This window comes from Allobaculum sp. Allo2, assembly GCF_022701175.1.
GTDB classification, from domain to species: Bacteria; Bacillota_I; Bacilli_A; order Erysipelotrichales; family Erysipelotrichaceae; genus Allobaculum; species Allobaculum fili.
Genome location: NZ_CP078088.1, coordinates 2,261,761 through 2,316,679, shown reverse-complemented (window position 1 = coordinate 2,316,679; position 54,919 = coordinate 2,261,761). Strand labels below are relative to the sequence as shown.

Annotated in this window: 66 protein-coding genes, 4 tRNA genes and 3 pseudogenes; 60 read left to right on the top strand and 13 right to left on the bottom strand. The window is 49.6% G+C overall.

Features of this window, described 5'->3' with window-relative positions; all coding sequences use genetic code 11:
- The first annotated feature begins 255 nt into the window (after nt 1-255).
- From KWG61_RS13290 to KWG61_RS13270, 5 genes are all read left to right on the top strand, one after another.
- Nucleotides 256-624: a hypothetical protein gene (locus KWG61_RS13290; RefSeq protein WP_230266801.1), complete on the top strand. Its 369-nt coding sequence runs from the start codon at nt 256-258 to the stop codon at nt 622-624.
- A gap of 26 nt (nt 625-650) precedes the next feature.
- Complete coding sequence (locus KWG61_RS17805) at nt 651-992, top strand: GIY-YIG nuclease family protein (RefSeq protein ID WP_367614395.1); 342 nt, start codon at nt 651-653, stop codon at nt 990-992.
- A gap of 274 nt (nt 993-1,266) precedes the next feature.
- Nucleotides 1,267-1,342: transfer RNA gene (locus tag KWG61_RS13280), tRNA-Gln, on the top strand.
- Between the two features lie 339 nt (nt 1,343-1,681).
- On the top strand, nt 1,682-1,885 hold the full coding sequence (locus KWG61_RS13275; protein ID WP_242744256.1) for a hypothetical protein: 204 nt from the start codon (nt 1,682-1,684) through the stop codon (nt 1,883-1,885).
- Between the two features lie 26 nt (nt 1,886-1,911).
- The gene (locus tag KWG61_RS13270) at nt 1,912-2,259 is read left to right on the top strand and encodes a cupin domain-containing protein (protein ID WP_242744255.1); all 348 of its coding nucleotides are present in this window, start codon (nt 1,912-1,914) and stop codon (nt 2,257-2,259) included.
- 233 nt (nt 2,260-2,492) lie between these two features.
- Here KWG61_RS13270 and KWG61_RS13265 read toward each other — a convergent pair.
- Nucleotides 2,493-2,575 (bottom strand) — tRNA-Leu (locus KWG61_RS13265).
- Nucleotides 2,576-2,654: 79 nt separating this feature from the next.
- The gene (locus KWG61_RS13260; RefSeq protein WP_242744253.1) at nt 2,655-2,816 is read right to left on the bottom strand and encodes a hypothetical protein; all 162 of its coding nucleotides are present in this window, start codon (nt 2,814-2,816) and stop codon (nt 2,655-2,657) included.
- Nucleotides 2,817-3,412: 596 nt separating this feature from the next.
- On the opposite strand from KWG61_RS13260, the gene KWG61_RS13255 reads away from it, so the two are divergent.
- The 10 genes and pseudogenes from KWG61_RS13255 to KWG61_RS13215 all read left to right on the top strand — a co-directional run bounded on the left by KWG61_RS13255 (nt 3,413) and on the right by KWG61_RS13215 (nt 12,092).
- A complete protein-coding gene (locus KWG61_RS13255; RefSeq protein ID WP_230266797.1) occupies nt 3,413-4,585 on the top strand; it encodes a hypothetical protein in 1,173 nt (390 codons plus the stop codon).
- 186 nt (nt 4,586-4,771) lie between these two features.
- Nucleotides 4,772-4,847, top strand: a tRNA-Thr gene (locus tag KWG61_RS13250).
- 711 nt (nt 4,848-5,558) lie between these two features.
- Nucleotides 5,559-6,206 carry a hypothetical protein gene (locus tag KWG61_RS13245; RefSeq protein ID WP_242744251.1) on the top strand — a complete coding sequence of 216 codons (648 nt, stop codon included), beginning with the start codon at nt 5,559-5,561 and terminating at the stop codon, nt 6,204-6,206.
- Nucleotides 6,151-6,699 carry a M23 family metallopeptidase gene (locus KWG61_RS17800; protein WP_367614394.1) on the top strand — a complete coding sequence of 183 codons (549 nt, stop codon included), beginning with the start codon at nt 6,151-6,153 and terminating at the stop codon, nt 6,697-6,699. Before KWG61_RS13245 ends, KWG61_RS17800 begins: the two co-directional genes overlap by 56 nt.
- A gap of 287 nt (nt 6,700-6,986) precedes the next feature.
- A complete protein-coding gene (locus KWG61_RS13240) occupies nt 6,987-7,760 on the top strand; it encodes an RsmB/NOP family class I SAM-dependent RNA methyltransferase (RefSeq protein ID WP_242744249.1) in 774 nt (257 codons plus the stop codon).
- Between the two features lie 286 nt (nt 7,761-8,046).
- Complete coding sequence (locus KWG61_RS13235) at nt 8,047-8,448, top strand: hypothetical protein (RefSeq protein WP_242744247.1); 402 nt, start codon at nt 8,047-8,049, stop codon at nt 8,446-8,448.
- A gap of 663 nt (nt 8,449-9,111) precedes the next feature.
- Complete coding sequence (locus KWG61_RS13230) at nt 9,112-9,315, top strand: hypothetical protein (RefSeq protein WP_242744246.1); 204 nt, start codon at nt 9,112-9,114, stop codon at nt 9,313-9,315.
- Nucleotides 9,312-10,052 carry a YitT family protein gene (locus KWG61_RS13225; protein ID WP_367614393.1) on the top strand — a complete coding sequence of 247 codons (741 nt, stop codon included), beginning with the start codon at nt 9,312-9,314 and terminating at the stop codon, nt 10,050-10,052. The genes KWG61_RS13230 and KWG61_RS13225 overlap by 4 nt, the downstream gene beginning before the upstream one ends.
- Nucleotides 10,053-10,240: 188 nt before the next feature.
- A pseudogene (gene nagA, locus KWG61_RS13220) lies at nt 10,241-11,376 on the top strand (N-acetylglucosamine-6-phosphate deacetylase).
- Entirely contained in the window at nt 11,376-12,092 is a 717-nt protein-coding gene (locus KWG61_RS13215) for a hypothetical protein (protein ID WP_230266791.1), read from the top strand. Before nagA ends, KWG61_RS13215 begins: the two are co-directional and overlap by 1 nt.
- A 250-nt stretch (nt 12,093-12,342) precedes the next feature.
- Here the strand turns inward: KWG61_RS13215 and KWG61_RS13210 are convergent, their stop codons facing one another.
- Both KWG61_RS13210 and KWG61_RS13205 read right to left on the bottom strand, forming a co-directional pair.
- On the bottom strand, nt 12,343-12,594 hold the full coding sequence (locus KWG61_RS13210; RefSeq protein WP_242744245.1) for a hypothetical protein: 252 nt from the start codon (nt 12,592-12,594) through the stop codon (nt 12,343-12,345).
- A gap of 23 nt (nt 12,595-12,617) precedes the next feature.
- Complete coding sequence (locus KWG61_RS13205; protein ID WP_242744244.1) at nt 12,618-13,259, bottom strand: leucine-rich repeat domain-containing protein; 642 nt, start codon at nt 13,257-13,259, stop codon at nt 12,618-12,620.
- A gap of 37 nt (nt 13,260-13,296) precedes the next feature.
- On the opposite strand from KWG61_RS13205, the gene KWG61_RS13200 reads away from it, so the two are divergent.
- From KWG61_RS13200 to KWG61_RS13190, 3 genes and pseudogenes are all read left to right on the top strand, one after another.
- A complete protein-coding gene (locus tag KWG61_RS13200) occupies nt 13,297-13,761 on the top strand; it encodes a hypothetical protein (protein WP_242744243.1) in 465 nt (154 codons plus the stop codon).
- Between the two features lie 214 nt (nt 13,762-13,975).
- Nucleotides 13,976-16,593 (top strand): annotated as a pseudogene (locus tag KWG61_RS13195) (ATP-dependent Clp protease ATP-binding subunit).
- Between the two features lie 3 nt (nt 16,594-16,596).
- A pseudogene (locus KWG61_RS13190) lies at nt 16,597-17,379 on the top strand (NAD-dependent protein deacylase).
- A gap of 388 nt (nt 17,380-17,767) precedes the next feature.
- Here the strand turns inward: KWG61_RS13190 and KWG61_RS13185 are convergent.
- Nucleotides 17,768-17,962, bottom strand: a complete 195-nt coding sequence (locus tag KWG61_RS13185; protein ID WP_242744242.1) for a helix-turn-helix domain-containing protein — start codon at nt 17,960-17,962, stop codon at nt 17,768-17,770.
- A 216-nt stretch (nt 17,963-18,178) separates the two neighbouring features.
- Nucleotides 18,179-18,931, bottom strand: coding sequence for a YbjN domain-containing protein (locus tag KWG61_RS13180; RefSeq protein ID WP_242744241.1), 753 nt, complete (start codon nt 18,929-18,931; stop codon nt 18,179-18,181).
- Between the two features lie 694 nt (nt 18,932-19,625).
- Between KWG61_RS13180 and KWG61_RS17795 the strand changes: the two genes are divergently transcribed.
- The 17 genes from KWG61_RS17795 (at nt 19,626) to KWG61_RS13100 (ending at nt 30,290) form a co-directional block, all read left to right on the top strand.
- Complete coding sequence (locus KWG61_RS17795; protein WP_367614392.1) at nt 19,626-19,817, top strand: zinc-ribbon domain-containing protein; 192 nt, start codon at nt 19,626-19,628, stop codon at nt 19,815-19,817.
- A gap of 39 nt (nt 19,818-19,856) precedes the next feature.
- Nucleotides 19,857-20,849, top strand: a complete 993-nt coding sequence (locus KWG61_RS13175; RefSeq protein WP_242744239.1) for a lipopolysaccharide assembly protein LapB — start codon at nt 19,857-19,859, stop codon at nt 20,847-20,849.
- A gap of 342 nt (nt 20,850-21,191) precedes the next feature.
- Nucleotides 21,192-21,380: a hypothetical protein gene (locus tag KWG61_RS13170; protein ID WP_242744237.1), complete on the top strand. Its 189-nt coding sequence runs from the start codon at nt 21,192-21,194 to the stop codon at nt 21,378-21,380.
- The gene (locus KWG61_RS13165) at nt 21,362-21,562 is read left to right on the top strand and encodes a hypothetical protein (protein WP_242744236.1); all 201 of its coding nucleotides are present in this window, start codon (nt 21,362-21,364) and stop codon (nt 21,560-21,562) included. The genes KWG61_RS13170 and KWG61_RS13165 overlap by 19 nt, the downstream gene beginning before the upstream one ends.
- A gap of 264 nt (nt 21,563-21,826) precedes the next feature.
- Complete coding sequence (locus KWG61_RS13160; protein ID WP_242744234.1) at nt 21,827-22,009, top strand: hypothetical protein; 183 nt, start codon at nt 21,827-21,829, stop codon at nt 22,007-22,009.
- Nucleotides 22,010-22,020: 11 nt separating this feature from the next.
- A complete protein-coding gene (locus tag KWG61_RS13155) occupies nt 22,021-22,275 on the top strand; it encodes a protein kinase (RefSeq protein WP_242744232.1) in 255 nt (84 codons plus the stop codon).
- A gap of 8 nt (nt 22,276-22,283) precedes the next feature.
- Nucleotides 22,284-23,792 carry a tetratricopeptide repeat protein gene (locus tag KWG61_RS13150; RefSeq protein WP_242744230.1) on the top strand — a complete coding sequence of 503 codons (1,509 nt, stop codon included), beginning with the start codon at nt 22,284-22,286 and terminating at the stop codon, nt 23,790-23,792.
- Between the two features lie 19 nt (nt 23,793-23,811).
- Complete coding sequence (locus KWG61_RS13145; RefSeq protein ID WP_242744228.1) at nt 23,812-24,003, top strand: hypothetical protein; 192 nt, start codon at nt 23,812-23,814, stop codon at nt 24,001-24,003.
- 146 nt (nt 24,004-24,149) lie between these two features.
- Nucleotides 24,150-24,941: an FHA domain-containing protein gene (locus KWG61_RS13140; protein WP_242744226.1), complete on the top strand. Its 792-nt coding sequence runs from the start codon at nt 24,150-24,152 to the stop codon at nt 24,939-24,941.
- A 43-nt stretch (nt 24,942-24,984) separates the two neighbouring features.
- Nucleotides 24,985-25,980 carry a hypothetical protein gene (locus KWG61_RS13135; RefSeq protein WP_242744223.1) on the top strand — a complete coding sequence of 332 codons (996 nt, stop codon included), beginning with the start codon at nt 24,985-24,987 and terminating at the stop codon, nt 25,978-25,980.
- A complete protein-coding gene (locus KWG61_RS13130; protein ID WP_242744221.1) occupies nt 25,980-26,222 on the top strand; it encodes a hypothetical protein in 243 nt (80 codons plus the stop codon). The genes KWG61_RS13135 and KWG61_RS13130 overlap by 1 nt, the downstream gene beginning before the upstream one ends.
- A gap of 8 nt (nt 26,223-26,230) precedes the next feature.
- A complete protein-coding gene (locus KWG61_RS13125) occupies nt 26,231-27,178 on the top strand; it encodes an FtsK/SpoIIIE domain-containing protein (protein WP_242744220.1) in 948 nt (315 codons plus the stop codon).
- Nucleotides 27,078-28,349 (top strand): FtsK/SpoIIIE domain-containing protein, encoded by a 1,272-nt coding sequence (locus KWG61_RS13120; RefSeq protein ID WP_242745713.1) that lies wholly within the window; start codon nt 27,078-27,080, stop codon nt 28,347-28,349. Before KWG61_RS13125 ends, KWG61_RS13120 begins: the two co-directional genes overlap by 101 nt.
- A gap of 17 nt (nt 28,350-28,366) precedes the next feature.
- Nucleotides 28,367-28,897: a hypothetical protein gene (locus tag KWG61_RS13115; RefSeq protein ID WP_242744218.1), complete on the top strand. Its 531-nt coding sequence runs from the start codon at nt 28,367-28,369 to the stop codon at nt 28,895-28,897.
- A 285-nt stretch (nt 28,898-29,182) separates the two neighbouring features.
- The gene (locus tag KWG61_RS13110) at nt 29,183-29,527 is read left to right on the top strand and encodes a hypothetical protein (protein ID WP_242744216.1); all 345 of its coding nucleotides are present in this window, start codon (nt 29,183-29,185) and stop codon (nt 29,525-29,527) included.
- A 55-nt stretch (nt 29,528-29,582) separates the two neighbouring features.
- Complete coding sequence (locus KWG61_RS13105; protein ID WP_230266779.1) at nt 29,583-29,903, top strand: hypothetical protein; 321 nt, start codon at nt 29,583-29,585, stop codon at nt 29,901-29,903.
- Nucleotides 29,904-29,963: 60 nt separating this feature from the next.
- Complete coding sequence (locus KWG61_RS13100) at nt 29,964-30,290, top strand: hypothetical protein (RefSeq protein ID WP_230266778.1); 327 nt, start codon at nt 29,964-29,966, stop codon at nt 30,288-30,290.
- A 94-nt stretch (nt 30,291-30,384) separates the two neighbouring features.
- Here the strand turns inward: KWG61_RS13100 and KWG61_RS13095 are convergent, their stop codons facing one another.
- Nucleotides 30,385-30,930 carry a hypothetical protein gene (locus KWG61_RS13095; RefSeq protein WP_242744214.1) on the bottom strand — a complete coding sequence of 182 codons (546 nt, stop codon included), beginning with the start codon at nt 30,928-30,930 and terminating at the stop codon, nt 30,385-30,387.
- 296 nt (nt 30,931-31,226) lie between these two features.
- Here KWG61_RS13095 and KWG61_RS13090 point away from each other — a divergent pair, with 296 nt between their 5' ends.
- From KWG61_RS13090 to KWG61_RS13060, 7 genes are all read left to right on the top strand, one after another.
- Nucleotides 31,227-31,460 (top strand): hypothetical protein, encoded by a 234-nt coding sequence (locus tag KWG61_RS13090; RefSeq protein WP_242744212.1) that lies wholly within the window; start codon nt 31,227-31,229, stop codon nt 31,458-31,460.
- Nucleotides 31,403-31,711 (top strand): FHA domain-containing protein, encoded by a 309-nt coding sequence (locus tag KWG61_RS13085; protein ID WP_367614391.1) that lies wholly within the window; start codon nt 31,403-31,405, stop codon nt 31,709-31,711. Before KWG61_RS13090 ends, KWG61_RS13085 begins: the two co-directional genes overlap by 58 nt.
- The gene (locus KWG61_RS13080; RefSeq protein ID WP_242744210.1) at nt 31,698-31,910 is read left to right on the top strand and encodes a hypothetical protein; all 213 of its coding nucleotides are present in this window, start codon (nt 31,698-31,700) and stop codon (nt 31,908-31,910) included. Before KWG61_RS13085 ends, KWG61_RS13080 begins: the two co-directional genes overlap by 14 nt.
- A 315-nt stretch (nt 31,911-32,225) precedes the next feature.
- Entirely contained in the window at nt 32,226-32,519 is a 294-nt protein-coding gene (locus tag KWG61_RS13075; protein ID WP_242744209.1) for a zinc-ribbon domain-containing protein, read from the top strand.
- 225 nt (nt 32,520-32,744) lie between these two features.
- Nucleotides 32,745-33,656 (top strand): acyltransferase family protein, encoded by a 912-nt coding sequence (locus tag KWG61_RS13070; RefSeq protein WP_367614390.1) that lies wholly within the window; start codon nt 32,745-32,747, stop codon nt 33,654-33,656.
- Nucleotides 33,653-33,910 (top strand): hypothetical protein, encoded by a 258-nt coding sequence (locus tag KWG61_RS13065; protein ID WP_242744207.1) that lies wholly within the window; start codon nt 33,653-33,655, stop codon nt 33,908-33,910. Before KWG61_RS13070 ends, KWG61_RS13065 begins: the two co-directional genes overlap by 4 nt.
- Nucleotides 33,911-34,003: 93 nt before the next feature.
- Complete coding sequence (locus tag KWG61_RS13060; protein ID WP_230266772.1) at nt 34,004-34,267, top strand: DUF1653 domain-containing protein; 264 nt, start codon at nt 34,004-34,006, stop codon at nt 34,265-34,267.
- Nucleotides 34,268-34,341: 74 nt separating this feature from the next.
- Here the strand turns inward: KWG61_RS13060 and KWG61_RS13055 are convergent, their stop codons facing one another.
- The 5 genes from KWG61_RS13055 to KWG61_RS13035 all read right to left on the bottom strand — a co-directional run bounded on the left by KWG61_RS13055 (nt 34,342) and on the right by KWG61_RS13035 (nt 37,027).
- Nucleotides 34,342-34,890, bottom strand: a complete 549-nt coding sequence (locus KWG61_RS13055) for a hypothetical protein (RefSeq protein ID WP_242744206.1) — start codon at nt 34,888-34,890, stop codon at nt 34,342-34,344.
- Nucleotides 34,878-35,498, bottom strand: coding sequence for a hypothetical protein (locus KWG61_RS13050; RefSeq protein WP_242744204.1), 621 nt, complete (start codon nt 35,496-35,498; stop codon nt 34,878-34,880). Before KWG61_RS13050 ends, KWG61_RS13055 begins: the two co-directional genes overlap by 13 nt.
- Nucleotides 35,498-35,860, bottom strand: coding sequence for a hypothetical protein (locus KWG61_RS13045; RefSeq protein ID WP_242744202.1), 363 nt, complete (start codon nt 35,858-35,860; stop codon nt 35,498-35,500). Before KWG61_RS13045 ends, KWG61_RS13050 begins: the two co-directional genes overlap by 1 nt.
- A gap of 703 nt (nt 35,861-36,563) precedes the next feature.
- Nucleotides 36,564-36,653 (bottom strand) — tRNA-Ser (locus tag KWG61_RS13040).
- 74 nt (nt 36,654-36,727) lie between these two features.
- Nucleotides 36,728-37,027: a hypothetical protein gene (locus tag KWG61_RS13035; RefSeq protein ID WP_242744200.1), complete on the bottom strand. Its 300-nt coding sequence runs from the start codon at nt 37,025-37,027 to the stop codon at nt 36,728-36,730.
- 438 nt (nt 37,028-37,465) lie between these two features.
- On the opposite strand from KWG61_RS13035, the gene KWG61_RS13030 reads away from it, so the two are divergent.
- From KWG61_RS13030 to KWG61_RS12970, 13 genes are all read left to right on the top strand, one after another.
- Nucleotides 37,466-38,845 (top strand): vWA domain-containing protein, encoded by a 1,380-nt coding sequence (locus tag KWG61_RS13030; RefSeq protein WP_242744198.1) that lies wholly within the window; start codon nt 37,466-37,468, stop codon nt 38,843-38,845.
- 14 nt (nt 38,846-38,859) lie between these two features.
- Entirely contained in the window at nt 38,860-39,144 is a 285-nt protein-coding gene (locus KWG61_RS13025; protein WP_242744196.1) for a hypothetical protein, read from the top strand.
- 58 nt (nt 39,145-39,202) lie between these two features.
- A complete protein-coding gene (locus KWG61_RS13020) occupies nt 39,203-40,126 on the top strand; it encodes a hypothetical protein (protein WP_242744195.1) in 924 nt (307 codons plus the stop codon).
- 175 nt (nt 40,127-40,301) lie between these two features.
- Nucleotides 40,302-41,681: a tubulin-like doman-containing protein gene (locus KWG61_RS13015; RefSeq protein WP_242744193.1), complete on the top strand. Its 1,380-nt coding sequence runs from the start codon at nt 40,302-40,304 to the stop codon at nt 41,679-41,681.
- A 52-nt stretch (nt 41,682-41,733) separates the two neighbouring features.
- The gene (locus KWG61_RS13010; RefSeq protein WP_242744191.1) at nt 41,734-42,261 is read left to right on the top strand and encodes a hypothetical protein; all 528 of its coding nucleotides are present in this window, start codon (nt 41,734-41,736) and stop codon (nt 42,259-42,261) included.
- 218 nt (nt 42,262-42,479) lie between these two features.
- Nucleotides 42,480-43,976, top strand: a complete 1,497-nt coding sequence (locus KWG61_RS13005; protein WP_242744189.1) for a hypothetical protein — start codon at nt 42,480-42,482, stop codon at nt 43,974-43,976.
- Between the two features lie 759 nt (nt 43,977-44,735).
- A complete protein-coding gene (locus KWG61_RS13000; RefSeq protein WP_242744187.1) occupies nt 44,736-45,380 on the top strand; it encodes a hypothetical protein in 645 nt (214 codons plus the stop codon).
- 188 nt (nt 45,381-45,568) lie between these two features.
- Nucleotides 45,569-45,766 (top strand): hypothetical protein, encoded by a 198-nt coding sequence (locus KWG61_RS12995; RefSeq protein ID WP_242744185.1) that lies wholly within the window; start codon nt 45,569-45,571, stop codon nt 45,764-45,766.
- A gap of 20 nt (nt 45,767-45,786) precedes the next feature.
- Entirely contained in the window at nt 45,787-46,275 is a 489-nt protein-coding gene (locus KWG61_RS12990) for a hypothetical protein (RefSeq protein WP_242744183.1), read from the top strand.
- 44 nt (nt 46,276-46,319) lie between these two features.
- On the top strand, nt 46,320-46,982 hold the full coding sequence (locus tag KWG61_RS12985; RefSeq protein ID WP_242744182.1) for a hypothetical protein: 663 nt from the start codon (nt 46,320-46,322) through the stop codon (nt 46,980-46,982).
- A gap of 139 nt (nt 46,983-47,121) precedes the next feature.
- The gene (locus tag KWG61_RS12980; protein WP_242744180.1) at nt 47,122-47,370 is read left to right on the top strand and encodes a hypothetical protein; all 249 of its coding nucleotides are present in this window, start codon (nt 47,122-47,124) and stop codon (nt 47,368-47,370) included.
- A complete protein-coding gene (locus tag KWG61_RS12975; RefSeq protein ID WP_242744178.1) occupies nt 47,367-48,977 on the top strand; it encodes a hypothetical protein in 1,611 nt (536 codons plus the stop codon). The genes KWG61_RS12980 and KWG61_RS12975 overlap by 4 nt, the downstream gene beginning before the upstream one ends.
- Nucleotides 48,953-49,738, top strand: a complete 786-nt coding sequence (locus KWG61_RS12970) for a hypothetical protein (RefSeq protein ID WP_242744176.1) — start codon at nt 48,953-48,955, stop codon at nt 49,736-49,738. The genes KWG61_RS12975 and KWG61_RS12970 overlap by 25 nt, the downstream gene beginning before the upstream one ends.
- 48 nt (nt 49,739-49,786) lie before the next feature.
- Here the strand turns inward: KWG61_RS12970 and KWG61_RS12965 are convergent, their stop codons facing one another.
- A complete protein-coding gene (locus tag KWG61_RS12965; protein WP_242744175.1) occupies nt 49,787-50,158 on the bottom strand; it encodes a hypothetical protein in 372 nt (123 codons plus the stop codon).
- On the opposite strand from KWG61_RS12965, the gene KWG61_RS12960 reads away from it, so the two are divergent.
- The 5 genes from KWG61_RS12960 (at nt 50,153) to KWG61_RS12940 (ending at nt 54,614) form a co-directional block, all read left to right on the top strand.
- Complete coding sequence (locus tag KWG61_RS12960; RefSeq protein ID WP_242744173.1) at nt 50,153-50,929, top strand: hypothetical protein; 777 nt, start codon at nt 50,153-50,155, stop codon at nt 50,927-50,929. The two genes, KWG61_RS12965 and KWG61_RS12960, sit on opposite strands and share 6 nt — an antisense overlap.
- Nucleotides 50,930-51,222: 293 nt before the next feature.
- Complete coding sequence (locus KWG61_RS12955; protein ID WP_242744171.1) at nt 51,223-53,172, top strand: hypothetical protein; 1,950 nt, start codon at nt 51,223-51,225, stop codon at nt 53,170-53,172.
- Nucleotides 53,173-53,246: 74 nt separating this feature from the next.
- Nucleotides 53,247-53,810, top strand: coding sequence for a hypothetical protein (locus tag KWG61_RS12950; protein ID WP_242744169.1), 564 nt, complete (start codon nt 53,247-53,249; stop codon nt 53,808-53,810).
- A gap of 103 nt (nt 53,811-53,913) precedes the next feature.
- A complete protein-coding gene (locus tag KWG61_RS12945; RefSeq protein WP_242744166.1) occupies nt 53,914-54,108 on the top strand; it encodes a DUF4062 domain-containing protein in 195 nt (64 codons plus the stop codon).
- On the top strand, nt 54,105-54,614 hold the full coding sequence (locus KWG61_RS12940) for a type VI secretion system baseplate subunit TssK (protein ID WP_242744165.1): 510 nt from the start codon (nt 54,105-54,107) through the stop codon (nt 54,612-54,614). The genes KWG61_RS12945 and KWG61_RS12940 overlap by 4 nt, the downstream gene beginning before the upstream one ends.
- The last annotated feature ends 305 nt before the right edge of the window (nt 54,615-54,919 follow it).

Here is a 54,919-nt window from a genome sequence, read left to right as displayed (position 1 = left end):
GCCTGCGCCGGAAACAAAAACGAAAAATAAAAGGAAAGCTGGAAACGGATCATAAACCGTATCCGGGATACATTTCAGTTCCGAAAAGCACGCAAATCCGAAAAACAATTCATGAAAAACAATACCTGAACGGGAAGATCAAAGAGAGACAGACTGGATACAAAATGGATCCGGACTGCTCCTTGCAGAAATGAAAAGCACGCGGCACGGCAGTCTTTTTGCGGGCGGAACCGTTCTAAGAAAGGAAGAAGAAAGATGAAGGAAGATTCAAATACCGATCCGATCCAGACGATAAAGTCGTCTGCGCAGAGAGATTGGAAACCCTTTGTGCACAGCGTCCTGAAACCGGCGGTTTGCGCCCTGAATCTGGAGGAGAAGGCGTACTGGATCCACGAAGAAGAAGGCGAACTGCATTCCTTGACCAAGGGTTGGTCAAGGAATGCGGTTCATCTGTCGAAATATAAGGATTCCTATGAAGTCTGGGTACAGAACGAAGACGGCTTTCTTTCGCTGCGTACTTTTTCTGAACTGGATCAGGCGATCGAGGAATTTCTGTTTCGTTTCCAGCTGGAAGAACAGACAGCGGCCTTTCTGGAAAAACTGGCAGAGATCTGCGGGCAGTAAATGAATCCGTCAATCGGTGAAACGGGATCCAAAAAGGCAGAAACTGTCTGTGCAAAATTCAAAACGGGAGAGGGGAGAACTGGGACTGTGACCACACGAAAAAACAAAACGCGCAATGCGTTCGAAAAGATCAGAACTCATCGGTTCAGTCCGACTCATCCCAAAGCAATATAGAAACGCCTGATCCCGTTCTGGAAGCTGTCCAGCCCTTCTGGTATGTCTATATCCTCTGCTGCAGAGACGGAACCTTTTATACGGGCAGCACCAATCGGCTTCCTCGCCGCCTGAAGGCGCATAACCAGAAAAAGGCGCGCGGTATACGCGAAGCCGTCTTCCGGTCCTTCTGGTCTATCACGAAGTCTTTTTGAGCCGGCACGATGCCCTCAGCCGGGAATGGCACCTGAAACAGCTGAGCCGAAAAGAAAAGCTGGATCTTATCCTTTCGCAAAACGCGGTTCTCGTGGATGCAGACCGGACCGGCAGGTTGGGAAAGCCGGAAGAACGGCTTTGAAATGGACTGGAAACTGCTGAATATGCGCAGGGACCATAAATAAATCAAAAATATTTACCGAAACTTTTTTCACTTTTTTAAAAGAATTCCTTGCAATCTTCCAAGATATGGATTATCTTAAATGAGCGCATTGGGGTATAGCCAAGCGGTAAGGCAGCAGACTCTGAATCTGCCATTTCCGTGGTTCGAATCCACGTACCCCAGCCAAGCCAATTTACACGTCAGGTTAACCGCCTGGCGTGTTTTTTTATCTTTCCAGAACGTGCGAAAGGACAGCGCGTTTTCTTTTGAGAGCGGACCAAAGAAACGGCTCGTTTCTTTTCGCGCCATATGCGTAAAAACGGATCGGTCAGGACGTTTCGATAAAACAATACGGGTATGCTAGGGTGGAATTGTCCAGAAAGCGGCGACGATGAAATAGCCGACTGCAGGGATAAAGGAGATAACGCATATGATTACACCGGGTTCTGTCTTTTCCATTTTGAAAGACGATCAGCCAATCGATGGCTGCACCATTTCGCACGACCTTCTGCCAGACGCAAAGGGATGGCCATCGTGTTTTCTCTTGGTGCCCAGACGGATATTTCTCCGGAAACCTATCGTCAGAACAAGCTGATCTGGGTGATGGACGGCGATCTGACGGTTCACACTTCGCAAACGGAAGTTGTACGACTGAACGCCCAGGACGCCTGCTGGACCGAGAAAATGTTCCTGTGGGAACAGAAACCGAAAAAGGCGCTATTTATATAGAAATAGCGCCGGGAGATGCTGAATCCATGAATCTTAATCTTGCACCTGGAGAGGTTTTTAAACTCGCAGATCTGGTTCCGTACAAAAACGGATCCATTGTAAACCGGGATGTATTTTTCACACCGGGCATGAAACTGGTCGTCATGTCCTTTGACGAAGGCACCGGTCTTTCCGAGCACGCGGCGCCTGGCGAAGCTCTGCTCTTTGGGCTCGAAGGCGAAGCCACGGTAATTTATGAAGGGGTCGAGCATGTTCTTCATGCCGGCGAAGAAATTCTCTTTGCCAAAAACGGCCGCCACGCCATTCAGGTCAACGGCCCGTTCAAGATGGCTCTGCTCATGTGCCTGGAACCAAAACCGCTCTTTCAGAAATAAGCCGGTTCTGAGTAAAGCCGAAAAGTCGTTTGCAGAAGCGTCGAAGGACAATGCAGACGACAGGCCGAAGAATCTGATTTGAAACTTTCTATCCGAATTCGTTCATTCGTACGGACCGGCGAATTCGGATTTTTCTTTTGAAAAACACGAAACGGCGCAGATCTGCGGATCTATTGATCACGCAGGCAAAACAAAAGCCCGAACAGATTCAATCTGACGGGCTTGCTTTCTTATGGTGCGGATGACAGGACTCGAACCTGCACGCCGAAGCACTAGATCCTAAGTCTAGAGTGTCTGCCAGTTTCACCACATCCGCATGACGACATTAAAACATGGATTCGCGCCGAACGCAAAATCTTAAAGACATAAGAACAATCTGGCAGAATCGCTTCTCTTTAGTGCAGAACACGGGGCATGGACAGTTCGTCGAGCTTTTCCTGTAAGTAATCCTGCAGTTTTTCGAGAAAATCATCGGATAATCCTGGAAGATTTTCGTCAAAATCACAGTTGATCATGACCTGTCGAACTTCCGTGTCCGTCTCTGCAGGCAGATCCATGGGGAAGACTTCCTCCGCATCCAGATCGGCGGGATGGAAATCGTGGGGGACAATCGAAATTTTGACTCTGCATAAGGGTCTGCAAGTTCGTCCTGAAGGGACAGCAGAGCCTCAAGAATCGGCTGGGCAATGGATTCGATCAGTTCATCTTCAAAGCAGTCATAGTTGGTATGCATACCTTTGCTCCTTTATCATGAATTTCACTAAATCTGACTTCATTATAGAAAGAACATTCCCTTATGCCAATCGGCCGAACCGTCAAATCCGGATGAGCGGATCGCCCGAAAAAGACTGAAATTTATGGATTTAATGAATAAAACAATGAACAAAAGTTGACTTTGATAACGGATTCGAAAATGTAGGAATTCAGGACTTTTTTCATGCACGATCCAAAAGGGCTGGTAAAATATAGGCTCTTTGTTACCAGAAAACTGACTTTCCCGAACTTTAGTTTCGTCTTGCCAGACGGCCGTAAATCAAAAGGGCCTTTCGTATTTTGAAAAGATAAGGAAGACAGCCTTTGTATTTTGGTGCAGCAGGATGGGGGAAGCCGGCGGTATTGTGTGTTACAGTTAGAACGCAGGAGGTGTATGGGTATGTCCGATTCAGAACAGAATAAAAACCAGACTCCCGAAAATCCGGATTCTTCCTTTCCAAAGGATCAAAATGAAATTGATGATTATACGCAGAAACTGCTCGATAAGCAGGTAGAATATCTTCTCTTTCCCGAAGACGACAGCGATGTAACGACGTCGTCTCTCGAAGGAACCATGTCCGAAGAACAGCGGCGTGTTGCGGAAGAAACGATGCTTTCGGCGCTCGATCAGCTGCGCAAGGAACGCGGTCAGGTCAGTATCGAAGAAGAAGAAAACCAGTTTGCCCGCTCGCATCCCTCTTCCAGACCAAACAAAAAGCGCCATTCCAAAGGAAAGGCACAGGCTTCGAAAGGGGAAGATCTGGAGCCGAGCCGCTATGAAGTTAAGAAAGATACGAAAGAGGAAGGCGCTGCGAAAAAGCCGGCCTCAGCCGTTCCGTTTTATAAGACGACCAAATTCAAGGTCATCCTTGCCGCCGTCATCGTGCTTGGCGTTCTCTTTGGCGCTTATGCCTGGAAAGTCACCGTATATGATCCGGCCCATGTAGCCAGCGTCGATCAGGACGCAGCCTACAAGCGGCTTGTGAACTATGCGGATGAATTCTCGATGATGTCGGATGCCCAGAAGCGAAATCTGGTCAATCTCGAAAACGACTACAACTCGCTCCCGGCGGCCAAGAAAACGGAAATCGATGAGTACTTCCTTAATCCAAAGCACACCGGCAAATCCTTTACGGATCTGCTTGCGGAAATGAAGGACAATACACTTTCCGTGGATAATCCGGAATTTGCGGATCTGCTTTCGTTCGCCCAGGGCTTTAACGCGGCAGACGAAGCAACGCGCGCCACCATTGTGGATAAAATCGACGTCTTTAACGCGCTCGAAGAAGATGCGCGCAACAAAATCGATGAAGCCATGAAAGTCACCACCGGCAAAACGTTTACTCAGGTGTATAACGACTACGTATCGGGACAGCCGATCAGCGAAAATCCTTCTGATCCAGCTGCACAGCCCGCAGACAATACGGATGCCCTTCAGGCACAGCTCGATTCCCTGCGTACAGACCGGGACAATTACGCGCAGTTTCTGGCCGAAGAAGGTCTGAGTACCGATGACATTCTTCAGCAGTACGATGCCCAGATCGCCGACCTCCAAAGCCAGCTTGGTCAGTAGAAGCCGACAGAACAGACAAGATAATACAGAGATGAATGAATACGAAGGATCAAAACGGATGGTTTCCGCAGAGATCCTTCTTTTTTGATGCCCGGCTCCTCCAGAAGTCCCGAGCAGATCGTTCCTTTAGGAAGGAATTGAAATTTTCGTTTTGATTCTGAAATTCCTGTGCTACAATAGCAGGGCGCCGACGTAGCACAGCTGGTAGTGCAACGCACTCGTAACGCGTAGGTCGTAGGTTCAAGTCCTATCGTCGGCACCACTTTGAAACCATCAGGCAGCTTTCCATTGCGGAGAGCTGCCTTTTCTTTATGTCGGAAATGATTTTGTGCAGGTTTGCGGTTCGTATAACCGGGCATGAAAACACGAATCCATAAGTCGCATCCAAAGCGATCCATTTTTAAGAGATATAAGAGATACAGGAACTCCAGCCTGAACAATTTTCTTTCCAGACGCTCCAAGACGGTTTCAAAACAGAAAATCCGGAACCCAGCTCCTGTATCTGGACCGATTTTTCTGCAGGCGTTTCGGAAAAAGAAATCTGCCTTCTGATGGCTGGGGCCATCAGCCTTGGTCCGTGCGGAGAATGGCTGCCAAAAGAAGCGGTCAGCCGGCCGTTTTGACAGCCGCTCAATCTCTTGCGACAGATCAAAACTGCTCCGCCCTAGGATCTTCTCTGGAAAAAGCTTCGCCTTGAACTCCGAACAATTAGAAACTGCAGGCAATCCGGATGAGGACCCATTGAATAATCCATCGGAGGGTCCCGCAAAAATGCAGAAGCAGAGAATTCTCTCGCTTCCGAAGATTTCGATCTGCCTTCTCAGCTGGTTCTGCGTCTTTTGCGCGGTTTGCGTGAAGACCTTTTGAAAAACTGCGGCGAAATGAGGAAGGGCTGAAACGGATCGAAAAGAAAGTACAGGCGCTCAATCGCCGACAGGAAGAACAGAACCGTCTGGAAAACATCCAGAACGAAATGCGTGAGCAGACGATCCGTCTGCGCAGGCTGGATCGTCTGTTTCAGTCTTTACAGGAACGCCTCGCACCTGCGCAGCCGGAAAATCATGAAGAAGCGATAGAGGAAGCTCTGCTTCATACGGCAGGCAGTCAGATTCAGCTTCCGGCTTCGCGTCCTTCTGTTTTAGACGAACAGGTTTCCATTTCGAATAATTCGGTCTCTATAACGAAGCGAGAAGCATCTTCTGGTGAACGGAACGATGCAGGCGATTTAAACGAGCCGCAGCTCGAGTCCTCTTCATCTTCCGCTTTGCTGCCGGATCCAGCAGCCGAATCATCTCAAACAGACCAGACCGAAAGCCGAGAGAAAGCTCCCCGCCAATACAAAGACGACTTTGATCCGAGCAGACTAAAGACTCCGATCGACGGATCTGGAGGAATGGCTGGATGGAGTCTTCCAAATTCTTCTGTTCCGCTCGCCAGAGAAAACGAGGCAGTTCCCCATAAGAAAGCACAGCCTGTGCTGGAGCCGTCTGCTGCGTCTGCCCAGAGTCAAAAAATATGGAGGGCGGATTTTCCAGAGCCTGCCCGGCTTACGACTATGAAGATGAATTTCTCAAAGACCATGGCGACAGCCTTCGCCTTCAAATGCCTGCCAAAGGCGTAATCTCTGCCGGGACCTGGGCGTATCCTTCTGGACAGATGCATCTGGGCATGGATCTGGCTTTGAATATGTATACGCCAATTTATGCGCCGACCGACGGCGTGATTGTGTACGCCAATGCCCCTGTGGGAGACAGCGGCGGGTATCTGGGAAACTGGATAGGCTATCCAGCCGGAGCGGGGAATTCGCTCTGTATGATCGGGATCACCGAAGACGGTCTTTTGGAATTACCTTTGCCCACCTCTCATCGAACCTTTACGTTCGTGCCGGTCAGCAGGTCCGTCAGGGAGACCTTCTGGCCAAATCGGGCAATACGGGAAATTCCACCGGTCCGCATACCCATATCGAGCTGTTTCGAATCAAAAGCTCGTTTGAAGACGTCGCGTCTTACTTTTCCTCTACGGCGGATTTTGCGTTTGGCTGCGGCTGGAACGCACCGGCGACGTGCTCCAGATACGCCTGCCGCGTCCGGCCGGAACAGTATTTTTCCCGCTAAAGGAAATCTATAGACTGTCAGAAATCTGAACACGGAGGCCATCTGAAAACGAAGGCCTTTCTTGTCGTTTAAAAGATAAAAAGTCATTTAAAATGAACGAAGCTATGGGCTCGATACAATGAGGACAGGAAGAGCAGCGCGCATATTTCGAGTAAATTCACAATTATTTGACAAACTCGAAGATTTATTTCACTTTGTTCAAGGATTGAAGACAAATACAGCGCGTATTCGGTTTATACGCCGTACGCATTTTTGTCCAATTGCTTCAGGAAAGGAGAGATCGTCCTATGGAACAGCTTGAATCCTTATATGAAAAACGAATGCGAACTTTACTGGGTGACGAATTTGATGCCTACCAGAACAGTCTTTCGACTCCGCTTTATCAGGGACTTCGCATCAGTTCCTCCAAGCAGGATCCACAGATCACCCGGAAAAATCTGCCGTTTCTTTCGGAGGTGTCGCCGTTTGCGGATCATACCTGGTACATCCATCAGAAAGCGGGACTAACGCCGGAACACTTGCAGGGGCTGATTTACCTGCAGGAACCGTCCGCTTCCGGTGCCGTTTCCATTTTGAATGTGCAGCCGGACGATACCGTTCTCGATTTGTGCGCCGCGCCCGGAAGCAAGAGCACGCAGATCGCGGAGAAACTTGGCAGGAACGGATTTCTCGTTTCCAATGAGATCGATCCGAAACGAGCGCAGATTCTGGCTGGCAATCTGGAACGCATGGGCGCGGAAAACGTCTGTGTGACCAATATGGACAGTCCGTCGATCTGCTCGCAGACGGAAGGTCTGTTTGACAAAGTTCTGGTCGATGCGCCGTGCTCGGGCGAGGGCATGATGAAAAAGCATGAAATCGCCCGCGACGACTGGTCGATCGAAAACGTTCTGCTTTGCGCGGCCAGACAGAAGGACATCCTGAAAGAAGCCTGGAAGGCGCTTAAACCTGGCGGCGAACTCGTCTATTCCACCTGCACGTATGCGCCAGAGGAAAACGAGGGAATGTCGCCTGGCTTCTTTCCACGTTTGAAGATGCAAAACTTCTTCCGGTCGATGTGATCTGGGGAAGAGAAGGCTTTGCGACAAATGGACTGGATGCTTCGAAAGCCGCTCTGGTTCGCCGCGTCTTTCCCATGGATGGCGGGGAAGGCCACTTTATGGCGCGCTTTATGAAAACGGGCGAGTCCGAAGAAAGTGCTGAACCAGTCAGCAGCTCTCGAAAAAGGGGAAAGGGTCAAAGGGCCTCTGGCTCTCTGCAGACAAGCTGCCTAAGGAAGCCGCTTCCTTTCTGGATGAACAGCTAGAAGCCGATGAGCGCGGCGTATGCGGCTATTCGTTTTATCACGTGATCGAGCGAAAAGACGAAAGTCTGGTCTTTGGGATGAATCATCCGTTTCTGAATCTGAAAAAGGGAAAGGTGATTCGTCAGGGCGTTTTAATCGGCAGCGTGCTGCGCAAACGCTTTGAACCGGATTTCGCCTTTTATCTGAGTGAAACGGCCGCCCGTCATCTGAAAACGAAAACGGAAACCTTGCTCGAAGAAATGGATGCATATTACCATGGTCAGCAGCTTCCGCTTCAGGCGCCTGCCGGCTTTCGCGCGCTGTGCTATCAGGGCATTCCTTACGGCTTTGGAAAAAGCTCAGCCGGCCGTATTACCAACAAGCTTCCCAAAGGCCTTCGGCTTCTGCCGGGTTCCGCCATTTTAAAAGGCGGCAAAACGGAAGACGATCCAGCAAAGGCGTAAAACGCGAGAAAATCTGGACAGCCGGCGGTTTTGAGGTGCGTCACAAACCGCATACAGACTGCTCAGAAAAGATTCAGAACAGCCGGCGAACCCCTCCGGCAAGCTTTCCAGTTGCAGTGAGTGAACGGACGTCAGAAGGCGGAAATTCAGAACGATCTTTTTCTTCTTTTCTGAGCAAGCCATTCGAATATGGAAGGCTTTCTCAAAAACCGAAGGAAGAGGAGAGTACAAAAAACCCGAAGCTGAGCTGGTTCGCTTCCAAAAAGCACGTCAGAATACAGGCTTTTCCATTGCAAAATACAGACGGACGAAAACGCGTCCAATGTTTGAACGACTAGTCCTTTCCCCCAAAGACATCGCCTTTTTGGTCAGAAAACGAGCGGCGCGGTTAGAGGGTCAGCCCGTTTGAAAGAGCCAAAACCCTGACTTAAGATTTAAATACTTATTAAATAAGATGAGTTGCTTAACTGAACAAGGAATTTATGATTCCTGCCTTCGTTTTGGTTTTGTGCAGTTCTGAGGATTTCATCCATGCACAGACGATGGGTTCCCAGAACGCCCCAAAAATCGAAACGAAAAACCGTCAGAGACAGGAGACGGTCTTGGTCTGGTAACAAACAAGAAAAATTCTGTCGATAAGAAAAGAAACAGAGGTATACCAACGTGAATTCATCCCCCAACCAAAACGGCACGCTGCAGTCCGATCCTGTTATGCCAAAAGATGCAAAACATCTTGAACCCAAAAAGAAAAAGATATTTACAAAGCACAAAGCGTATCAGTATTTTCTGCTGATCGTCGGCAGCATTCTTTTTCCAATTGGCGTCAACGTCTTTATTTCCCCTGGAAATTCAATACGGGCGGCCTGATCGGTATCGCCCAGATCGCTTCGCAGATAATCTGCGGTTCCGTAAAGCTGTCCGGTCTTTTTAACACCCTGATGAACATCCCGCTGTTCATCCTGGCCTGGAAAGCCTTAAGCAAGAGCTTCCTTTTCAAAACGATTCTTTCCATTCTGATTCAGTCGACTCTGCTTTCTTTCTTAAGCGTTCCAACAACCCCGATCTTCGCGGATCCGCTCACCAACGTTATCTTTGGTGCGATCCTTGGCGGTCTTGGCATCGGTCTTTGCCTGCAGTCTGCGGGCAGCGCAGGCGGTCTGGATATTCTCGGCGTCTATTTCTCGGTAACCAAACCCGGATTCTCCGTCGGCAAGATTTCCTACATCGTTAACGCGTTCGTTGAACTGTTCGCCATTTCGATCTACGGTCTGGAAAACGCTCTGTATTCCACGCTGTTCATCGTCATCATGTACTTTGTCAGCGACCAGGTACACCTGCAGAACATTTCGATGACAGCTATGATCATTACCTCGAACCCCGAACTGAAACACGTTATTCTCGATCGAATCCACCGCGGCGTAACCTGGTGGAAAGGCAACGGCGCCTATACCGGCGACGACAAGGAAATTCTTCTCTGCGTCATGAACCGCTACGAAGTCCGTTACATGAAAAAGCTGATTCAGGAATACGATCCGAAAGCTTTCCTTCTGCTCAACCGGACCAAGGCAGCCCTTGGAAATTACGAACGCCGGTTAATGGAATAATCCTGTTTTTGAAAGCTGTAGCGAATCAAATGCTTGTTTATCGTTTTTGACAAATTTGTAATTATTAACATTTACAAGGGCAGAAACTGGATAAAATAAATGGTGATCATTGTCAAAGGGCAGCCGGACGACTGCCTTTTGACTCCATACAAGGATCCAGCAGAACTGGATCACGGAGGAAACATTTTATGATTATTCAAAGCCGTAGAGTATGGGTCGTTGATACTTTCATGCCATGCCAGATCAAGACGAATGGCGAAAAGATTGAAGCGATTCTCCCTTACGAAACCCTGCCTGTTGACGAAGACTATGGCGATCTGCGCATCGTTCCTGGCTTCATCGATCAGCATACCCATGGCGCCTATGGATGGGACACCAATGACGCTACGGAAGAAGGCCTGCGCAACTGGATGAAGAACATCGTTCGCGAAGGCGTTACCGGCATCCTGCCGACAACCATCACCCAGTCTGAAGAAGTTCTGACGGCTGCGGTTAAGAACGTCGCCAAAGTCGTACGCGAAGGCTACGAAGGCGCTGAAATTCTCGGTATCCATTTCGAAGGTCCGTACCTTGATCAGGTGTATAAGGGCGCTCAGCCGGAACAATACTGCGTAAAACCGGACGTAGAACAGTTCAAGCGCTACTACGAAGCTTCCGATCATCTGATCAAGCTGATCACCATGGCCACCGAACATGACTGCGACTATGAACTGACTCACTTCTGCGTGGATCACGGCATTGTAGTCAGCCAGGGTCACTCCGGAGCCACCTATGAACAGGCACTGCTTGGCGTAGCCAACGGCGCGATGTCCATGACGCATGTCTACAACGGCATGACCAAATTCCATCACAGAGAACCAGGACTGGTCGGTGCAGCGTTCCGCTTCAGTGACGTATACGGCGAACTGATCTGTGACGGAAACCATTCCACAAAGAAGCGATCTTCGACTTCTACAAAGCCAAAGGTCCAAACTTCGCCATCATGGTTACTGACTCCCTGATGGTTAAATCTCTGCCGACTGGAACTAAGGTTCTCTTTGGCGGAAACGAAATCGAACTGATGCCGGACGGATCCGCTCACCTGACATCCACAGGCGGACTTGCCGGTTCCACACTGAACGTAAACAAAGGTCTGAAAGTTCTTGAAGAAGCCGGGGTTCCATGGCTTTCCGCCATCAACTCCGTAACGATCAACCCGGCTACTCTGCTTGGCGTCAACGATCGCAAAGGCTCCATCCAGGCCGGAAAGGACGCTGACCTCGTCGTTCTCGATCCGAACTACGACGTAGTCATGACCTACACCAAAGGAAAGAAGGCATTCTAGTGAAGTATTACCTGCAGACCATCGATCCCGCTGAATTTCTCGAAGTCAATCAGGCGATTACCCTGAGCGGTGTCTATACCGAACCCATGGATTTTTCAAGATCGAATAAAAACGTCAAGGAGACGCTGAATTCGCTTCTTGAAGTCATGAGCGAAAGCCAGAATATCCTGCTCTATTCAATCGCTCCCAGCTTCCGCAGCATTCTTGAAGAGGGAAGACACCTGCAGGCATTCTCACCGCGTCTGATTCCCGTGGTCACTGCGGATTCCCAGGGCTACATGACCCTCAAAGCCGCGCATACGCTTCATATTCCGACAGCCTGCGGCCGAATCTTTACCCTCGAACAGGCGATGGCCTCCATGCATAACCAGGCGTGGCTGACCATTCTGGATCTTGAAAAGATTTCCCGCTTTGCACCAATTGAAGGCCTCGTTGAAGACGTCCTCAATACGGCTGGTGCCTATTCGCCCAACGAAGACTATGATCCTGATCGCGTTCTGGTCGTCGTTTCCGATTCCAGTCAGTTCCATATGGCCATTCAGGCCGGCGCCCAGAATATCTGCGCTCCGAAAAGCGTCTTCGATCAGATGCTGTATTCGCCTCTGACCAAGTCCGAATCCGTGGCAGCCAGAGATGAATGGATCGTCACCTATGCCCGCATGGAAGTTCTGGATGATGACCAATCCAGCGATGACGAAGAGGAAAATCTCGGCTGATCCGATTATTAAGCAAAACCAGATAGAAGCCCGCTCTAAAAGCGAGAATTCATAAAAACTGCGAGGATCTTCTAAGTAAGTTGCCTCGCTTTTCTTATATCGTCTTTCGTCTATCGTCTTTCGTCAAAATCGTTGAAAAACTGAGCAGAAGAAAAAAGTCCGCCCTTTTCAGAAGCAGAGAAAACGGGGATCATCGAATAAATGATCCCCGCAGCGGATTTATAGATTTATGGAAAGAATGAAACGATCTTCAGCTGTTTAACGGAATGTCTTTCGCGTAAACGCGGACGTTATGATCGGCGTTGACGTGGGAAAGCTGTTCGCACTCCCGCAGATCAATTTCCTTAAGGTCGTTTCTGGAGGCGTTGAGACTGACCAGAGAAATGCAGTCGTTAATGTTCAGCTGCGTAATCTGGTTATCGGAGCAGTTGAGATGGGCGAGATCCGGGCAGTCGAGAATGTTCAGCGTCTTCAGATGATTGTGCTGGCATTTGAGGTACATGAGCCAGGGACAGTCGTTTACGGTCAGCTTTTCGAGATCGTTGCTGGAGCAGTCGATTTTTCGAGTTCTTCAAAGGTAACAATTTCCAGTTCATGAAGCTGGTTGTTCGAGCAGTCAAAATCGATGAGATCCTGCCATGGGTAAACGGTCAGCTCCTTGAGCTGATTATCGGAACAGTTGAATTCGGTAAGGTTTTCGAGGTTGCCTGGATCCAGAGAAGAAAGAAGGTTGCTGGAGCAGTCGAGAACCTGCAGATTCAGACAGCTTTTTACATCGAGTTCCGTCAGAAGGTTTTCGGAGCAGAAGAGTTCTTTTAATGCGGGGCTGGATTTGAATACGAGAGACTGCAGACGGCCGCAGCGGCAGTCGAGCTTGCGCAGACGGGAGCATCCATCGACGAAAAGCTGACGCAGCGGATTGGCGTACACGCGGACTTTTTCAATGTTGGGGCAGGCACGCAGATCCAGTCCGCGCAGGCGGTTTTCCTGACACGATAAAGACGTGAGCGCCGGCACTTCACTTAAGTTCAGAGAGGTTAACCGGTTTTCCCGGCAGGAAAGCTTGCGCAGGTGTTCATGTGAACCGAGGGTGAGCTCGGTGAGGTAATTGCCATCGCAGTTGAGATTTTCCAGATAAACGAGGCTGGAAATATCGAGCGCTTTCAAAAATTGAGGCTGACGTCGAGCTTTTGAGATAGCGGAAATGTTCAATGCCTTCCAGACTGTCAATAAAAAGGGAGGAGAGGTCGAGGTTTTCGATCCGGGAAAGAATATCGAGACTCAGAACATCGCCTTCCTTCAGCTTGCACTGCTTGCAGACGGCTTTTCGAAACTGAGCGTCCGGGAAAAATTGGGAATCGAGTCGAATGATTGTTTTGTTGTCGGAAATGGGCATGTCTATTCTCCAGACTGTGAAATATTATGGAATTTAAATTTTAATGGAAGAGCGAATGACGTGCAGGATCATCTCTGGAAAGCGCAGTCTGAACAAAAGAAAACATTCGCAGCCGGGACTAAAATTGAATTCTGGTCAGCGGTTTATCTAAGCCAAATACGTCCAGAAAAAAAGAAACCGGGCTTGAAGGCATTACTTCTGGGGAATGGGCTTCCATCGGATCGAGCAGAACTCGCTAAGATCACTGTAGTCTTTAAAAAGAAGAGGTTATGAGGCTTTGCCCGAATAGAAATACGGTCAATGTGCTTTTAAACGATGCCAGGCCTGTACACAATGCTGAAACTGACGAGCTAGAGGAAGCGTTTCAGTGTACAGGACGGGCTTAGGCGGTCTGCATTGCGGAGTGATAAATGTTTTAGGCATCCTCGAAATGGGAATGAAGTCCTGCGCCTATAATGAGGATGTTAGATAGACAAGGAGGGAAAGTATGGAATTTGATAAGATGTCCGAGAATCTTCAGAAGATCCTGGTTGAAGCCATGAATGATGCGAAAGCAAAATCTCATGCCAGCGTGGATACGATTGATGTTCTCGAGGCGATGTTCAAAGACGGTACTCTCAAAGGCCTGTTTGATCGGCTGAATGTGAATCCGCAGACTGCTCTTTCCGTAATCCGTGAAGAAGAAAAGAATATCGTTAAATCCAGCTCCGCGAACATCAACCTGAGCAATGAAGTTCAGAAGTCCATCGAGACCGCGTCCAAATGGGCAGCGGAACACGAAGAGACCTACCTCAGTACGGCTACGCTCTGGATTGCTCTGATGTTCAACAAGTCGTATATCTCCCGCAAGCTGGTTCAGATTTTCAACCTGACCGAGCAGCAGTGCTACCAGGCTGAACTGGAACGCCGCGGAGGACGTAAAATGGATACCCCGAATTCTGAAGAAAACCTTGAAGCCCTGAAAAATATGGACGCGACCTGGTCGCTGAAGTACGCGAAGGCAAAATTGATCCAATCATTGGACGTGATGATGAGATCCGCCGGATGATGCAGATCCTTTCACGTAAAACCAAAAACAACCCGGTTCTGATTGGTGAACCAGGCGTTGGTAAAACGGCTGTTGTTGAAGGACTCGCATGGCGTATTTTCAAGGATGATGTTCCAGAATCTCTGAAAGACAAGAAACTGATCGAACTGGATATGGGATCTCTGATCGCCGGCGCGAAATACCGCGGCGAATTTGAGGAACGACTGAAAGCCATTCTGGATGAAGTCAAACAGTCTCAGGGTCAGATCATTCTGTTTATTGATGAAATTCATAACCTGGTCGGCGCCGGCAAGACCGAAGGTTCCATGGATGCAGCCAACCTGCTCAAGCCAATGCTGGCACGCGGCGAACTGCACATGATTGGTGCCACCACCTTTAACGAATACCGCAAATACATCGAAAAGGATGCGGCTCTCGAACGCCGTTTCCAGCAGGTTCAGGTCAAGGAACCAAACGTAGAAGATACCATTTCCATTCTGCGCGGTTTGAAAGACCGTTTTGAATCCTACCATGGCGTACACATCAACGACGATTCGCTCGTTGCTGCCGCCGCGCTTTCCGATCGTTACATTACCGACCGTTTCCTGCCGGATAAAGCCATCGACCTGGTCGACGAAGCCTGTGCGACGCTGAAAGTCGAAATGGAATCCATGCCGCAGGAACTCGACGAACTGCAGCGTAAGATCATGCTTCTCCAGATTGAGAAAACGTCTCTGATGGATGAAGACGATAAGAAAGCCGCGGAACGCCGTAAAGAAATTGAAGAAGAAATGGGCCGTCTGCAATCCAAGCGTGATGAACTCTACTCCAAGTGGGAAGACGAAAAGCGTGAAATTGAACTCGCAAAAGAAGACAAGCAGGCCCTTGAAAAGCCAAGCTCGATCTGGAAACTGCCCAGAACGAAGCCCGCTACGAAGATGCAGCCAAACTGCGCTACGCAACAATTCCTGAGCTCGAAGCCCGCATTGCTGCCCGTCAGGGAGAAGAAGCCGGTGAAGATGCTCTGATTCAGGAAACCGTCAACGAAGAAATGATCGCCAAGATTATTTCCCGCTGGACCGGCGTAGAAGTCAGCCGTCTGGTTGAGAGCGAACGCAAGAAACTGCTCAATCTCCAGAACGAAATGGAAAAACGCGTTGTCGGCCAGGATCATGCGATCAATCTGGTTGTCGATGCCATCCTTCGTTCCAAAGCGCAGATTCAGGATGAAAACCGGCCGATCGGTTCCTTCCTGTTCCTCGGTCCTACCGGCGTAGGTAAAACCGAAGTCGCCAAGACGCTGGCACAGCAGCTGTTCGATGATGAACGTCATATCGTACGAATCGACATGTCGGAATATATGGAGAAACACGCTGTGAGCCGTCTGATCGGAGCGCCTCCTGGATACGTTGGACACGAAGAAGGCGGTCAGCTGACCGAAGCCGTTCGTCGTAATCCGTACTCGATCGTCCTCTTTGATGAGGTAGAAAAAGCCCATCCGGATGTCTTCAACGTTCTGCTGCAGATCCTCGATGACGGCCGTATCACCGACTCCAAGGGGTTACCGTCGACTTCAAGAATACGATTATCATTCTGACGTCCAACCTCGGCGCTCAGTATGCGTTTGAGTATGCCAAGGAACCGGAAATTCTCCATGAGAAATACATGGAAGAAGTTAAGAAGCACTTCCGTCCAGAATTCATCAACCGTATTGATGACATCGTGGTCTTCAACGCACTCGATGACAAAGCCTTCATCAAGATCGCGCACAAGTTCGTCGGCGAACTCGAACATCGTCTGGCTGAAAAAATATTCGCCTGCATGTCAGCGACAAAGCCTACGACAAGATCGCCGAAAACGGCGTAGACCCTGTCTTTGGTGCTCGTCCAATGAAGCGTTACATTCAGCGTTATCTCGAAACGGACATCGCCCGTAAGATGATTGAAGAAGGCATCATGAACGACGCCGATATCTATGTAGATATCAAAGACGGAAAATTCACCGTCGGCATCATTAAAAAGAAGACTAGATTTATAATCAGACCGGGAGAGATTTTCTTCCGGTCTTTTTCAGCCTGACGGCTGCCCAGGCAGGAAAATAAAGGAGTAAAGCCATATGACGCTTACAGATATTCTTCGCGATTCCAGCAATATTGTCTTTTTGGCGGAGCCGGCGTTTCGACCGAAAGCAATATTCCAGATTTCCGTTCTCCGACGGGTCTCTATGGAGAGAAAAAGGAAAACAAGTATCCCTATCCAGCGGAAACGATGCTTTCCCATTCGTTTTTGTCCGTCACCCCAAGGAATTTTTCAATTTCTACTTCAATGAAATGATTTATCTCGACGCCGTTCCAAACGCCGCGCATTACGCGCTGGCGGATCTGGAAAAAGATGGGCAAGCTGAAAGCCGTAATTACCCAGAACATTGACGGTCTGCATCAGAAAGCCGGATCGCTCAACGTGCTGGAACTGCACGGATCCGTTCTGCGCAACTACTGTACGAAAGACCATACGTTTTTCACGCTCGAAGAAACGATGAAAAACCGCGATCAGGACGGCATTCCAAGAGATCCGAAAGACGGCGCCATCATTAAACCGGATGTCGTTCTGTATGAAGAATCCCTGGACGGCAGCGTTCTGAACCAGGCGGTTTCGGCTATCGCTCAGGCTGACTGCATGATCGTTGGCGGTACCAGCCTTCAGGTTTACCCGGCAGCCGGACTTCTGCAGTATTTCCGCGGCCGCTACCTTGTTCTGATCAACCGGGACAGCACCCCGTATGACAATCAGGCGGATCTGGTCATTCACGATTCCATCGGCAAAGTTCTCGGCGAAGCCGTAAAGGAACTCAAAGCCGAAGAATAGGACAGAACTGGAAGGAAGACCGTTTCCAGCCCGGTTTCTTCGTTCCTGTTGAATCTCTGATAAACACGAAAGCCGCAGTTGGACACACGATCGATGTGTCGGACTGCGGCTTTTTCGCGAAGCGTAAAGCTATAAATTTGCGAAGCTAGAAATTATGGATCCAGATGGATCCGGATTCTTCTGTCTGTTTTGGATAAAGAACAGGATCTGGCAGGAAAAGGTCACAGCGTCAGCTGCACATAATCCTTCGGATCGGACGCCACTTCAAGCAGCCGCTTGACCAGAATCTGCACGGTGACCTGATCCTCATGGGAAAGCTTTCGATAGTCTTCAACGAGCATCTGTTCATCAATCGAAAGAATCAGAGGGGAAGCGTCTCCCGGATCGGTCAGTCCCAGAATGTAATAAATGGAGACGTCAAAATAGCGGGCAAGCTCTTCGAGCTTTTTCTGGGGATGTTCTTGATGCGGTTGGTCTCGTATTTGGAAATGGAAGTCGGGTTGACGCCGACGGCTGCCGCGACTTCTTCAAGAGTTTTCTTGCGCTGAATTCGAATGTATTTAAGACGGTCACCAATTGTCATATGTATAATTCCTTGCTTTAAGTATAGCGTAAAAAGCAAGATATTCTGTAAATCTTTCCTCAAAAGACAGATCCAGACGGACAGGACATCCGAAAACAGACAAGGTACAGCTTTTGAGCTGTACCTTGCATGGTTTTGTGGTATTTGAGCGTCACCAGATCAGAAAGCCTCAGACGAGAAAAATACCTTCTGGATCCGTCTGGTTTGCGGATGGGTTCAGCCGATCCGGCCTCTTACTCCCCGCTGAACTCGCGAAGCGTGTCCATGATCGTTTCCAGAATCTTTGTAGGGGGCAGATCGAGTGTTTCCGCAACCAGATCGATGACGGTTTCCGGGTCCGCGGTTTCCCCTTCGGGGATTCGCCGCCAAAGAGCTGATAAAGATGTTCAAAGAAGTTTTCTGTCGGCTGCATCTCGAGCGCCTCGATGATTTTCGCGCGCAGCCGGCGGATCGGGGAATCGCTGTGGACGGAAACGGATTCCGTTTCGTCTTTTCGTCATCCAATTCTTCGTCTTCGGATTCCTGACCGAATCCATAGACGATCTTCGCCATATCCTTTCCATAGACGTCGAAGGCGGCGATGGACATGTGGATCGCGTCATCGAGCACGTCTGGATTTACGGTACTGTTTTCCAGGTTGATGTACGTTTTGTAGCGGATTTCTCCATCGCGCAAATCCATTTCGAAGTTTCCGTTGCGCAGCCCGTAGTTGGCATTCGTCTGAAGAACAGCCAGTTTCGTCATCATTTTGCGATCGCTGTCATCCCCGCGGAAGGGAGCGATCATGTACATGGTGAGGGTATGATCGCACAGCCGGATCGCGAAATCGTAGGCTCTGAATTTGGACTTCGGCACAAGCATGGAGAAGCGGATCAGGCCGTCGTTCGTGTCGTCGAATTTGTGGATGCCGATTTCTTCAAACGCATCCAGAACCCATTTATGGGTTTCTTCTGCATAGTCGTAATGCATAATGTATTTCCTCCTTTTTCCCTGAGAAACCAGGAACGGAACGCGAATTCGATTCCTTCGCTTCTCAGCGATAAAGAGAAGCGATCGGGGGAACCGAACCTGTATCTGGTTTTCAGTATAGAAGTACGAGAAAACTGAATTTTGGAGGGGTAAAAATTCTGCTCTGAGCTCAAACAGAAGAGATCTTCAAAGACGAACCCTTTCTTTGGAGAGGATCCGGGCGCTTTTGGAAGGCGCTCTTTTTGCAGGACCAAACCGGAAATTCTGTTCCGAAAAAGGCCGGCGCTGTGAGAGCCAGAGAAACCGAAGAAAGAATTACACCCGGATCGGCCAATCGGACGGTCGGAACGCGAGCGGATGATCCAGGGCATGCGAGAGAATGGAAAACTTACGACACAAAAACTGCGCAGATTGGGCAAAAACAAGTTCGAAAGCCGACAGAATCACCCCTTCTTTTGGGAAACGAAGAAAGGCAGTAAATTTTAATTACGATTATATCTAGATCGAATTCGAGCCTTTCCTATACATCACAGCGGAGGAAAGGCTCGGAGTGTCCTAACAAATCAACCGGCACAAAGAACGGTTAAAGATAAAGCACGCATTTCCTGGCGAACCTTCGCAAGGCTTGAAGGCAGACCGGGAAACGGCGGTTTCTACGGTAGTGAAAAGAGAAGAAAAGGCAGGAAGAACCCATATGAAATGTCCAAAATGCAAAGCAGAAATTCCAGACGGCATGAAGTTCTGCATGAACTGCGGAGCACCGGCTCCCGAAAGAAAGGCGGCCTTTCCAAAGGCGCCAAAAAGGAATCTTAATTGGATGCACGGCTGCAGTCGTCGCTGCCGGGGTAGGCCTTGGCAGCTGGATGGGCCGGTCGATGAATTCTGAAACTCCTATGAAGCAGCGATTGCGGCTGCAGAAAAATATATGGAAACTCAGGATTACGACAAAGCGGAAGAAGCGCTTCTGGAAGCCAAGAAAATTGATCCGAAACGATCCGATACGTACGAACAGCTCTATTCTCTGTATTCGAATCAGGGCGACGAAGAACAGCTCATCGGGCTCGTAGAAGAAGCGCAGACCGTTCTGGATCAGCAGGAAAACGATACGTTTACCCAAAACGTGAACGAGATGGCCGAAGCGGGTCAGGCCGTACCGATCGAAGAAGTCATGAATGCGGCTGCCGATACGATTCAGTACAGCAAGCATATGAATGAGGCGATGGATTCCCTTGAACAGGCGGATGTGGCGACCGCTGTCCGTCTTCTGAATTCCGCAATTGAAATCAATCCCGCCCGATCCGACGCCTACCTGCTTCTTTATCAGGTCCTGATCGAAAGCGGAGATGTGATTGAAGCCCAGCAGGTCGTTGCGGATGCGCATGCCAGTCTGCCGGACAGTGAGCAGGAAGAGTTTGATACGCAGCTCGCCAATGTAACCAGACCGGAAGAAGACGGAAAAACCGATCCGGGATGGACGAAAGTTGCGGATTTAGGTCCGCTCGATTTTACCCCGATTGAAATTGGCGAACAGGGCTGGCTGATCGCCGCCGACGGCGTTTACGGCTTTGTGACCCCGCAGGGAAAAGTTACCCGTACGGATCGAAAGCTCAGCTGCGAGATTCTGCTGAAAAATTCGCAGGCGAAAATTCCGGAAAGCATCCAGTCTGTTTCACTGCGCGCGGACGATCAGGGCAAACAGTACGAAATTACAAAAGATCTGCATGAAGCAAAAGCTGTGCCCGTCAAGAAAGAGGAAAAGCCCTCTTCCGCGAAGAAGGAAGAAAGCCGGCTGCAGCCGACAAGAATGAAAAACGGCTGCAGAAAAGACGACGCATTACGCGCTCAACGAAAAGCTCGAACTTATCGTAGTCGGAAACACTTCGGAAAAAATTGCTTCCCAGGAAGCACCGATTGCTAAGGAGAACAACGACGCGTCCGATTCCGATCCATCTGCTGCCGATGCCGCTCAGGATGGAAAAGCGGATCCGAATGCGGGAGCAGACGATACAAAAAAGGCGTCCGGCGAAACCTCTGCGAATGAAAAACTGTAAATGAGAAAGCGGCCATCCAGCAGCCTGCCGCACCGATTCTGGTTCGCGTCGAGAAAAAGGCCGCTTCCGATGAGAAGGCACCCGCTGCAAAGGACAAAGCGAAAGAGGATGTCTACTATATTTACAATCCGGTAAACCGGAAAGCCTACGGTCCATACGATGCAAAACAGATTCCCTGTTTTGCACTGATCGAACGCGAAGTTCCCGCCATGAGCATAGTGAATACGGAAAACTATGCTCTGGGCCCCTTCTTAGCGCTGAACACAGATCGGACGTTCACGATCATTTCCGCAGACGGAAAGAAATCCAAAGAGGGAATCCTGGACGTTTCCAGACCCGGTCTGCATGGAATCGGAACGTATTCCAAAAAGGATTTGAAATGCTGGACGGCAGTCTGAAAGTCGAATACGCCGGAGAGTTTGAAGACGGCGGCTGGATGATTCGCAGCGTTGCGCCGGTAAAAATCAACGGGAAATGGAAACTGGTTCGCTTTGACCAGAATGAAAACGCTGGGGTTAATGCCATTTCAGAAGCGGAAGAAAAACGCAGACTCCGGATGAAAAAGACAGCGCAGAACTGAAAGCAAAGGAAGAAAAATCGCAGGACCAGAAAAAGAAGACGAGCCTTCACAGGCTCCAGCGGAAGCTGCTGACGGTGTGAAAAAGAAAAAGCTTAAGCCGGCCAGTAAACGCTTAAGCAGGGAATAAAAGCTAAAGCAGAAAACGAGGACAGAAGTCTGCGTGTACGCAGCCCGTTCCTTTCCATTGGAATCGAACAGGCAAAACCATACGCGCGCAGGCGTCTATCCTTGCAGACAGAGAGAAAAAGGGAAGCAGGGAAGACTATGACATCAGCGGAACTTTCGAAAATGTATCAGATCAAAGGAAGAATCGGGAGCGGAACAGGCGGCCTGGTGATTCTGGCCTATCAGATCAACCTGAGGCGGTATGTCGTTTTAAAGCAGATTCTTAACCCCTCGATCGATGAGGAAGCCAACCGCATGGAAGCCAACCTGCTGAAAAACTGAAAAGCCGGTATTTGCCGGCCGTCTACGATTACCTCGAAGTCGACGGGAAGTTTTTCACCGTCATGGAATTTATTGACGGGCGCTCGCTCGAAAAGATTCTGGAAAGCGGCGAAAACTTTGGACTGCTGCAGCTGCGGCAGATGGGGATGGATATTGCCTCTGCCTTAAGCGAACTCCATCGTCAGGAAAAGCCGATTCTTCATCTGGACGTAAAGCCGGCCAACATCATGATTCGAAAAATGGAGACGCGGTTCTTATTGATCTGAACGCGTCGATGGAAGGAAACAGCGCGGAAGGCATCGGCGGAACGCCAGACTACTGCTCTCCCGAACAGAAACGGGTGTTTGAACAGTTCCAGGCACACGGATCCATGCCCGGCTTTCGCGCGCTCAGCCCGCGCAGCGACATTTACTCGCTGGGAGTCACCCTCTATCACGCGGCTATGGGAAAAATTTATACCCCGGAAGATCCGCAATGGGACGGGCTGGCCGCGAAAACTTCAGAAGAGTTTATGGAAATTCTGAAAAAGGCGCTCGCGCAAAAGCCGGAAGATCGCTACGAATCCGCGGAGCAGATGAAGGAAGATCTGTCGGTGATGGAAGAATCCAGCAGCCGCATTCGCAAATGGCGAAAGACCGTCAAAACGCTGAAAACCCTCTGTACTGCCGGGCTGGTGTTCTTTATCGCGCTCGGCGCGTTCTCGGTCTACCTGATCGTGCAGGATGGAAAAGATCAGTATGACCATCTCACGACGGCCATGACCGAACAGATTCGAAACGGACAGTATGCCCAGGCGCAGGAAACGTATCAGAAAGCCAAGGAAGTCAGCTCCTCCAAAGGCTATGCGGACCTGCTGCGCTCGGACATGCTGATCGCGCAGGGAAAATATGCGGAAAATGAACAGTATCTGGCGGATACCGTTTTGCAGATGGATGACATTACCAAAAATTCGAACTATCTCGCGCAGGCGCTGAAAAACCTGGCTGAGTCGCAGTTTGCGCTTGGCGAGTATGAACCGGCTGCGCAAAATTACGCTTCAGCCTACGAATTACAGGAAGACGACGCCGCACTGGCGCGCGATTACGCCATCACGCTGGCGTATCTTGGAAACTTCGATCAGGCGAATACCGTTCTGGAACAGGCACAGGCTGGCGGACTGACGTCTGGCGATCTGGTCCTTGCCCAGAGCGAGATCCAGCATGCGATGGGCAATACCGCGCAGGCGATCGAACAGCTTGAAGCGCTGAAAATGGAGACAGCCGATCCGGCTATGCAGTATCAGATTTACTGCCGCCTTCCGGACTGGAAAATGGAAGTCGGCGAGTATGAAAAAGCAGCCGGCCTTTTAGAAGAAGCGATCGAAAAACTGCCCGAGGCGTATGGATTAAGAATGCGTCAGCGGCTGATTCGCGTCTATTCGCGCCTGGCTTCAAATTCGCCAGACAAGAAGTATCTCCAGAAGGAGGCGGATCTTCTTCAGGAAATTGTGAATCAGAACTATGCCTCGTATCAGGATCTGAACAATCTGGCCGTAGTAAACCAGAAACTCGGCCGCTTTGATGAAGTGGAAAAAACATTGCCCGCATGGAAGAAGTACAGCCCGGTCATTACAACAATGCGAAACGCCGCGCGTTCCTGGAACTCGATCGACAGCTGGCGGCGCCGGTTACGGCCCGGGAGTTCCACACCTTTGATCAGTATTATCAGCAGGCTTTCGCGCAGTACGACAGCTCGACTGGAGATACCGAGATGGATCTGCTCGAAACCCAGCATGAAGAAGTAGAAAACGGAGGATGGCTCGAATGAACAAAACCATCGGAATCATCTGCCTGGGAATTGCCATTGTCGGCGTTGTGATCTGTCTGGCCGTTCTGATTTATCTGAACAATGTCAAAGAGAAAAAGAACAGCAGATTCTTCAGGCGATTCACGAAGAATACCGGGCGAAAAGCTGACCAGTTCCGCCAGCCTCATGCGCCAGCCGTCTCAGGGTGAACCTGCGCTTAACGCTAAGCTCGGCAGGCCATAAAGACGGTTTTGCCGGATGGCGTCGACGTACCGACGTGTTTTTCTGTGCAGAAGCCGAGGCAGGCAGGACAGGACAGGGAAAAATCGGGAAGATTTAGTTAGGAAGTGATTGTATGGGTCGAGAACAGGGACTCTCTTTAAAACAGGTACCAGAATGCTCCAGAAATCTGTACTTCATTCATGAAGGGCAGCTGATCACGGTCAAATCTCTGTCCCAGTACCCCATCGGACGAAGTCGCATCTGGCTTTCGGATCGATACAGCTTCATCAACCTCTGGTTTGAACGCAACGAAAAGGAGCAGAGAATTTCCATTTTTGGAAACGGGCGGCTGAAAGCCTGGGATCAGACGCAGCCGCAGACGAGTCTGGATCTTCAGAATCTGGAAGCCTTTGAAATTGAATTCGGTTCGATTCGGCTGCAGGTTCTGCTGATCGAGGATGCGGAAGATACCGTTTTGATGAAAAACTTTCTCCTGCCGCGCACCGGTCAGATTCACATCGGCCGAATGTCAGAAAACGACATTCAAATCGATAATCCGCTCGTCTCCCGTCTGCATGCGACGATCGATCTTTCCTCGGAGGGCATGCATCTGCGCGATGAGCACAGTTCGTTTGGAACGCGCGTAAACGGCGAATTTGTTTCGCTGCGTTCGCTTCAGGCCGGCGACCGTCTGGAATTTCCAGGCTGTCTGATTGTCGTCGGATTAGGCTTTTTATCGATCCAGAGCCTGACCGAACATACGGTCGTGCGCTCCCTGACGCCTCTGACGGACCCCATTCAGTTAAAGGAATGGTCTTCTCTTCCCAAACCAAGGGAAAGCATCCCGTTTTTCGCAAGCCGCGCGAACGTGCGTTTCATTTTGATCCCGTCAAAATTACCGTCGACCTGCCGCCCCTTTCCATGAGCGCCAACAAGATTCCTCTGCTGCTGCGCTTGGCGGCCCGGCTGTGTTTTCCGGAATGAGTGCGCTCAATGGAAACTTCACGTCTCTGATCAGTTCGGTCATGTTTCCCATGCTGACTTCGAAGTTTACCGAGAAAGAACGAAAAGAATACGAAAACCGCCGGTATGTTCGCTACAACGAATATCTCAGTGAAATCCAGAATCAGATTGAAACGGTTCAGGCGATGGAACTGCAGGACCTCAACGAAAACAATCCGTCGGAAGACGATCTGTTCCGCTTTCTGCCCAGCCGTAGACGGCTGTGGGAAAGAAGACCGGTTCATCAGGACTTTCTGCGTCTGCGCATCGGCAAAGGAAAAGTTCCGCTCAAAAGTGAAATTCAGTATCCATCCCGATCGTTTGGCGTCGATGAAGATTCTCTGGCCCTCAAAATGTACGGGCTCGTCGAACAGGATTACGCCTTGACGGATGCGCCGATCACAGTCGATTTTATCGAGGATTACATTTGCGGCGTGCGCGGCAGCCTGCAGAGAAAGCTCTCCTTGTTTTACCGGCTCCTGTTTCAGATCTGCTACTTGCATGCGTCGGAAGAGCTGAAAATCATTCTGGTCATGGACCGCGATATGCTGGAGGAAAATCCGTTTTTAAAATTTCTGCCCCACATCTGGGATGACCGGCAGGAGTTTCGCTGGATTATTACCAGCGAAGCCGATGCAGCCGAAGCATCCAAGCGTCTGAGTGAACGAGTGGAAGAAGCGCAGAAAAGGAAGGCCGCCGCGAACAGGTTCTGGAAAACCCGCCGTACTATCTGGTCTTCTCCTTTTCGCAGGAACTGCTTGAATCCGCAAAATCGCTCTGGACAGCAGTCACGGCCGGACACAACCTTGGCTTCAGCATTTTCAGCTTTTCGACCATCCTGCCTAAGGAGTGTACGAAAGTCTTTTCTCTCGAAGAGGGAGGCATTCATATTTTGCAGCTGGAACATCAGGAAAAGCCGGATCTGTTCTGTCTGGACGCTTCGATTTCCAGAAACGCTCTGATGAAGGCGTTCAGCGAAATTTCCAATATCCGCCGTCCCAAAGAGAAAAAGGAAGAAGAACTGCCGGCGATGCTGACCTTTCTGGAAATGTACAAAGCCGGCCGTATTGAACATCTCGATATTGAACAGCGCTGGAAAGATTCCAACCCGATGAAAACGCTGGCTGCACCAGTCGGTGTCCATCCCGACGGGTCTTTGTTTGAGCTGGATATTCATGAAAAAAGCATGGCCCGCATGGCCTGATCGCCGGTATGACCGGGTCGGGTAAAAGTGAGTTCATCATTTCCTACGTTCTGTCGCTGGCCGTTAACTATCATCCGTACGAAGTCTCGTTTATTCTGATCGACTTCAAGGGCGGAGGTCTTACGGGCGCGTTTGTGGATCCGCAGCGCGGAATCAAGCTGCCGCATGTTGCGGGTACGATTACCAACCTGGACGAAAGCACGATGAACCGGGCTCTGGCATCGATCGAGAGTGAACTCAAGCGCCGCCAGAAAATATTCAATGAAGCCAAATCCATTGCCAACGAAGGAACGATGGACATTTACGGCTACCAGCAGCTTTACCGCCGCGGCGTTGTGAGCGAACCGGTTTCCCATCTGCTCATTATTTCCGATGAGTTTGCGGAGCTGAATGACCAGCATCCGGAATTTCTCGATCAGCTCGTTTCTACTGCACGTATCGGCCGAAGCCTTGGCGTCCACCTCATTCTGGCGACCCAGAAACCGGCGGGTGTCGTCACGGGTCAGATCAAAAGCAACACCAAATTCCGCGTCAGCCTGAAAGTTCAGGACCGCAGCGACTCCAATGACATGATCAACCGGCCTTATGCGGCCGAAATCAAGGAAACCGGCCGCTTTTACATGCTGGTGGGATACGACGAGTACTTTGCGATGGGTCAGTCCGCGTGGACCGGCGCCGAGTATAAGCCGTCCGATGAAGCGCAGTCTTCGGAAAACAAGGAAATCCTTTTCTCGATCCCAATGGCGAACCGTATTTTAAAACCAAGCCGATTCAGACCAGACGGCAAAAGGCCGCTCGCAGCTCGTTTCCTTAGTGACCTATTTGTCCGATCTGGCCAGACAGAAGGGAATCGAAGTGCCTTCCTTATGGCTCGACCCGCTCAATCCGCAGATCAGCCTGAGCTCTCTGAAGCAGCCGGAAGATTCCTATTCGGTAACGATCGGTCTGACGGATGATCCGGAAAATCAGGAACAGCTGCCCTATACGCTGGATCTGGCCAATGCGGGAAACATTTTAATTGCCGGCGAGCCGGGAACTGGAAAAACCTGGCTGGCGGAAACCATTCTTCTCACTTCAATCGATAGAAATTCACCGGAAGATCTGCAGTTTTATATTGCCGACCTGACGGGAAAGTCACTGGGCATGTTTTCCCAACTGAAACATGTCGGCATGTGCATGAGCCGACCTTCCGAAGAGGAACTCTGCCTGCTCATTCAGTTTGCGTACGATCTGCTCGAAAAACGCAAAAAACTGTTTGCGCAGTATAACCGGACGAGCTTTGCGTCCATGCGCCGAGTGCAGCGCCTTCCGCTGACGTTTTTTATCATTGACGGATTTGACGATTTCCCCGACAGGGGACAGGGCCGTCAGGCGCTCGATCAGCTTCTTCGGCTGCTGAGGGACGGACCGGCTTTCGGCATTCAGTTCATGCTTCTCGTCGCGGACGTGCGCAATGTGACCGCCAGACAGCAGAGCGTCATTCAGACGTCTTTGCCCTTACGGCTGACCGATATGTATCTGTATCAGGATCTGCTGGATATCCGGCCGAAGGCCTTTCCCGATCCGCTTCCCGGACGCGGCTACATCCGAAAGGACAAGCGGGTTTTAGAGTTCCAGGCAGCCGCGCTCGACCCTCAGCTCGATGACGCCGAACGCTACGGTCAGATCCTTTCGCAAATTGAAACCGCGAATACGATCTGGAAAGACGCAGCCGAGCCCGATCATCTGACGCAGATCGATCCGGAACAGACGTATGAGGAGTTCATCGCGCCGTTCAAACCAGAACGCATTCCGCTTGGAATTATCCGCAGCCGGCTGCGCCCGATTGCGCTGCCGTTTCAGCAGCTGAGCACCCTGCCTGTCTACTTTGGAAATCCAGACGCTGTGAACTACGTCATGGGCGCCATTCAGACCGCCGTCAAAAAGAGCGGGGGCTCTGTGATTCGACTGAGTGCTTCTGAGCTTCCCAAAACGCATCGAGAAGGAATCGAGTGGACAAAACTGACCGCTCAGACGGTGAACACGTTCGTCAATCAGCTTGCGAAAATCGCAAAGGAGCGCAAAACGATCCGCCTGGAAATCCAGAAGGAAAAAGGCATCGAAGACTGGAAAAAGCCGCCAGCCTGAAAATCGTCCGCAAAGAGATGCGAAGAAGAACAGAGCCTCTGTTTATTCTCGTGGACGATTACGGGGATCTGATCCTGAATCTCAGTGCCGGATCTGCCGGACCTTTAAGCGGGATCATTAACAACACAGCCGGTTTCAATATTTATTTTGTATTCGGCTGGCATCCTCAGGACAAGGAACGCATTTCTCTGGCCAGCCGAAAACTGCACGAGACAGAAAAATCAAAGCTGGACGAAGGGAATCTGACCCTCGAGGAAGTAGAAGAACTTCGAAGATTCACCCTTGCCAATGACCCGGAACGCTTCGACGCTATGATGAAGTCACATTTCAAAGGGAAACTGACCCTGTTATTTGGCGGATGCTTTGACCGGCAGGATCTGGTGACTTTGCCGCGCGAATATTCCAGAATTGTCCGTCCATCCAAAACGCAAAATCTCAATAACGGGCTGATCTGGGAAAACGATCAGGTCGAAACCATTTTCCTTCCGCTTGGCGATTTAAGGAAAACCGCACAGGAAGATGAGGATGAACGGCCGGTTCTCAGCTAGACCGGCTGCGTGCATTTTGCACGAGATACGGGTCAGGAAAGAGAAAGGGATTGGAAAAGAGATGGTGATCGGGAAAGTGAAAAGTGATCTGATTCAGAAAAGATAAAGGACTCCGGGAAAGGAAAGACGGTTCAGAGCAGGCCTTCTTTCGGACGGAATGTCCCCTGAACGAACGAAAGCCAGGATGGATACGGCGGCGAAAATAGAGCTGCAAAGAAAGGAACTGTTTATGGAAAAATACTGATCGATTTATACGTTCCTTCCATTCAGAAAACATACAACCTGATGGTTCCGGATTCGATGGACTGCAAGGAACTGACCCAGCTGCTCGCTCAGGCGGTTGAAAATCTGGCCGGCGGAAAGTATTACGCCTCCGAACAGGAAGTTCTGTTTAGTCAAAAACAGCAGCGCGTATTAAAAAGCGGCAACGATTTGAAAGATTATTCGATCGGTCAGGGGATGTACTATATTTACTTTGATGCAGAACCGACAGGAACTATTCGATCAGATTCAAAGGCTGATCCACAGTATAGAAATGGACGTGGAAAGCTGGCAGCGCGAAACGGAGGAGAATTTTCCGGGAATACATTCACGCGCGTCAGGCTCAGCTCGAGCAGATCCGGCGCCTGAAAGAATGGCTGATCCGAAATGGTGAGTAAAACAAAGAAACAAGGAGGAAAGAACTATGAGTGGAAATTGGGAACTGGAAGTCGCAACAGAAGTTATGGATATGTCTGCCGAAGATCTTCAAAACATTGGAACTGTTATCCAGGAAAGCAGCAAAGCGGTAGACGCACTGATTGGAGAGCTGTACGAGGAAAGCGAAGGTACATTCTCGGATCACCTTAAAGAAGTCGGCAATGAGTTTGTAGATCTGGTGGATGCCTGTGTACAGGTCATCTGGGATCTGGCGAAGGGCTTTATCCGCGCTGGAGAATCCCTGGTCGGCGCGGAGAAAAATGCAACGGATTCCCTCCGCTCTGCCGGCATCGGAAAAGGCAAGTAATCGAAACTGTACATCTAAGTCAATCAGAAAATAGAAAGAGAACACATTAAAAGAAAGACTATGGAAAAACTGAAACTTAAAGTCTCGGAAGAAAAATATCGACAGACTCTCGACAAACTTGGAGCCGAACTGGATAAGATGCAGGGATATCAGAAAGACCTGCAGAAAGTTAAAGAAAATATGCAGAACGGCGTAATTGGCAACGTGGGAAACGACGCGGTCCGAAACCTGGATACCCATCTGCATAATGTGCAGACGGTAATCACGAAAACCATTGCTGCCAGAACCCAGATTGAAAACTATCTCAATTCCATGACCCAGACACAGAGCACCATCACGGATGATCTGAAGGCGCTGGAAGATGAGGCGAATGCGATCTTCGGATAAAATTCGAACCTCGGCACGACAGCTCCATCGCTCCAGAGAGACTCTTCTGCAGGAGAGAAACCTTCTTCTTTCCATCATCGCAAATCTGAGACAGTCACCTGAACTCCACGCGGCTGCCCATCCGTGCGAAACGCTGATACAGGAAAATCAGAAGCTCCAGCAGCTCCTCGAAGACTACGAATCGGCAATGACCCGTACCCTTCAGGATCTGGAAGAGAGTCTGAAACGATGTGAAGAAAGCGCTCTGGATCTTCAGCGACAAATGAAATAAAACCGTTTTTTCAAAATGACGTCGAGCCAGGACGAAAAAACGGCATCCATAATTTGTTTCAGCGATCCGCCGGGTACAGCCCGACTGGATCGCACCTGACGAAACGTGGTTCGACAGCGAGCCACGTTTCGTATATCTGCCCCTTCTTTGGAATCCGAAAAAGGATAGGCAGACCACGATAAGCCATAAGGAAGGACACATGAAAAAAGCAAAGTGGATTTCTGTTTCGTCACTGGATATCCCGCCGGTTTCCGCCCGTATTAGCGGGCTGATTCCGATCGTGGTTCCCAGAACAGCCAGCGATCCCATTCGACATAAAGCCGTAGACAGCGAAGAAAAGGAAATCTGCGGCGGCGATTTCTCAAACATCCATTCCCAGACCGAACCCGAACCGTTCGTTTTTCCGGAAGAAAAGCCTGCCGGTTTTCCAGCTTTCGAATCCGCAAAAAACGAAACCACGTCATCCAAAAAGACATCTTTGATCAGATGTTCCGGGAATTTTCCTCAGATTCCAAAGTGGAGACGGACCTTTTGAGCAAGAAGGCTCCAGAAATCATACCGGAACGTCCAGCAGAAACCATCGTGCAGGATAAAGCGGATCCTGTCGAAACTCAGCAGGAACAAAATTATCAGGAAGTCGAGGAAAAAAGGCGGAAGATACGGCTATGCGAGATCTGGATGACTTGCTGGACTTCAGAACCGATCCAGCCCCAGAGGAAGCCGCCGAAGCTGCCGAAGCTGTCGAAGTGCTCGCTGAAATACCGAAAAGTTCTGACGATGGTATGGTACAAAATTCCGATTCCATCCCAGAGCCCGAACCGATCGTGCGTTCCCGGTCAAACTGGTTTTTGCGTCATATGAATACGGGCATTCAGATTCGCCTGCAAAAGAGCTGCTGATCGGATGCGGAAGGCAAAGCGACTTTGTCATCGATTTTGATACGACACTCTCTGAGCGGCATGCCCGGCTGACGCTGGAAGAGAATCGCGTTATGGTGGAAGATCTCAATTCTTCTTCCAAGACGTTTGTCAATTATCAGCCCGTCACGCAGAAATCGGAAATCCGAGACGGACAGATTCTTCGCCTTGGCTCCAATCAGCTGTTCCAGCTTGAACAAAGCAAGGAGGATTTGCGTCATGAACCGATTTGAAGGCGTATTGATCGGCACAGACTCATTCCATAAGGGAGAAGCGGTTCTGCTGCACCATCTGGAAGAAGTGTTCGTGGAGATGGAGGAAGAGCCGGAAGTCGTTCTGGAACAGAGCGAAAAGGCGTCTGTCGGCATTTTTACGATTGTGATCTGGGCATGTATGGAATTGAGCCGTTTGAAAACCGGGCTGTCTTTTTAGAAAGCGGGCAGCCGCTGGGGAAACATCGTCGATATTACCTTGGGCGGGATACGGCGATCTATTTGAAGCAGCGCGAATTTGCGATTGTACTGGGAGTAAGACTATGAGCGGAAATAATAAAACAGTTTTTATTCGAATGCCAAAAGCCGATCAAGGGAATCGTCTCTGGAAGCCCTCGATGCGGCGTACCGGGAACTGGGCAAAGCGTTTTATGAAAATCGTTTCGAAGAACCGACGCCAGAACTGATTCTTTATTTTGATCAGATTACGCATCTTAAAGAACAGCTCAAACTGCGGGATCGTCATACTGAGACGATGGACCTGCCAAAACCGGAACCTGCCGCTTCAACCGGCGGCATATTTGACCAGCTTCGCTCAATCGATCTGGACAGTCTCGATAATCTTGAGAGTCTGGACAGTTTAGATGGACTCGAAAGTCTCAGCCCGTGTGAAGATCTGGATTCCAGAAACAAAACCGGAAACGGCGATTCAAACCGTTCAGACCCGTTCGAGCAGCCGATGACGTTTAAATACTGCCCGTTCTGTGGCACCAAACTTCCGCTGGATGCCCGTTTCTGCGGCAACTGCGGAGAGTCCTGCGAAGAATAACGGGTTTCGCAAATCGGACAGAAAAAGAAGAGATACTGTACGTAAGGGGACAGCTCTTCTTTTTTTTGGTCATAAGAAACGGCGATGAATACGGACCAGAAAAATCGAGGGAAAAGGAATGGACTTTGTCAGAGGATCTTTTGCGTTCGACTATTTGAAATGCCCGATTTTTAAGAATTCGTCAATTGTCTGCTCAGTCCGTTACAATAAAGCCGATCGTTTACGATTTGCAGGAGGTTTAAAAATGACACAATCCACTACAATGGCTCTGACTCGATCCAGGCCAAAAAGAAAAGGGGCCGAGATGCCCGCGTAGAACTGGTTCGGCTGATCGCCTGTCTGATCGTTCTGCTCTGTCATTCGTATCCGCCAGTGATCATTAACGGCGAACCGGCTTTTGGCCGTGTCTTTATTGCCTGCCTGGCAGCGGATGGCGTTGGTATTTTCTGGATGGTCATCGGCTGTTTTCTGTTTTCCAGTACGTATGGCAAAACGCTCAAGCGAGGGTTTACCCGGATTTTTATTCCGCTCGTTCTGGCGAGTCTGCTCGGCATTGCGATGAACAGTCTGCCCCTGCCCGGATTTGTCCCTTCGGATATTCCGGCGGTATTGAATGATTTTCTGCAATGGCGAAACGGTGTAATCGGCATGGATCATCTGTGGTATTTGTACGTCAATCTGCTCGTCTTTCTGTTCTTTCCGGTTTTGAAATGGATTGCGGACGGGCTGGATCGATCCCGAGTCGCCACCATTCTTTTTATGGCTGCTACGTTAGGGTTCTTTATTGTGAACGATCTGACGTCCAACCATCTCGCCGGCTTTTCTCACTATCTGTTCCGAGCAGCCATTCCGGCTTCCATCGAAGTGATCTGGGGACATATTCTGTATCGAAATCGAAAACACTTTCACGGCTGGATCACTGCCGCTGCGGCACTGGCCGGTTTCGTTTTCCTGAATCTGGCGCGGGCCAGGGTCCAGATGAAACATTTTGCGGCAGATCCGGGCGATGCGAGCGCGCTGTACTGGTATTCCGCCTGGGGCATGCTGGCCTCGGCACTCATTCTGATTTTTGGTCTGGCAGCCATTCGCCCCAGAAAAGGCGCTAAAAAGCGGTTGAAGCGGGTGCAGAATCGATGATCTGTGCAGCCGCTTCGTATTCTTTTCTGATCTATATTGTTCACTTTCCCATTTTGCGCATTCTGACCAGCGTAGGATTTACTCAGTCTCTGCAAAATCTGATTTTGAAAAGCAACGGTTTCGCTTTCAGTCTGCTCTATACCCTTTGCATGGAGGCGATTCTCTTCGTGCTTTCCTTTATTCTTTCCTGGATTGTGAAATGGCTGTGGAAGGGCATCAAGATGCTCTTTCAGCCGGAAAAGGTCTATGGATAGAGCGTGAAAATTCGTTTTAAGTTAAGTAATGAATTTGCCTGTAAAAGCGTAAATGTCTGGATCAGGCAGTTCAGGATTTAAGGAGTGACATGTATGGAAACAAAGAAACAGACAATTTACCCTGGCCGAATCTATCGTCATTTCAAAGGCGATCTGTATCTGGTCGAAGCCATTGCCCGAAACGCGGATTCCGCTAAGGAAATGGTGATCTACCGCCAGCTGTATGGAGACGGTTCACTGTGGGTACGCGAACTGGATGAGTTTGCTTCCCCGGTGGATCATGAAAAATATCCAGAAATGAAACAGACCTGGCGCTTTGAACTCCAGAAGGTGGAGTCGACAGCCAGACATTCGTAATGAAAAGGCAGGTACCGACGATAAAGTCGACACCTGCCTTTTATTTGAGGAATGCCTGTACTGGGTTTGAAAAATCAGAAGATTAGATAGCCGCTTTGGAAGCGGCAGCGGCTGGATCGGCAGCCGATTTGCGTACGGTCCGTTTTATACGGGCTGTTTTCTTTTGGCTTGCGGGACAGAGCGCTCAAAAGCAGAACGCCAAGAAGGAACGGCCACTGATACGTATAGATAAAGGAATAGCGCAGCAGGGAAACAGGCCCAAGCAGCATGGTCAGAATATACAGAACGGTATAGAGGCACGCGGTTGCCGCAAACTTGCTTCGGAAGAAAATAGCATAGCCAAGAAGGAAGATCACCAGATAAAGGGTAATGCCGGGGTCAAAGAAACGCAGCCACAGCGGACAGTTGTCAAAGGTGGCCGACTGCATTGCAATGCCGCGCAGTTTGTCGCGGTAGCCGGGAAGCAGAGAATAGGAAGCGATATGCTGCTTATCCGCGTAGTCTTCGTAGCTCGTCATAACAGAGAGCGCATTGTACTCTCCATAGCGCATATCGAAATAGGGAGCGGTCAGATAGGCGGCTGCCTGAATCGCGCCGCGCCAGTCTGTTGTCAGTACCCGCAAATACAGGGAAATAAACTGTCCCGGATTTTCGGAGAACTTTTCGTTGTAAAAAGATCCTTGGAACTGTCTGCACTGAACGGATCCAGCTGATCGGGCGTAAAGTCATCGAAATAGCTGTAGGCGAGAGCCTCGTCTTCTTTGGAAATGAACTTCTCTTCGATCTGATCGTTGCGGTTCAGTTCAAAGGCAAGCTGATGAATCGGCAGAGCAAGCATTTCCCGGGGATTGTTAATCTTGATGCCGGCAATGGAAGGGACAAGGGAAGTAAGCAGCCAGCCCAAAACAAGTATGGAAACCTGAGAAATCATAAAAAGCTGAACAATGCGCTTCTTTCTGTCTTTTAGATAGACAAAGAAGAGAAGGATCAGACCGAGTATGGCCAGGTATAACCCCTGATTGCGCAAAAGACACATGAGAACGCCCCAGCCGATAATCTCGGCTGTCTTTTTCAGAAGGGAAGACGACGCTGCAGATCTGTCTTTCTCCCGAACAGCCTTTGGATTTTCTGCAGGTGAGGAAAGATCGGCTCTGGCGCTTTCGGAGGGCTTTGGCGGGAAGAGAAGCGAGCAGATCGAAACAATAAATAAAAGGAGAGCCGGAGCGAACATTATATCCTTGGTCGTATAGCACACGAGCATCTGCGAGAAAGGCGAGACGGCCATAAAAAGGAAGTCGTGATCAGAATCCAGGCGTTGAGGCCTTTTCGATAGAGATACAGCATCGCTTTGGCGATCGCATAGGCGCAGAACACGATCTGAAAGAAGAAAATGTAAATACCGGTCCCTGCGTTCGGGTTGTGAAAGAGAATGTTTCCGAGTCGGAGCAGGGAGCCAAGCAGAAGGGTATGAAGCCACGGATGATGCGTCGTGAACGGCAGATCGCCGTTATACATCGCCAGCTGGATCGGGGCATCCGCGCCAAAGGTTCCTGGGAAAAACGCCAGGAACGCCGGCATCCAGGTCACAATCATCAGCAGCAGGACGCTCCAGAACAGAAAGCGTTCCTGTTTTTTGTTGTGGATGAATGAACCAGAAGGGATCGCCTCGAGCGCAGATTGAACTTTCTGTTCAGGACGGTAAAGAGAAAGGCAATAGCCAGAAAAAGAAGGCTATAAAAAGAAGCCATAAAACATAGGATTTAAAAAACGGAGATAATCCGTACTCCATCAGTTTTGGCCAGGAAGCAAACAGGGAAAAGAACAGAGATGTCCAGATCCACAGTCCGCGCATGGATTTGCTCATCGTAGAATCCTCCAGTCGGGATGAGAAGCATCCGCAAAGCGGGAATGAACCGTTATCGAGTGAAGAAACGCTTTAGAAATGCTTTAAAGGGATCATTTTAAAAGAGATCGGAGAAATCGAGTCCGATTTTCAGCCGGTAATAGAGAAAAAGACTTCGTGAGTTCTGTTGAATCCAGAAAAAGCCGGTGTTTCTTTTACAGAATAATCCGGAGTTTCTTTTACAGAATAATCCGGAGTTTCTTTTACAAAATAATATGGTACGGAAGGAGAAGAAGCCGGTCAAATTCAATGTAGACTCCAGGACGTTTCCTTTGGACAGGACTGAATCCATGAAAATCATACAGACAAAGAAAAATGTCAGACAGGAAAAAGGAAAACCATAAAAAACGAACCGGAATTTCTTTAAGAAATCCCGGTTCGGATTGTTTTCAATGGCGGAGTCGCAGGGATTCGAACCCTGGGTAAGCTTTCGCCTACACAGCCTTTCCAAGACTGCACCTTAAACCGCTCGGACACGACTCCGTTCGCTTAACGCTCGTTTATATTACCAAAGCCCTCTCGACAAAGTCAAACAGGAAATTGAAAAATAGTTAGGATTATCTAATGCATTTTCGAGGGGCCGAAAAAGGCAGAATCCCGTTTTCTTCTTTCGGATCTTCTTTCGATCCTGTTTCGTATCTGTTTCGTCCTCGCGCTTTATGAAAATTCTCCCCTCGTCCGGGCAGCCAATTCGGTTCGGTAAAATTCGATTGTTCAGGAAAAAGGCGGACTGGAAGAAAAAGGAGGGGATGAAAAGCAAACGCTGCCTGGATGTTTCCGACAGAGGAGGCAAGTAACCCGGGATCGAAATCGACAGAAATGAAAACAGAATAAATATGGATACTGTCCATCTCCATCCAGTCATGCCCTCCTTTGTGCGCATTGAAGGATTTGATGGAGTCAGGAAAAAGGCCGAAATTATTTCACATGAATTCGACAATTCTTCCGACAATTTGCTCTAATTTGCACACAGTTTGTCAATACTGCAAATGGGCGGGCAAAGCCCTTGTGAACCCGATTATAATTTGTAGGACAGCTATATTTTTACGCAAAGGTTAGATTGATATATTCAAACGAAACAAAAATAATCGCCTTTATTTGCTGAATACGCACAATTACGATTGTTCGACTGCTCAGCGCCCGCTTTTGGACCCAGCGGATTTCATGCCTGAAAATCGACTTCTTTTCGCACGATGAGTGCAGATACGTTTTCTGGCAAGCCTTCTCAAGTCTGCAAATCGGTTTTCAGGTCGGCTTAAACTGCAAGTTTTCATTCATGGAAAGGAAGAAAAGCTATGTTCATTAAAAAAATGGAAAAAGTATTCGCTTCAATGCTGGCTGCTTTCACAGTGTTCGGGTCCTTCTGGACCGCACCGATTTCCGCGATGGAAACCAGCAAGGATACGACGCAGATCAACGTTGTCTACGACGATTCCGGCAGTATGAGCAATTCCCGGATGGACAGCTGGTCTCAGGCGAAATATGCAATGGAAGTTTTTTCAGCCTTTATGGGTGAAGAAGATACACTGAACGTTTTTCCGATGAGCAAAGCCGAAGATAACGATTCGAAAAATGACTTCTTTACTTTAAAGGGAACGGAAGATCCAGCCGATCGTGTCAAACGGATCAATGACATGAAGGATACATCCGGCACGCCGATCCAGGCCGTCGATGCCGCGGGCGAAAACCTCAAACAGTCCACAGCTCAGCAGAAATGGCTTGTCATTTTGACAGACGGTGCGTTTTTCAACGATACAACCGAACTGAGCAATGAGGAGATTCGATCCGATTTCCAGAAATATGCGGGCGTGAACGGCATCAATATGATCTATGTGGGAATCGGGTCCTATGCGGAGGAGATCAGTCTGAGTCACGACGGCTACGAAGCGTACTACATTGATACGAGTTCGATTCTGGGTGCTCTGACAGAAATTGCCCAGAAGGTATTTTCCCTGCAGAAAGTCACGCTTCAGGGAGATTCCTCCTATTCCTTTCAGGCGGACGTACCCATTTCAAAATTCATCGTTTTTGCTCAGGGCAAGCAGACAGAAGTAACGAACGCAAAAATCAACGGCGAAGATGTACCGGCCAAGCCTTTCTCTGTAGAGGTTTCGGTAAACGATAAGACTCCGCAGCCGGAATGCAATTCGGGTTGTGCCATTGCTCCAAATCTGAACGGCAAAGTGGTGACGTATGAAGCCAAGGATCCAAAGAAGCCTTTCTCTTCGGGAAAGTACACATTCGAAAGTACGTCCGATGACGTGGATGTGTATGTAGAACCCGGAATTGAATTCCGGACGATTCTGCGCAGCGGATCCGAAGTAACTACCGATACAGAAATTCAGGACGGCATATCCATTCCTGGCGGAGAAAGTACAGTCGTTATTCAGATCTTTGACCCGCTTACGGGAACACCGATTGACCCTTCTCAGTCGGAACTTCTTAAAGGTTCGGAATTTGCGCTGACCGTAACGGATGAAGACGGAAACACAGTCACGTACACCAACGGAGAAAAACTGAATTTAGCACCAGGCAAAGCCACTCTTCAGTCGGTCGCCCGGCTTCCGGGAAATATCAACATGACGGGAGAATCGGCAAAACTGGATGTAAAGACGCACCGATCTCCGTCCTCTTTTCGCAGCCGGCTGGATACGATATCAACCCGGGAACGCTGAGCGGAGAGCAGCCTGTGCAGGCTTCGGTCTCGGCACCGGATGGAACCCGAATCAATAAGGATACCTTTGATTCCTACTCATTCGAAGTCACCGGTACCGAAGGGGTGAACTGGGAGATCTCAATGAGCGACCAGGACGGCGTCGTAAATCTGACGCCTTCTTATGCGACCGATCAGAAGGGATCGGGCATTACATCGACAACTCAGAATCTTGTCCTCAAAGTCACCCGCGATAACGGCAGCTATCAGCAGGCGGGGAAGGCAACGTGGAAATTCGCTATGTCGCACCAGAGCCGCTGAATCTGATGATTACGCTTCAGAATCCTGAGGAGACGTATAAAAAGGCGAACGAACCTACATGTTCGATCCGAACCAGAGAGGCTCGGGAAGCGAAGCCTATATTCTCGCCAAAGTGCAGGTCGAAGAAGAGGACGGCTCACTGAGAGATCTTAATGAAGACGAATGGGAAAGAGGCGTAAGCAGCTTTACGTTTACAGCCAGCCAGCACGCCCCGAATTTTCTCGATCAGCTCATTCGGTGGGTCTGCTTCCAGTCGCTGGAATTTGATGTAGTCAAAGATGAGCAGCCATCGTGTTACCGCTTCTATCTGGGCGGACCCGCAGCAACCAGCGTCCTTCCCAACGACCTGGATCTGAACGTGGACCTGGACATTACGCTGGCCAGCGGACAGCAGGAAGAAGGCCAGACAGAAGATGCGATCAGCATCATGCCGCTTTCTCTGTGGGCGTATTTACTGAAATTCATCCTGATTGTTCTGGCATCGCTTCTTACCCTGTTCCTTGTCTATAAATTTATTACCAAACCGCGTTTTAAACGGGGTACATATGTCAGCGCCAAAGGCCATTATCTGGATCGGCGCGGAATCAGGATGGGACTGGAGGGAAGAGGCCGTCCGCGGCAGGATTACGAACTGTCCTTCAGCGACCGGATTAATCCGTTTAAACCCGAGAGTGCAACGCTGAATTTCGAATTAGGAAATACAAACGGAATTATTTCTGAACTCAGCCTGCAGTTCACCGCGGTTAAAGGCGGGAACATTCGCTGGGAAAATCCAGAAGCCCTCTGCAACCGATGCGCTTTTACGTTTAACCATAAAAATTATTCGCTGGGTACGAATCCGGAAAAGGTCATCAATCTTGTGTTCGGATATGAAACACCGTTTGTGCTTAAGGGTCTTAAGGTGATGACCGACCCCAATGTCACCGTCAGCTTCAAATTTTCCAACAAAAACACTGATCCGGAATGGCTTCACAAGGTTTAAACCCGCCCGTCCAGGATCCAGAAGGCCTTGTGTAAAGCCGTATGTTCTAAGGGAAATTAACGGAAGCGGACTTGAGACGAACGGGCATTTTCGCTATTGGTTTCACAGGCTGGCCTGGCCAGTCAGAAATAAAAATCAGCACTACAAAGAGAAAAAGAAAAAAGGAGGAAATGGAATGACTGCTCCAACAGTAATTATTGGACTTGGCGGCGCGGGCAGTACGATCTGCACGAAGCTTTCGAAGATGGCGAAGTCATTGAAAGACAGAAACCGCCTGCAGTTTGTCTGCATTGATACAGACCGGAATGATCTGAGACACAGAAAAGAAGAAGATGCCACGGTCGTACAGATTCAGACATCGGCACCTTATAAAATTGAAGACTATCTCAAGCGCAACAGACACGCCCGTGAAGACTGGTTCCCCATTCATACCATTCTGAACAGCAAGACACCGACAGAAGGTGCAGGACAGGTTCGTGCGATCAGCCGGCTGGCCCTGGACGAAGCGATGAGCAAAGGCAAGCTGCGTGCGCTCGACGATGCGATCGACACATTGTTCCGGCTCAACGGCGATGCTGGCAACCAGGCGATCCGCGTCATTATTGTGTCTTCCTTAGCCGGCGGTACGGGCTCTGGAATCGTAATTCCTATTGCGATGTACATTAAGCATCTTCTCAACTCCAGCTTTAACAAAACCGGATCGGTTGTTCGCGGTTTCTTCCTGCTGCCGGAAATTTTCGCTTCCGCAAAGAGCCAGGATGAGAAGGCAAGCATCTTTGCCAATGCCTATGCATCCGTCCGTGAGCTGGATGCCTTCATGCGCAAAGGCGACCAGGCTCTGGAAAACACAAAGTACAAAGATCTTGAGTTCTCAGTTCCTCACCCAATGTCCGGAAAAGATGTGAACTACAACGAATCGCCATTCAATTTCTGCTTCCTGTTCGATCGCCGCAACGCGGATGATCTTTCGCTCAGCAGCTTCGATGAATACATGACGTATGCAGCCAATACGATTTACGCGCAGGCGATCAGCGGCGCATCCAGTCGAAGCAACTCCAGTGAAGACAATGCCATTAAGGCGCTCATTCAGTCGGGCGGACGGGATCGTTTCTGCGGTGCCGGATCTGCGGTCCTGAAATATCCGTATGAAGAAATTCTCGACTATCTCGCCGGACAGACCTGCTTTGAACAGCTTGGTGAAGAATGGCTGACGATCGATAAAGCGTATACAGAAGACCTGAATAAACGGAAAGCGGAGAAAAAGCAGGATCCTTCGGTCGAATTTGAAGACCCGCATACGTTCTACCTTAAGAATGTAGACTCCAAATCCGATGACAAAGGCACATTCCAGCAGATGATTTTCCGCCAGACCCATAAAGAACACGAAGATGAATATGGAGAAGGAACACAGTGGGAAGAACTGTCCCGATCCTTCGTCCATGCTCTGGATAGTCATCTGGAAAAGAAAATCCGCGAGAACGAAGAGATCAAACAGATCCTTTTGAGATCAACAAACAGCGTTCACGCCTGCAGGCTTCAAAGGCAAAGTCGATAAAGGCGCGATCAATTCTCTGGAAGGGGCCATCATTCGACTTGCACAAAGTCTGATGCGCGTTTCCCGTGAAACCGGCCGTCACGTTGCCCTGGATGTTTTCAGCGCTTCACCTCGAGGAAAGAATCCGAAACCCTATTACTTCCAGCATTATCTGAAGACGGAAGACGGAGGCTTCGTTCATCCAAACGCCGTTCGCTACATGGTTTATGCCATGGTTCGCAACTGCAATTATGCCTACTCGACGGCCCAGGAGGAACTTGGCGAAGACGATGATGCCAAACGATCCATGCTGCATCCGTTCGATGATCCCGCTACGACAAATAAAGTGGAAACGGCGAACGATCGCTACAACAAGAAAAATCGAAACAAAATTTCAAGACGGATCATCAAGAAATTTATTGAGGAAACGGAAACGCTTGTCAGTGATGAATCCGAATTTTTCACGTTTGCCAGCGCATGGGCAAAACTGATTGTCTATGGCGAAGGCATTAAATTCTTTACTCAGCTGGCCAGCGATTTTGATGACTTCTATAAAACGTATCCAACGTTTGTGGAAAAGAAAGCAATCGCGTACGCCTGATTCCTCAGCAGATTGCCAACCGCGACGGCAGCGCTATTCGCTATACATGTACCAGTCAAGCCTGCCTGGAAGAACTTCTCGATATCGTCGGGGCAGCGGATGCGCAGGAATCAATTACCGGCAAGCTTTCCGCTCTGATTTTCCAGGATATTCTGGAATATTCCAAAACGGAAAAGCGTCCTCCGGCAGCTTCGCATTTTGGCAAACTGTTCCGCGATGTGATCATCAAATACTACAAAGATGAAATTCAGAATCATTTCGCGCAAGTCATTGACATGGACGTCATTTCCGCTCTGATGAAAGAAGTAGAAATTGAACGTCATGCCGATGAGCTCAGCCGTGAAGATGTAGAACTGGTCGCTGCGGATACCCTGACCGAAGTCAACAATCTGGCCAGTATGTTCCTCGAAGAGCCGATGGGTGTGGAAGGTCACGTGATTCGTGCAGCTGCCTATAACCCGGCGGTTCTGCTGGATGACGACCCGCTTCGCCATGACTTTGTTCAGAAGTATTTGAATCAGGAACTTGGCGGCGTTGCGGATAAAAACATTTCCAAGTACGATCTGCTCGTCTACAAAGCGGTATATACACTCAATCCGGGTGACTTCAAACGCTTCCGCGCTCCGGAAAATGGAAAGCCAGGCGGAGACTACTACGAAGCCTATATGCGGATTTACAGGAAACTGGGTCCGAACGTAGAGAAGAATTTCGAGATCACTCCCCACATGGACCGTCACTGGCATCTGACGAAGTATATGCCGGATCTGGATGACCGCAACCAGAAGATTGTCGAAGACGGAATCTTCCAGGCTTTCCTCTGGGGAATGCTTACCGGGGATGTGGATCAGAAAGTCGATTCCAATCACCTCGACGGCATGGACGTAATCTATAAGCCTTCCAACTCCAGCAACGAAGACTTCATTGTTCCAAACGGCACAAGCTGCGATGAACTTTACGAAGTTCTCGACGCCTTAAGCATCAACCCGCCGCAGGTAGACATCATGCTTCGCAAAATGGAAGCGGAAAAGGAAAAGCAGGTGAAGAAGAGCCTGTCTCTCGCGCAGTCTACCCTGATCCGTCGAATCAACTGGCTGGATGAGAAAAAGGCACTCGGCGATTACTACGATGAAGAAGCTGTCCGCGAGGACGAGCCAAAATTCGTTCTCCGGGAATTCATCCCTGTAAAGAGCCCCATGAAACCATCGGTATTCGATCTTCTCTTCTGGCTCAAATACAGCATGCCGAACTGCGATTACTATCTGTCCGACTTCACTTCCATGATCGATAACCTGATCGCTCTGATCGAAAACTATGTCAGCACGTTTACAGGCGAAGAAGAGATGTACGCGGTAGCCTTCTCGATTATTTCCGATCAGTTCCAGCTTTTCCTGAACAATATGACTGATTACGTAAACGTACCGAAGCCGGCAAAACGCTTTGACGATGAATCCGTAACTCTGATTCGCGACCGCATTGATGAGATCGTCGATAACAAGTATCTCTACAAGCTGAAGTATCATCACGAACCAACGATGAAAGAGCTCTACGATCGCAAGTATCAGGAAATGATTCATGCGGCGGCAAAAATGCCGAAGAAGCAAAGAACGGCGAAGAAGCAAAGAACGCTTAAAGTATTCGAATTTCCCGAATCCTTTACTTCACTGAAAGATTCAGAAGAAATCGCTTTGGCTTCTCTCTGGTTCTGTAAAGAATAGCCAGGATCTGGCTGAACGTTTGAAATAGCTCCTGCACTGCCCTTCCAATGCAGGAGCTATTTACCTATAGGATCATGATTCGAAAAGTTTCAAAGGATTGAAAGATCGAAAGAAGAGGGGAACTGCTGCCAAATCTCTTCTTTCCTTCTGTTTTTCCTGCAGCGGCTTTTCCTTCTCGTTCTTCTATCCTTTATCTATTTTTCGCGGATGGAAATTCACGAAGAAGATGAAAATTTCATTTTGCGATGAAGCCAGTCGGCTTTTTCCCCGCTTTAGATCCGTTCCTTCGAATCCATGATGGATTTGCCTTACTGTAATTGCTTTACTGAATTTCTGCTTTTGAAAAAGAAAGGAGGAGTGTACATTGCTGACTGTCATTATTTATCCCAGATCGGCGCAGAGAAGCTTTGACCAGCATAAGCTGCTGTTCGAAAACTCAATTGAAAAAGAAAAAGTCTGCTTCTGTTTCTGGGACGAAAATGGTGAAGACTTTTATGAAGCTCTTCCAGATTTAAAGACCCAGCTCGAAGGCGTTAAGAACTGGCGCGCGATTGTCGTCGACCCGATTGACGGGACGGCGGCGGATCACTGGGAACTGGATAACCGGGAAAAGACGACCCAGAAAGGAAATCCTTTTGACTACATCGAAAACGATGATCTGTTTCCTTTAGTCCATAAGAGCAAGTACGCCCTGATCCGCTTAAGCCAGATGCTTGGGGCATTCCCGACATCAGTCTGGAAGCGACCCGGCGCAAAAGCATGGGCGATGACGATTACCAGATTCTTCTCGATCAGCAAAAGGCTTTGTACGACAAACTTTCCGAGCAGTCGGAAATGCCGATTCCAAAGCCAAACGAAATCTTTCTGTTTCGCACGATGATTGAGTCCGAATCCGATTCCATCTCGTACGAAGAACCGGAAATCGAAAATATCGGCGATTTTTATGCGTCCCTGTTCTGGCAGCGAAACCGTTATCCTGCAGCCTGCCGTTTTCTCACATTCAGGCAGGCCAAACCGGATACATCCATGTTTCAGGAATCCATGTTTCGCTTCTGGCTGACCGTGCTGCTTTTAGCGGAAGAGGAGTTCCCGGCGGGAACTTTTGAAGCCTATCGCCTGTATGAAATGTCGGCCAACGCCAGTGAAGAGGTTCTGAAGACCTATTTCGAAGAATACCTTCTGAAAATGAACGATATTCGCTTCTTTCTGCAGCAGGAAATTGATGTTCTTCATTCCGTGAACTACACCTCGAAAAATCTGGATACGCCGGATCTCGAACGTTCGATTCCGGTCGACATCACCCTCACTTCGAATGACGATATTTATATTCCACGCTTTTTACCGGGCCGACAGGGGATCTGCCAAGACCCGAACTGCCTGCCTGGAAAAAGAAGGTCCGCGTAAGTCGAAGAGCGTTTCGAAAAGTAATCGGTGCGTATGAGCGCTCGGTCGAACGCAGCTGTCAGTACGCGCATCAGGCCGTCGAACTCGAATCGGCAGAGGAGCTGAACTTCAACTCCTATCAGATCGCCGCGATACGGGAGGAGACAGCCGATTACGAACATGAAGTCCTTTCCGGCTATACGCCGATCATGATGAAGCTCCGACAGGTGCACATCAAACTGAAAGAACGGGATAAAGTGGTCCAGAAAAACATGAGCCACCGCATGTATTCCTTCAAGGCGCTCGCCGCGACAGCGGTGTGCATCTGCGCCTGTTTCTTAGGCGTCATTCCTTTTGTCGCCTATTGTCTGATGCGCAATCAGTCCATGGGGATTACTCGTTTTTAGTTTATGCGGCATCGATTGGCATGCTGATCTTCTGCATTGCGGTGATCGTCGTTTTCTGGGTGATTCTGGGGGTTCGCATTTTCGAATACAACTACACCCTTGATCAGGCGCTCCACTCCATCGAAGCCAAAATTCCCGCGATTACGCAGTATTTGAAAAACTGCTGCGCATCCATCCGGGGAAATCGAATTGTCTATCGCTTCGAAAAGGAAAACAACAGCCGCTCCAATCAGGAGCTGAAGTGTCTGGCGCACATCAAGGCCATCGACAACCGGGCGGCTACGGTAAAAAGCTGGATGAACGCGTTCAACATCTGGCCAGGTTCGAACAGCCGCATCGTGCATACGGTAATTTTCGATCTGGAAATTCCGCCTGAACGAAACCCGGCATATTTGCTGGAAGAACCGGAAGATCCTGTCTTTGTCTCGTTCCCGGACGGAACGGTCATTCATTCGCCGTTTCCCTTTGTGACGAGCATCGATAAAAACGTCTGGAACCTTATGAAATGAAGGTCGTAGAAAAAGCGGCCTGAAGGATCAGGAGGATTAAACCGATGAATTATATCCACGCATTTATCTCCTTTATCCTGTTCTGGGTTCTGTTCGCCTTTCAGTTCTTTTTCATCATGACGCCGTTTCTGATTCATGAAAAACCGAAAAAGCGCTGCTATCAGTTCGCTGTTCCGTTCCTCTGTCTGCTTGTTGTGTGCCTTGGCATGTTCAACAACGATGCCGTTCTTCAGTTTCTGTACGACATTCTGATCTGGATCGCGAATCTAGTTGGCCAGATTCCTCTGCTTGGCCGCTATCTCTATGCGTTCTTTGCCTGGCTGGCCGGCACGATTCTGACGGGTCTGGGGGCCTTTGTCTGGTCCAACATTTTGCTGGCTCTGTTCTGGCTGCTCGTCAAGAAACTGACGTTTCGAAAACTGGTCAGCCTCTGGGAAAACCATGCCTATCTGTTTGATCTGACTTCTGGCGAATTTTACGAGAAAGATGAAAGAGCCCTGCGGCAGTACACCAATCCGCAGGAACGCTACGTGCTCAAGCCGCGGTACTACAATCTGCGGGTTCTGATCATGGCGGCAGTCTTCTTCTGCTATTTCATTTATCTCATTACCCAGTATGTGTATTCCGGCATTGGGGGATCGAACATTCCCGCAATGATGACGCCGGTTGCCGGAATCCTGATTCTTGGAGAATGCTTCGCCTTTTAAACGGCTGGCAGCCTGAGAAAAACGAAGGAAAAATTCTGGCCGAAGAAGAAAACAGCGCGGAATGCGATACGATCCGTGCGTCTCTTAAAAAATGTTCCGAGACCGGCTTTGCTTCGATGATCATCAGAAAAGAAAAACGGTGGCAAAAGTCACCGGACTCTATCAGGAAGATGCTCTCGAAAACACAGAAATCGATGAACTGGCTTCTGCGTATTTCAACTCCCTGCTGGATATCGGAATTCCTCTGCAGCCGGACTATCAGAAGGCGGCAAGACAGCTGCTTAACCGTGAAAGTCTGGTCGTAATGAATCCCTTTTATAGAGACTTCACGTATTACCTCATGCTTCCGATGATTGCCACGCTCCTTAAAAATAAAAGGTTCTCGTGATCTGCGGCCGAAGTACGGACGCACAGGATATCAAGGAATGGATTACCGACGGATTTCTGGAAACGACCAACCTGAAAAAGCTGTGGATGACGGAGGAGCTCAGTGAGAAGGGAAGAAGCGACGACATCAGCGTCGGCATCATTACGTTCCACAACATTTATAACCACACGTTCATTCACAACAATATCGGCTTCCTCAAAGAGGTACAGTTCGTTCTGCTTCTGGAACCTTCCAATCTTTTAGGAACAGGTCAGATCGGTCTGCGAAACATTTTGGAAATCTGTGAATCTTCGGGCGATCCGCTCACTTACTGCGCGCTCGACCGCAGTGTGGACGGTCTGGTCGACGCCCTGAGCCATCTCGTCCATCAGCCGCTTGTTGAAGTCCTTGCTCCGCCTGCCAGCGAAGCCGGCACTTGCCGGGCGATCTGGCATGTGGACGGCCCTGGCATGCAGAACCGCATTGTTCCTGGAATTTCCCGCTATCTTGGCGTCGGTACGGAAATCGCCCTTGAAGGTCTGGCGAATGGGGCAGATGAGATTTACTGGTTCAGTTCTTCTAAATCGCCGATTGCCGATATTCGCTGGAACGTTTCGCAGTATTACCCAAGTTTCTGTGAATATACGCACACCCGTCTGGAACAGAACCAGCTGGAAGAGCGCATGCATTATGAAAGCCATCTCTGGCAGGTGCCGGAAATGGAAAAAGGCTATCTGATCGTGGAAGATGAGTTTCGAAACGCATTTGACATCGCCCGCCTGTTCAGCTCGCGTCTGGAAAAGAAAGGCTTCGTCAATATTCTTTCGGAAAACTACATGCTTCGCGATTACATGACGGCCAATGCCGAAATGATGACAGTTGACTCCAAAGCGATCCCGACGATTGTTCCGGATTACGCCCGAACGGAGCGCAACTTCATTATCCGGCTGCTCATGCTGATGAGCATGGAACCGGTAGACGAAAGCTATATCAGCAATCAGCTGGCCATCCATGGCATTCATTCCAGAAAAACATATGACGTCCTTCAGCATCTGATCCATAAGCATACCGGACAGGAAAAATTCAAGATTCACACGACGCAGGTCAATGCCTATCGGGCGGACATTCAGGCCACCCGCTTCCAGTACAGCATTAACCTCGACCAGCTCCATTCGGTATACGACTCCGCCCTGCGTTCGGTTTACTTCGTCATTGAAAACGAAAAACGAAGGAATATCCGATGGGCAACCGGCTGCTCGGCCAGATTTATCAGGTCCTGCTGCCTGGACAGTTCTTTTCGTGGGACGGCCGTTACTATCAGGTCGTTTCGATTTCCAATGACAGCGAAATTATCGTTCGCCGTTCCGGAGATCACTTCATGCGGCGCGTGTATTACCGTCAGCTGCGCGACTATAAGATTTCCGGTGTCGAGATGCAGCCAGGAGAAAATCATTTCCGGGATATGGTCATCCGTCATGGCTTTGCGAATATTGAAGTCCGGACCGATGGCTATCTGGATCTGCCTTCGCCCAACGATTTTGAACACGCCTCGCACGTTCGGCTCAAACCGGCCCATGTTCGCCGCCTGTATCAGAAGGAATTTTTGCAGATCACGCTGGAAAACGTGAAACCGGAAGTGGTCTACACCGTTGCCGTTCTGCTTAACGAAGTTTTCCGAACTCTGTTTCCAAACGAGACCGGATATCTGATTGCGCTTCCTGGACAGATTCCGGAAGCCGTCTTAAACGATCCGCTTTACCGCGATCGAAACCGGGCGGCTTCTGCCTGTGTCGCTTTTGAAGAGGAAGATATGGAGAAGAACGCGATTTATATTGTGGAAGATTCTCATATCGATCTCGGTCTGCTTGTGACAGTAGAAAGAAATCTGCAGAGAATTATGGAAATCATTGCTGACTATCTCGTATGGAATTCCAAAGGTCCATCGACCACGCACAGAGAAGGCGAAGACGCTGCACACGACGTCAGTGATGAAGACGGTTCGAACGAAACGCAGGTGCAGAATTATCTGCCTTCGCAAAAATCGCTGCGATCCATGGCCAGCCGGCCTTCGGATTCCAGTCCGACGCTCTATTCCGTGATGCCGCTCTTTGGATTTGGCCGACGGAAAAAGACGAAGCGAATTCTTCTGAGAGCGCAGACTCTTCAAATTCATCCGAACAAACACCTGCTCCAGCTGAGAATCCATCACCGGCAGCCGATCCGGCTGACGTTCAGACCGAGAAGGCTTCCCAGGCGGATCAGCCTGCTGCTTCAAAAGAGCAGAAAGCATCCGCTTCTGAAAACGTTTCTGGTGAAGCCGAACCGACACCGCAGACTGAGGCAAACCCAGAAGGAGCGGCAAACCCGTCTTCGGGTACGTCTTCTGTAGAAACACACGAACCGCCTGCTGCTCCAGAACCCGAACCGAACCCGGCGCCTACACCGGAACCAGAACCCGAACCGGCCAAGGCTCCGGATCCGAAAGAAGGAAAAGGCCGCCGGAAGAAAAACGCAGAGGCTGGTTTGGACGCGGCCGCAAGGACGAGGATTCTGAGGAAAACGCCCCGAAGAAAACGGCTCGCAGGAAACGGGCGGCGGTTCGAAACCCGAACCTGGCAGACAGCCCATATCCGAACCGGTAAAAGGACCTTCCAATCCAGCAGCGATCTTCGCGGAAGATGAAGAGCTGGAAGAAGAGGATGAAATCCAGTCCCCGTTTGTTATTCTTCCGTATCTTCAGTACGGCGCCCAGGAAGTACCAGACTGGCTTGCGCTCGACGCGACGCTCGAATACCTGCGAGGCATGCATTTCGAAGAAAGCAGTCTTCACGATGCCCGTACCGCCAAAGCGCATTTTGATTCCGGATCGACGTATGATCCGCGCATGCCGGGTATCCATTACTGTGATTTCTGCGGTCAGCAGCTTACTCCAGGTCATTACGATACGCTCAAAGACGGCCGCGAGCGATGCCCGGAATGCTCGGCCACTGCTGTACGCAATAAGATTCAGTTCAAGCGTGTAGTCAATGAAACGCATGCGGAACTGGAGAAAATCTTTAACATTACCTTCCGAACAAAACTGGAATTCCATATGGTGAACGCCCGCAAGGTGAACAAGCACCTGACCGACTTCAAGCCGACGCCGGAAATGGATCCCCGCTGTGTAGGCTACGCTTCGCCGCGAAAGGGAAAGACAGTGATCTATGTGGAAAATGGTTCTCCGCTCTGGAATGTGAAATCGACGATTGTGCATGAAATGACCCATGCCTGGCAGTTTGAGCACTGGAACTCCGAGAACGTAGGACCAGGGTATGACAACCAGGAGACGAACCTGCTTCTGCATGAAGGCATGGCTGTCTGGACAGAAGTCCAGTACTATGTCGCGATGGGCGAGATCGAACGCGCCATACGGTATATGCGCAACCGTGAACTGGAAGACAATGAGTATGGAATCGGTATGCGCCTGTACCTCGCCAACTATCCGATTCAGCAGGATTCGATGCTCGGTACAAGCAAGACACCGTTCAATACGCTCCCGCCCATTCCGTATGCAAGCGAAGAAGAAGCGGTCGAACAGTAACCGGGATCGAATGGATTCAGCCCGTCTGCTTTCAATTCCAGAAAAAATCCCAACGCTTCAAACGGGTGCGCCGTTCAATAGAACCGTACCTGCATGAACGTTCAGGAGGGAACAGTCTGTACATTTTGCCTTTTGAAAAGCGTCCTTCATTCAGAAAATGAGGGACGCTTTTTACGGAAGAGGATTAAAATGCAACGAAAATAATAAACCGCATCCGCATTTTGAATATTCTCCGTAAACTGAAAGAATACTGGAACTCGATTTATTCCAAAAACAGGAAGAGGAGAAAGAATATGCAAAGTCTGCTTGTGCTGGCTGGTTCGATACTGATCATTTTTATTCTTATGCTGGTTTTCGCCTTTGGTACGCAGTTTCGATTTCATCGAATTTTCGTGTTCACAGGCGGGATTCTCATCACGGTTTTCCTTTTAAACCTGTTTGTACTGAGCAGCCCTAGTCCGGCAATCGCGCAGGATGCAAATGGACTGGAAAACGTATCCATGTCCATAATCAATACGCTGCAGACTGTCTCTCTTGATGCGGATTACGGTCAGTTTCTTGCGATGGAAGAGCAGGCGATTGACTGGTGGATTCAGTCCGGTCCCTATCCAGCCTGGGCATGGATCAAGCCCATCCTGCTGGATCTGACCGCCGTATTGAATGTGGCGGCTCCCATTTGCGGGCTGAGTTCGGTCGTGACCGCTCTGGATATTCTTTTCCCGGTGCTGAAAATTATGGGGCACCCCTTCCGACCGAAAATTGTGTTTACGTCGCTGAGCGAGGCAACCATTTTAATGGCGGAGGATATCCACAGACGCCTTGCCCGCGGGGATGAAAAGACACTGCGTGCGCTGTACGGTCTGGATTTGAATGACCCGCTTCCTTCGAGCTGCAAGCGGCCGCTGCTGATTTTTACAGACACGTACATGACCAGTGATTCGGAAGCCAATATGGAACTCGTGGAACGCGCGAAAAGCATTCAGGCGATCTGTGTGAAATCCGATCCGCGCCTTCTTCATCTGCAGAAGTCTTCCCGGGTGGTGTATTACTTGATGGGCGACACCATGGAAAACTACGAAATTCTGTCCAACTTCACAAAATACAGCGGCTCCCAGAAAGCCGGAATATGGAGCGTTCTTCAGCACGATTATCTCAATCGCTCCCTTGGCCGGCAGCCGCTGCTCAAAGCTCCGTTTCCCACAGAGAGCACGCTGGTCAATATTTACATTGACGATCCGGTATGGATGGAGCGCATTGATCATCTTCTGAACCTCTCCGCCCAGAACGGGGATCGGGTTCTCGAGGTGAACGGAATAAAAGACTATATGACAATGGGATTCAATCTTCTGCGCGATCTCCCGCTCTTTCTTCCTCTGATTGAGAAGCCTGAATCCGAGAGCGGAGAATTGAAACTGCTGGTCTGTGGATCTTCATCCGCGGCGAAATCCATTGTTCTGCACTCCATCGTTTTAGGACAGATGAAAAATCACCGTCTGTCCGTTACGGTCATGAATCCTTCGCAGTCGAGCATGGAAAAGGAACTTCATCTGAATTATCCGGAACTCATGCTCTCCTGTCTGGAAAACGAAGATCTGCTCTGCCCGGATCCCGTCTTATCCGCACAGCGAAATCGAAGAAATTCCCCTTATGCCAGACTGAATTTTCTGAGTCTGGATGAGAGCGAAGACATGAGACGACTGATGGAGGAGGCACTTCGAGCGGATTATATCGTTCTCGCTCAGGACGCTCAGACGGAAAATATGGAAATGGCGCAAAGAATGAAACTTTTCCTGACCCAGAGAAACTATGATTCCAGACGAATCGGCAGGCAGCTCGTCGTACCGATCCTTCAGAACTCGGCGCTGCTTCCTTCTATGCAGACACCGCTGCCGCTGACTTTGCAAACCCCGGAAAATGGAATCGAAGAAGAAGCTCTGGGTTCCACCGAACGATACGTGCCCATTGTCATTCCTTATGGATTTGATCAGGCGCGCTTCAGCCTCGAAGCGGCGCTGCAGATGAGCATTCTCGAAACGTCCGTGGAATCCAATTTCCGCTACGACGTGATTCATGGCTATGCCGAGGAGAAACCGGCCGAAACTCGACACCGCAAGCGGACCACTTCTTCCGCCTCCAAAAAGCGAAGAAAAGGGAGCCCCGAATTTTTGAAAAAGATTACGGCAACTGGTCGAACTGGTCGAGAGCATCCCATGCGGAATACAAGCTCTTTGATCTGGGGCTGATTCAGTCGGCGGTGATCGAGCCAGGCACTTTGAACGATTCCTGTTCTTTAGCCTCATCCAGTCCAGCCCGGAATATGAACGCCTTCAGCCGGATCGAGAGCGTCCAGGACGTGGATCCAGGCTATTTTGAAATTCCATCGGTGATTTCGGATCTGACGTGGATGGAAAAGCGGCGATGGAATGCCGCCACCCGCGTATCAGGCTATTCGTACATGCCCGTGATCGAACGAAACGAGATCGACCAGTTTAAAAATCAGTCCAAAGACGGCCATCTCATGCGGCACGTCTGCTTAGTGGAAACGACTCCAGAACTGTCCCTGCCTTTCTTTCTGCGCGAGGAGTATGGAATGAGTCTGGAAGCGGACCGTCTCGATGAGGTGAGTGAAGCAACCCTGCAAGCCAATCCGCTACAGGATGAACAGGGAAATCGTCCGACGTTAAGCCAGTATCCGGAAAAGGACTATAAGGTAAATGACCTGCCCTGTTTCGACGTTACGCTCTGTCAGAAAATTGGCCGGTTCTTCCTCAAGGATCCGGTCCCATCCAGCCCAGGCCGCCAGCTTGCCTTTGAAAAACTGAAAGAAAGGACGCGTCAGGCTGTGATGGAAGGCAATTCCAGATACACAACACGAAAGTAGAAAAATCATCGATGCGGCTTTATTGAAGAAAAACGGGAACAGGAGCTGCGTTTCCAGAAAGGGACAGCTTCTCTTTACCCGTTACAGAAAAGGAGGGATGAGCATGAATAACCGCGAGTCGATCTATACAGCCTTTCTGTCTTCCACCAGCGATCTTGAAGATATTCGCAAAAGCATTCTCGATGAACTGATTGACTACAGCGTATTCCCGTTTGCGATGGAACATTTTGCGGTGGATGCGGATGAGGGCTTTGCGGATATCCGGAGAATGATTGAGAGTTCCGACTTTTTCTCATGATTCTTTCGCTGCGGTATGGATCCCGCGACGATACAGGAAAAAGCTGGACCCAGAAAGAATACGAATACTGCCAGACCGTTAAAACGTCCACAAACAAGGGCATTAAAGTCTGGGTAGGCCTGACACCGGAGCTGGTGCGGGCCAGAGATCTGTATTTGCAAAACGCGGACATGCCGGTTGAAGAACTTCAGGCTCTCGATCCTCACCAGTCCGTGAACGATATCCGCGATCAGCTGAAGTTCGTCTGTTCCATTCATTCGCCTGTGCCGGCAACCGATCCGTACAAGCTGATCCGAAGCTGCCGCAACTTTGTCAATCGCAATACCAGTCAGGTGAGCGGCTGGATCCGGGGAATGCCTGTGGACAGTTATTATGAGCTTGAATTTGGACGCCCTTACTATCAGGTCCATATGAGCGAAGTGGCGAAGGGATATCTCCGACTGGGAACGGTTACTTTTTACGAGGGAGCAGCCGGGAGAGATCATTGCCAATGCGGAAAATCATAAGGTAAGCTATAACCCAGCGGATGGAACGATTGAACTCAGCCAGTGGGATATTACCCGGTGGCAGGGAACGTATCTTTGTCAGGACCGGGAACTGGTCGGAATCTTTTCGGCTTCAAAATCCACCAAAGGCGTTTTCGGGGACATGGAGATCGAACCAGGGAAAAAGATGGAATTCATCGATTTACCATTCTGGATAAAGAATCTGGAAACCGCCCGATTTTCATCCGCGGGACATTTCAGGACGCGGCGGACTATCATCATCCAAAAGCAACTATAAAACCGGCCGTATTTTCGTTTTTGAAACG

Excerpts from the sequence above, each read along its gene's own strand:
- KWG61_RS13185 (WP_242744242.1), bottom strand. The coding sequence starts at position 17,962 with ATGACAATTGGTGACCGTCTTAAATACATTCGAATTCAGCGCAAGAAA.
- KWG61_RS13115 (WP_242744218.1), top strand. The coding sequence starts at position 28,367 with ATGCGAAGAAGAACAGAGCCTCTGTTTATTCTCGTGGACGATTACGGG.
- KWG61_RS13080 (WP_242744210.1), top strand. The coding sequence starts at position 31,698 with ATGAACCGATTTGAAGGCGTATTGATCGGCACAGACTCATTCCATAAG.
- KWG61_RS13150 (WP_242744230.1), top strand. The coding sequence starts at position 22,284 with ATGGAAGGAAACAGCGCGGAAGGCATCGGCGGAACGCCAGACTACTGC.
- KWG61_RS13010 (WP_242744191.1), top strand. The coding sequence starts at position 41,734 with ATGCGCGTTTCCCGTGAAACCGGCCGTCACGTTGCCCTGGATGTTTTC.
- KWG61_RS12955 (WP_242744171.1), top strand. The coding sequence starts at position 51,223 with ATGCAAAGTCTGCTTGTGCTGGCTGGTTCGATACTGATCATTTTTATT.
- KWG61_RS13240 (WP_242744249.1), top strand. The coding sequence starts at position 6,987 with ATGGAACAGCTTGAATCCTTATATGAAAAACGAATGCGAACTTTACTG.
- KWG61_RS13140 (WP_242744226.1), top strand. The coding sequence starts at position 24,150 with ATGGGTCGAGAACAGGGACTCTCTTTAAAACAGGTACCAGAATGCTCC.
- KWG61_RS13020 (WP_242744195.1), top strand. The coding sequence starts at position 39,203 with ATGTTCGATCCGAACCAGAGAGGCTCGGGAAGCGAAGCCTATATTCTC.
- KWG61_RS13180 (WP_242744241.1), bottom strand. The coding sequence starts at position 18,931 with ATGCATTACGACTATGCAGAAGAAACCCATAAATGGGTTCTGGATGCG.
- KWG61_RS13015 (WP_242744193.1), top strand. The coding sequence starts at position 40,302 with ATGACTGCTCCAACAGTAATTATTGGACTTGGCGGCGCGGGCAGTACG.
- KWG61_RS13165 (WP_242744236.1), top strand. The coding sequence starts at position 21,362 with ATGCTGGACGGCAGTCTGAAAGTCGAATACGCCGGAGAGTTTGAAGAC.
- KWG61_RS13210 (WP_242744245.1), bottom strand. The coding sequence starts at position 12,594 with ATGTACCTCAAATGCCAGCACAATCATCTGAAGACGCTGAACATTCTC.
- KWG61_RS13260 (WP_242744253.1), bottom strand. The coding sequence starts at position 2,816 with ATGGATCTGCCTGCAGAGACGGACACGGAAGTTCGACAGGTCATGATC.
- KWG61_RS13110 (WP_242744216.1), top strand. The coding sequence starts at position 29,183 with ATGGTTCCGGATTCGATGGACTGCAAGGAACTGACCCAGCTGCTCGCT.
- KWG61_RS13290 (WP_230266801.1), top strand. The coding sequence starts at position 256 with ATGAAGGAAGATTCAAATACCGATCCGATCCAGACGATAAAGTCGTCT.
- KWG61_RS13065 (WP_242744207.1), top strand. The coding sequence starts at position 33,653 with ATGATCTGTGCAGCCGCTTCGTATTCTTTTCTGATCTATATTGTTCAC.
- KWG61_RS12990 (WP_242744183.1), top strand. The coding sequence starts at position 45,787 with ATGCTGATCTTCTGCATTGCGGTGATCGTCGTTTTCTGGGTGATTCTG.
- KWG61_RS12985 (WP_242744182.1), top strand. The coding sequence starts at position 46,320 with ATGAATTATATCCACGCATTTATCTCCTTTATCCTGTTCTGGGTTCTG.
- KWG61_RS17795 (WP_367614392.1), top strand. The coding sequence starts at position 19,626 with ATGAAATGTCCAAAATGCAAAGCAGAAATTCCAGACGGCATGAAGTTC.
- KWG61_RS12995 (WP_242744185.1), top strand. The coding sequence starts at position 45,569 with ATGATGAAGCTCCGACAGGTGCACATCAAACTGAAAGAACGGGATAAA.
- KWG61_RS13030 (WP_242744198.1), top strand. The coding sequence starts at position 37,466 with ATGTTCATTAAAAAAATGGAAAAAGTATTCGCTTCAATGCTGGCTGCT.
- KWG61_RS12965 (WP_242744175.1), bottom strand. The coding sequence starts at position 50,158 with ATGCATGCCTCGCAGGTATTCGAGCGTCGCGTCGAGCGCAAGCCAGTC.
- KWG61_RS12940 (WP_242744165.1), top strand. The coding sequence starts at position 54,105 with ATGATTCTTTCGCTGCGGTATGGATCCCGCGACGATACAGGAAAAAGC.
- KWG61_RS13000 (WP_242744187.1), top strand. The coding sequence starts at position 44,736 with ATGGGCGATGACGATTACCAGATTCTTCTCGATCAGCAAAAGGCTTTG.
- KWG61_RS13255 (WP_230266797.1), top strand. The coding sequence starts at position 3,413 with ATGTCCGATTCAGAACAGAATAAAAACCAGACTCCCGAAAATCCGGAT.
- KWG61_RS12960 (WP_242744173.1), top strand. The coding sequence starts at position 50,153 with ATGCATTTCGAAGAAAGCAGTCTTCACGATGCCCGTACCGCCAAAGCG.
- KWG61_RS13105 (WP_230266779.1), top strand. The coding sequence starts at position 29,583 with ATGAGTGGAAATTGGGAACTGGAAGTCGCAACAGAAGTTATGGATATG.
- KWG61_RS13090 (WP_242744212.1), top strand. The coding sequence starts at position 31,227 with ATGCGAGATCTGGATGACTTGCTGGACTTCAGAACCGATCCAGCCCCA.
- KWG61_RS12950 (WP_242744169.1), top strand. The coding sequence starts at position 53,247 with ATGAACGCCTTCAGCCGGATCGAGAGCGTCCAGGACGTGGATCCAGGC.
- KWG61_RS13160 (WP_242744234.1), top strand. The coding sequence starts at position 21,827 with ATGACATCAGCGGAACTTTCGAAAATGTATCAGATCAAAGGAAGAATC.
- KWG61_RS13170 (WP_242744237.1), top strand. The coding sequence starts at position 21,192 with ATGAGCATAGTGAATACGGAAAACTATGCTCTGGGCCCCTTCTTAGCG.
- KWG61_RS13175 (WP_242744239.1), top strand. The coding sequence starts at position 19,857 with ATGGAAACTCAGGATTACGACAAAGCGGAAGAAGCGCTTCTGGAAGCC.
- KWG61_RS13050 (WP_242744204.1), bottom strand. The coding sequence starts at position 35,498 with ATGTTCGCTCCGGCTCTCCTTTTATTTATTGTTTCGATCTGCTCGCTT.
- KWG61_RS13145 (WP_242744228.1), top strand. The coding sequence starts at position 23,812 with ATGAACAAAACCATCGGAATCATCTGCCTGGGAATTGCCATTGTCGGC.
- KWG61_RS13045 (WP_242744202.1), bottom strand. The coding sequence starts at position 35,860 with ATGATTGTGACCTGGATGCCGGCGTTCCTGGCGTTTTTCCCAGGAACC.
- KWG61_RS13035 (WP_242744200.1), bottom strand. The coding sequence starts at position 37,027 with ATGGAGATGGACAGTATCCATATTTATTCTGTTTTCATTTCTGTCGAT.
- KWG61_RS13095 (WP_242744214.1), bottom strand. The coding sequence starts at position 30,930 with ATGTTTGAGAAATCGCCGCCGCAGATTTCCTTTTCTTCGCTGTCTACG.
- KWG61_RS13245 (WP_242744251.1), top strand. The coding sequence starts at position 5,559 with ATGCGTGAGCAGACGATCCGTCTGCGCAGGCTGGATCGTCTGTTTCAG.
- KWG61_RS13060 (WP_230266772.1), top strand. The coding sequence starts at position 34,004 with ATGGAAACAAAGAAACAGACAATTTACCCTGGCCGAATCTATCGTCAT.
- KWG61_RS13270 (WP_242744255.1), top strand. The coding sequence starts at position 1,912 with ATGAATCTTAATCTTGCACCTGGAGAGGTTTTTAAACTCGCAGATCTG.
- KWG61_RS12945 (WP_242744166.1), top strand. The coding sequence starts at position 53,914 with ATGAATAACCGCGAGTCGATCTATACAGCCTTTCTGTCTTCCACCAGC.
- KWG61_RS13100 (WP_230266778.1), top strand. The coding sequence starts at position 29,964 with ATGGAAAAACTGAAACTTAAAGTCTCGGAAGAAAAATATCGACAGACT.
- KWG61_RS13200 (WP_242744243.1), top strand. The coding sequence starts at position 13,297 with ATGTTCAATGCCTTCCAGACTGTCAATAAAAAGGGAGGAGAGGTCGAG.
- KWG61_RS13075 (WP_242744209.1), top strand. The coding sequence starts at position 32,226 with ATGGACCTGCCAAAACCGGAACCTGCCGCTTCAACCGGCGGCATATTT.
- KWG61_RS13275 (WP_242744256.1), top strand. The coding sequence starts at position 1,682 with ATGGCCATCGTGTTTTCTCTTGGTGCCCAGACGGATATTTCTCCGGAA.
- KWG61_RS13125 (WP_242744220.1), top strand. The coding sequence starts at position 26,231 with ATGACCGGGTCGGGTAAAAGTGAGTTCATCATTTCCTACGTTCTGTCG.
- KWG61_RS13130 (WP_242744221.1), top strand. The coding sequence starts at position 25,980 with ATGAAGGCGTTCAGCGAAATTTCCAATATCCGCCGTCCCAAAGAGAAA.